A 47970-nucleotide genomic window follows, 5' to 3' on the forward strand; every position below is an offset into this window, starting at 1 on the left:
AGCCTCGATTCAAAAGTCCAAAAATATTAACCCCGCAATAAAAACCACCACAGCAACTAGGGAGATAGATGACTATATTAAAATATTAGGGGGCGGTTTATCATGACGGCAACCGTACATATTCTTCAGGAATATTTGCGACTACTTCGGATGACAGAAACGGCGAATGAACTACCGGTGTTACTTCGTAATGCGGAAAAGATGTCATGGACCTATCAAGAGTTCTTGCAGGAACTGCTCATGTATGAATTAAAACGACGAGACGAAAAAAATGTGGAGAAAAGACTGAAATGGGCCAAGTTTCCTTATCATAAAACGCTAGATGAATTTTATATTGAAGAACAGCGATCGCTTAGTACTCGACAGATAAATCAATTGAAAGAACTCAATTGGTTAGATCAACAATACAATCTCATATTATTAGGACCCCAAGGAGCAGGCAAAACTCATATTTCTATTGGTCTAGGAATAGAAGCTATTCATAAGGGTTATAAGGTGACTTTTTCAACGATGGGTGAACTTGTGCATCTTCTAAAGACAGAAGAGTATATAAGGAAATCTCAAATGCAGCTTAAGAGAATAAGAGACTCAGATTTAGTGATTATTGATGATTTAATGTACATGGCCATCGACCAACGTGAAGCCAATTTGTTCTTCCATCTAGTGAACCATTTATATGAGCGTAGTTCCATCATTTTGACCTCTAATAAGGGGCCAGAAGAATGGGGGGAATTGATGGGGGATCAAGGAATCACTATGGCCATACTGGACCGACTGCTTCACCGCGTGGAAGTGATTCAGCTAAACGACAATGACAGCTATAGACTGAAACATCGATCAACTATTTTTGAAAAGGAAAGTTCGCAAAATTAAAAGGTTAAAACGATTTCCCTTCTCTCATTTGACTAGGGTGGGGGAATTTTAATAACAAAAGTGTTCAAAATTAATTAGCAAAAAGTGTTCAAAACTACTTGACGGTTACAAATGAATGTAAATACAAAGTTTTTTGAATTTAGTGTTAATTTAAGAAGCAATAAGAAAAGATACAACTAGAATTCACCATGTACAGTTAATTAAAAGGGGAAGTGACGATTCGGTGTATTTGATACTGTATAAATGGAAATTTTCTTATCTTTTTTTAACCCCCTAAACTTCCTAAAAATTTTTGTTATGATAACATTGACATTTACGATTAATAATTGTAATATAATAAATGTCATTAAGGATATTTGATTCCGTAGCTCAGCTGGGAGAGCGCCACCTTGACAGGGTGGAGGTCGTTGGTTCGAGCCCAATCGGAATCATCACAATTAACGCTCATCCTATTAAGGGTTGAGCGTTTTTCTAATTTATATAGGAAAAGAAAAGGTTCTATACTAAATGTTGGGGTTTATAAAAATTCACAAAAATTAAAAATACACGTTTACATGCAAAAGTGTTATTAACACATCAATATAAAAACATTGACAATTTTATAGGATAAGAGTGGAGAATTGTGTCCCCACCCCAATATTTGACAAAGAGCCAAAGAAAAAAAATGGTTCCTTAAACTATTTTTTGAATAAATTTTTTACTATTTTAAAAATACAGAACACTTCCACTTCCCTCACAAGAAGTAAAATCCTGATTCCTCCATTTTAAGAATGAAGTCAGGTTTTCTAAAATGATTATGAAGAACTGATTTACTTTTAGGGCTAACCTTGTGCTATTTTTGTTTTATTTTTTTGATTGGATAGAAATTGAATGGTTAACAGGATAGCAAAAATAATAAATCCCATCACATCTGTCAAACCATCTGGATAGATGAGCATTAATCCTGTTGCAATGGCAATGATTCTTTCTAAGATACGAAGCTTTCGATACCAGAATCCAATCATACCCGCTCCGATCGCAACCATTCCTGCGAGAGCGGTCAATAAAACCCACCCTAATTTCCAAATAGTCGTGTCAATCATGAGTAATTCTGGTTGCAAAACAAACATATAAGGAATAATAAAAGCAGCAATAGCTAATCTGGCAGAATTTATACCTGTTCGGATCGGTTCACCTCCTGAAACACCCGCGGCCGCAAATGCTGTCAAAGCAACTGGAGGCGTGATGTCTGCAATAATGCCAAAATAGAACACAAATAGATGAGCCGCTAGTTCAGGAACACCTAATAGTATGATAGCAGGGGCTGCAATGGTGGACGTAATGACGTAATTGGCCGTAGTTGGGGATCCCATTCCAAGAACAAGGGCCGCTAACATCGTAAAGAACAAAGTAAGTAGTAACACTCCATCCGCTAAATCAACTAATCCATTGGCAAGCTTTAATCCCAATCCTGTTTTTGTTACAACCCCGACTATAATTCCAGCCGCAGCCGTAGCAGCCGCCACCGATAAAGCAGTCCTTGCCCCATCGACTAATGCATGGACCGCATCTTTCCAACCAATTCTCGTTTCCTTCTTTAATGCACTAACGACAACAGTAAAAACGATCGACCATAATGCCGCACGCATTACGCTCATCCCACTCATGAGTAAAACGATGACCATTAAAATGGGAATTAATAAATAAATTTTGGAAATAACCTCTTTTTTATTTGGCATTTCTTCATCTTTTAACCCTTTTAGTCCAATTCTTTTCGCCTCAAAATGAGTCATAATCCAAATGCCTGTAAAATAAAGTAAAGCGGGGATTGCCGCTGCTTTCGCAATATCCCAGTATGTGACTCCCCCAATAAATTCCACCATTAGAAAGGCGGCAGCCCCCATGATCGGCGGCATTAATTGTCCTCCAGTTGAAGCGGCAGCCTCTACAGCACCTGCAAATTCCTTTCGATATCCAAGCTTTTTCATCATAGGAATCGTAAATGAACCAGACGTCACAACATTCGCCACCGAACTGCCACTGATCGTACCTTGCAGAGCACTGGAGAATATGGCGACTTTCGCCGGTCCCCCAATCCGCTTCCCCGCAATGGAAACAGCTAAATCATTAAAATATTGACCTACCCCTGTTTTTACTAGAAAAGCACCAAATAGTAAAAACAAGAATATATAAGTAGCCGAAACATATAACGGAGTCCCCAAAATCCCCTCTGTCGTAAAGAACATCGTTTTTACTAATCCTTCTAAATGAACACCGCGATGAACTAAAAAACCTGGCATATAAGGTCCGAAATAGGCGTATAGCAAAAAAATAACAGAAATCATCGTAATTGGCAGGCCAACCGCTCTTCTTGTCGCTTCTAATACTAGTAAAGTAGCCATTAACCCGACATAAAAATCTAGCCCCGTCATCATTCCGGTCCTGCTTACAATATCATCCATCATCAACGGCCAATATGCCCCAACTCCAATGGATAATAAAGCTAACAATAAATCAAACCAAGTAATTTTTTGTTCTTTGAGTCTTTTTTTTCGAAATGGAAACAACAAAAAAATAAGAGAGAGTGCAAATCCTAAATGTATGGAGAGTAATATTTGCTTTGGAAACACTTGAAAAATCGCGGAATAAAGCTGGAATAGTGAAAAAAATAATAAACCAAAAAATACAACCCACCCCATGAAGCCTTTCAATTTCAATGTACTTGCTTCAAGATCATATTTTTCTAGTAGAAGCTTTTGTTCTTCTATCGATATCTGTTTAAATTTATTTTCCAATCATGTTCACTCCTTTGCATAATTGTAGAAGTGACAATCGTTTTACATGAATTTTGACAATCGTACCTGGTGGAATCACGTTCTCTAGTGGACAGATTTTCCCTTTAAAGATGAGTTCATGGCTAATGACAACACGACTTGTGCTCATCTGAATGTTTTGAAACACTTTTTTCATTCCTGTAATGTAATACTTTCCATCTTTCATGATAAATTTTTCATTCTTTTCTGCATGAGCGGGCATCCCAATCGACGTATCCTCGTACATAAGTTCTGTTTGTTGGAATTGATGATTTTTTATTATTTTATAAGTCTCACGTACTTCACTCAGATGGATCGAATGAATGTATCGAATTTGAAATGTTTCCCCTTCTTTTATTGGAAAAAACGATAGAATGTTCCCTTCTTTTTCAAAAACAACAGCTGTGTGGAAGGGGATACACAGTATAAAAATGAGAAAAAGTACTATAAAAAAGACAGTGAGTCGACGCTTTGAAATCACTTTTTGGATCATAATTGATTACTCATTTCCCATTGATTTTTGCATATTCCCCTGTATATTTGGTCTTTGGGACAAGTTCTTTTTCCTACTAAGAAGGGTCTAAAAACTAGAAGAACAGACCCTTCCATCCTCTTATTCTTTCGTGATACCTTTTTCATCGAAATATTTCTTCGCGCCTCGATGGAGCTCAATTCCTAATCCATCTAGTGCTGTTTCTGCTTTAATAAATTTCTTTTTGGCGTGTTGAATTTTATCTGTATTTTCATAAATCGCTTTTGTCATTTTGTAAACCAGATCCTCTGATAAATCGCCACGTACAACTAACATCGCTTGTACGGCAACCGTTGGAACTGATTTATCTAGTTTATATGTTCCTTTAGATACTTCATCCTGGGCATAATAAGGGTACTTTTCTGTTAATTCCTTTATTTTTCCCTCCTGAATTGGAACGATCACGACATCTTCTGTCGCTGCTAAACCTTCAACGGCTCCAGTTGGTGTTCCCGCAGTAATAAACGCTGCATCAATTGTTCTATCTTGAATTCCCGTTGTAGAATCATCAAATGATAAATTTCGTTCCTTAATATCTTTAAATGTCATTCCATGTATTTCAAAGATTTGCTCGGCATTTGCCCGTGTACCAGATCCTGCTTCCCCTACAGAAACAACCTTTCCCTTTAGATCTTCGATGGACTTAATACCCGATTTCTTTGTTGTAACAATTTGAATGGTTTCTGGGTACAATGTTCCGATTCCTTTAATGGTATCGATTTTTTCTTTAAACATATACTTTCCTTCCGTAGCGTATGTGGCAATATCTGTTTGTGTAAAAGCTACCTCTGCATCTTTGGCTTCTAAAATTGCCATGTTCTCTGCTGAAGCACCTGAAGTAATCGCATTCGCATCAATACCAGTTTCATCTTTAATAATTTTTGCAAAAGTTCCCCCCAGAGGGTAATACGTTCCACCAGTACCTCCTGTTGCGATGCTAACAAACTTAACATCCTCTTTTTGATCCCCATTTGTTGCTTTCTCCTTGTCATCATTCCCACACGCAGCTAATACGAGTGAAAAGGCAACAGCAGCCACCGTGCTAGCCATCCATTTTCTTTTTTTCATTGAAATCCCCCTTGTACACCATATTCACTACTACTCTATTACTAAAGTTTCAAAATCATTAATCTTTTTTGAAGCATATTGTGGAAAGAACAAAAGCGCAAGCGCTCAGGCCTGGCGTATGGATTTCGAAGTTTTCGACCGAGATAATGAAAACAAGAACGAGGTAGTCCACGAACTGATGTTGACTTATATTAGGAGTAGTCGGAGAAATTTGCTAGCTGATAGGTGCTGAAGGCTTGCTGTGGACAACATTCTTTAAAAGGTTTAACTACAGTTCTAAATTTTACAGTTTCTGAACAACAAAAAAGTTAGCTAGTAAACGGAAAATTTGCTCGTCACTAGCTAACTTTTTTTACTTAATCATCTTTTCATTTTCTTTAAAAAATGCGGTTGTTAGTTCATCTTCATAGTCCCTTATCCGATGGGCTAATCTTGAAGCTGCACTTGCTGCAATGGCACCTATTAGATCATCTAAAAAAGTATGAACTTTTTCTCCCATTTTTGTGTCTAAATTTTTAATGATTCCTATTTTTTCACTGTCTAGATGGCCGTAGTTTGTGACAGCGATGCTTCCGTAACCAAGTGAGGCACCAAGCGCGATCGTTTCATCAATTCCAAATAAGCTTTCATCTGTTTCTACAATGCTCTGTAACGGTTCAGATAGTTTCCCCTGCTCAGCCAGTGTATCCAATTCAACCCCAACGAGGATTGCGTGTTGGATTTCTCTTTTCAGTAAGACATTTTCAACACTATCGACGCATTCATCCAATGTTAAATTTTGACTATATGGTGATTGGAGTTCAAAGACAATTTCAGCAATGTCTAAAATGGTCACTCCTCTGTCTTTAAGTTTTTGGATCGCTGCTTTTGTAACCTCTTCGGAATGAACTCTTCTTTTCATATTTTACTTTTCCTCCCAATTGTTTACATTCACATTATATCACATAGACTTCAACTATGCTTCTTCATTCTTGTTGCCCTAGATTGGAAAGCCCACTTTCCTGAAAAAAGATCGTTCCCTATTAGTAGGTCTTGAATAAGACTCTTGAAGTTTTTTTATGGTAAAATAATTGAACTATGATTGATTTGGAGGAGAATACATTGGCAATACAGCATGGTACAATCACAGACTTCACAATTGAATCAAAAGAACTCAATGAAGAGATTTCTTTTCTCGTTTATTTACCGGAAAATTTCTCACCCCTTTACAAATATCATCTGCTTATTACACAAGATGGGAAAGATTATTTCCAACTCGGAAGAATTCCACGTTTGGCAGATGAATTCCTAGCAAAAGGGGAAATTGAAAATGTGATCATTGTTGGCATCCCTTATAAAAATGTGAAAGACCGTAGAAAAAAATATCACCCAGATGGGGAGGAAAACAAAGCATATATACGTTTTATTGCGCATGAACTCCTTCCTTTTCTTGAGGAAAAATACCCAACTTTTCAAATGGGGAAAGGTCGAGCATTGATGGGAGATTCTTTAGGGGCCACTGTATCCTTGATGACAGCCCTTCAGTATCCTCACACTTTTGGGAAGGTCGTTTTACAATCTCCCTATGTAGATAAATCTGTGCTACAAGCAGTGGAACAATGTACAGAACTGCATCAATTAGACATCTATCATATTATCGGGAAGGGCGAAACAGAAGTCAAAACGACAGATGGAAAAATAGCCGACTTCCTAACACCGAACCGCGAACTGCATCAATTGTTTCAAAAGATGGGGAAAGATACTTTTTACGAAGAATTTGAAGGGAATCATACATGGAAATTTTGGCAACCAGATTTGAAACGTGCTTTAAAGTTTTTAATTGGGGAAAAATAATCAACATCTGAATCATATAAATAAAAAGATGGAATCACATAGAAAAGTAAAATATTCCTATTCATTTATTGGAATTTATCCCATTTTTACTATACTATTAAATCATGTGATCCGTCATAAGTGAAACAACCATCAGTGGGATATGGCTTCCTTCCCCACTGATGGCTCATTAAACTTAGAACAGGACTTTCGGGCTTACCCAATTAGATTATGAATACTCCACTTCTTTTTGCTTGAGTACCTTGAGCCCGTGAAGCCACAAGAAAATTGATAAAAAATCAATATTTAGGAGGTAGATCTAAAATGAAGTATGGTATAGTTGCGTTCCCTTCAAAGAAATTACAAGATTTAGCGAACTCCTATCGGAAAAGATATGATCCCCATTACTCACTCATTCCTCCACATCTTACGCTTAAGGCACCTTTTGAGGCAGATGAGAATCAACTGAATGAAATCGTTATCAAACTACAGAAGATTTCCAAGAGTAATAAACCATTTCCATTACATGTTTACAAAGTGAGTTCATTTGAGCCTGTAAACAATGTGATCTATTTCAAAGCGGAAATAAACGAGGACCTACAAAAAATTTATCAGGACTTACATGAATTTGGGGATCAACCTCCTTATTCATTTGTTCCTCATATTACGATTGCTCAAAAATTATCCCATAGTGAGTATTCCGATGTATTTAATTCACTGAGAATGGTTGGGATCGAGCATCAAGAGGAAATTGATCGTTTTCACCTCTTATATCAATTAGATAATGAATCATGGACAGTATACGAAACATTTCGCCTCGGAAAGGAATAAGTAGATCGTGAATATCATCATCGCAAAGAAACAAGAAGAATTACAACAAGTATTTAATGTACGCAAAACCGTATTTGTTCAGGAACAAAATGTGTCTTTGGAAGAAGAGATCGACGAATTCGAGCATTCGGCCATTCATTTTCTTTTAAAAGAGGAAGAGCAAGCTTTAGGTGCAGGGCGCTTTCGCATTCTTAATGGAATTGGAAAAGTGGAAAGAATTTGCGTCCTCAAGGAATTACGTGGAAAAGGGGCAGGAAAGAAAATCATGCAGGCGATCGAACAATATGCCAAAAATCAATCCATCCCGCTTTTAAAATTAAATGCCCAAATGCATGCGATTCCATTCTATGAAAATCTCGGCTATCGAGTCGTCTCCGAAGAATTCTTAGATGCCGGCATCCCACATAAAACAATGATTAAAGAGATTGAATAGTCATTTACACCCCCGAAAAAACCGGGGGTATTTCTGTATAAAAATATTTTATTAGCCGATACTCTTGAGGTAAAACCATTGTTTACTAAAGGAGTGCAGTTCTTTGAATCTATGGAGTATTGCTGCTGATTTAGCTGTCGGATATGTTGCCCTCTTTGCATTGACGAAGTTTCTAGGAAAAACACAAATTGCCCAATTAAGCCCTTTTGACTTTGTTTCCGCTGTTACTCTTGGAGAACTTGTTGGAAATAGTATTTATGACAAAGAGATTAGCACGATTAAAATGCTATTTGCCGTTATCATTTGGGGAGCACTGATTTTTATTACTGAAATTGCCACACAGAAATCGAGAAAATTCCGCCATTTTTCCGAAGGCAAGCCGGCGATCATTATTAATAAAGGGAAAATTGACTATCAAGAACTAAAGAAAAATCGATTAGATATGAACCAAATGCAGCATTTACTTAGATCTAAAGATGTTTTTTCAGTTCGCGAGTGTGAATATGCCCTACTGGAAACAGATGGTACATTAAGTGTGTTAAAAAAGCCACTGTATGATGAAGTAACGAAGCAAGATTTAAACTTAATTCACACTCCAAATGAGGGGGTTCTCCCTTTGACGGTCATATTAGATAAAGAGATTATATACGATAATTTAAAAATCATCGATAAAGATGAAAGTTGGTTACGATCTGAGATGGAAAAAGCGGGAATTAAGCATTCCGAAGAGGTTCTTTACGCCGAATGGACAGAGGGACAAAACTTATTCATTCAAACCTTTGACAAAAGAATCTCCTCCTAAAAACCAAAATGCCCTTTGCATGATTCCCTAAACAATTTTATCAAATAATCTTCCGGTTACCTGTACTTGTTGTCGTTCTATAGATAGCGAGAAGATGGTTTGGGATTTCTGCTGTTTATCCTCCCCTTTCCCCATTCCCATCGTCTGTTTTCTCCCTTGCCACTCATTTTGACATTTTTGAATACGCTCTACGATTAAGGGGCTTTTTTTATATTTTTTACTTCGCTCATCATCATGAAAATATTGAAAGTTCAGAATTGGGGATAGAAATCCTATTAGATCACCTTCTTTTTCAACTTATTGATCTGGAGATGTCCATCCAAATCAAAATTCCTAATATTTAAAAAATAACTTGCGATTTCGCAAGTTATTTTTTATTAATCATATTCGAAATTGTATTAAAGTCAATCTTTTTTCCATCTTTTACAATCGATTCAACCAATTTATTTTCCATCTCTCTTGAAACAGGTTTGTTGGCTATTTGTGAAACTTTTCGAATGACATTTCTTACTGTTTTTTCATCTTTAAAATTTGCATTTTGTAATGAATTTGCTAATTCAAAAATATCATTCATATTAACTCCCGTTTTCTTTTCTATATTTTTAAAAAAACCGTTTTGCATCAAGTTCCCTCCTTTTTCAAGCTACTGTTAGCATATGAAAATTTAAGGGAATGGTGAAAAAAATGGGTATAGAGTGAAACTTCATTCAGTGGGGGTTTTCTTCATCCCCACTGAATGTTAGTTGACCTTATCGGACCTTTAGGGGCAGTGATCCTCCACTTATCTTCTTTATTTCCAAATCGTTTTGATGTGGAGGTTTTACTGCCTATTAAGGCGGGAGCAAAAGAAATCAAAAAGGGGCTGTCTCAAAAGTCCATTTTAATATGAATTTTGCCCAAATTAAAAACCCAAGAATGTTAATATGACAGCATTCTTGGGTTTTGCATTTTACCGATTTAGGCTTAGAAAACTACTTTTCGAACAGCCCTTTTTATTCAATTTAATTAGCAAAAGCTTGCGCCCACAATAATTAATAAAATGAATAGTACGACGATTAAAACGAATGTAGAACCACCGCCATAACCACCGCAATAGCCATAACCTGCAACTTGAGGACCACAACCGCAGCCTCCCCAACCGTATCCGGACATTTATTGTCACCTCTCTTTAATCTTAAGCTCACTTCTAACATATGTAAATCGACTAGATCTTGTATGGGCGAATAACTATTTCCCCAAAAATGATGTGAGCTATGGAGATAAGACAATGATTCAATTAAGCATTTCTGGACTCATACTTCATCCTTTTGGTTTAAACAATAATGCCCCAAGGAATCCGAACACAATGGCAGCAGATATTCCTGAACTTGTTACTTCAAACATACCTGTTAAAACCCCAACAATTCCGTGTTTATCCGCTTCTTGCATCGCCCCTTGCACAAGAGAATTTCCAAAACTTGTAATCGGGATTGTTGCACCTGCACCCGCAAAATCAATTAATGGCTCATATAATCCAAAGCCTGCAAGCACTGCACCGATGACGACGAGTAAGCTTAATGTATGGCCAGGTGTTAATTTAGCGACATCGAATAAAAGTTGACCGACAACACAAAATAAACCGCCAATCACAAAGGCCCAAAAAAACATGGCTAACATTTTTCTCTCTCCTTTCTAAATTCCATACTCAACAGCAACTGCATGGGAGAGGCAATGAATGGATTCTTTTTGATGAACAGCTAATGGAGATAAAGTGAATCATTTAGTGGGGGTTTTCTTCATCCCCCACTTAATGTTAGTTAATCTTATCAGACCTTTAGAGGCCGTGATCCTCCACCTATCTTCTTTGTTTCCAAATCATTTTGAGGTGGAGATTTTATTGCCCGTTAAGGCGAGATAAAAGGTTTTCGTAGTAAATTTATAAGTGTTGGTCAAAAAAGAAGATTGTAATCTTTTAATCACTACAACCCTCCCCACATGGTGAGAAGTGTTTTAATAAGTGCAATGATAAACGCTGAAAAAACCCCAAATAAAATGACCGATCCCGCAAGCTTAAACATATTTCCACCAACACCTAGCACAAAACCTTCCGTTCGATGTTCAATGGCTGCTGAAATCACCGCATTTCCAAATCCGGTAACAGGAACAGCACTCCCCGCCCCAGCATATTGACCAAGTCGATCATACACCCCGAACCCAGTTAATAACATTGCGAAGAAAACCATTGTGGCAACCGTAGGATTTCCCGCTGTTTGTTCAGTAAAATTGAAAAAATAAATATAGAAATACATGATAGCTTGCCCAATCGAACAAATGATGCCACCGATGAAAAAGGCACGAATACAATTTTTTAGAATGGGTCGTTTGATTTCATGCTTTTTTTCAATCTTTTCATACCTTTCCTGCTCCACTGTCTTATCCGTATTTGCCATTAGAAGATCCCCCTTTCTTAAGTTAATGCTGACTGTAATTTAAGGATTTCTTCTAATCTTTTCTTCGCTTCTTTTTCGGTCACTTTTCCTTTTGACATATCTTCTTTTAACCGGACGACCTCCAAAAAGATTTTATAATCGCTAGATACTGTAATTTTTTCATCTGGATATTTTTTCTTGAGCGTTTTTTTTAAGTCTTTTTCGATCTTTTTCATTTTAAATCGTTCAAAATGTCTGACCTTATAGGCAACTAAAATATCCTTTTTCCCCTCAATTACGGCTACATCATAAAGTTCATTGAAATTGAGCACATCTTTTTTCACTTGTTCCGCAACACTCTGATCCTTCTTATCTAAATCAACAGGTGGAGGATTGGTTGTTTTGATTAACGCTAACTGGCTATCATCCGTCCCTTTTTTATTATTTGCACCACAACCGACCAGAATGATCGTCATGACAATGATTAAACTTCTTAAAAGGTTCATTTTTCATCCCCCCTTACTGTATTCTAAGTATTATTTTTTTCTATTTTTCATTTTTTATGACTACGTTTTCATAATTGAAAATGTAAGGATTCGAAATTTGGCCAAAAAAAAGAAGAAGCCTCGAAAGACCTCTTCATTGAAAAATTTATCTTGCTAAAATATGATATCCTGAATCAACGTGAATATTTTCACCCGTTATTCCTCTAGACATATCACTAAATAAGAATACAGCTGTATCTCCCACTTCTTCCTGTGTAGTTGTACGACGAAGTGGAGCCTTCTCTTCAATTTCCTTTAAAATTGAGTTGAAATCATTAATCCCTTTTGCAGCAAGAGTACGAATTGGTCCTGCTGAAATGGAATTAATTCGAATTCCATGCTTACCTAAATCAGCGGCTAAATAACGAACACTTGCATCTAGGGAAGCCTTAGCTACACCCATGACATTATAGTTTGTCACAACTCTTTCCCCACCTAGATAAGTCATTGTGACTATACTTCCACCTTCAGTCATTAACTCTTTAGCTGCCTTTGCAACAGCTGTTAAAGAATAAGAACTAATATTATGAGCTAATAAAAATCCATCTCGTGAAGTATCAACAAACTCTCCTGCTAAATCTTCCTTATTGGCAAACGCAATACAATGTGCTAATCCGTGGATCGTTCCGACTTCTTCCTTAATTGTAGCAAAACACTTTTCGATTTCTTCATCTTTCGTAATATCACATGGTAAGATGAAAGCATCTTGGCCTTCTAATGTATCGGCAAGTTCACGGACATTTTTTTCTAAGCGCTCACCAGCATATGTAAAAATTAATCTTGCACCGGAATTGTGTAAAGAACGCGCAATCCCCCAAGCAATACTTCGTTTATTTGCAACTCCCATTACTACAAACGTTTTACCTGCTAAAGAAAGAGTCATTTTGTTTCCTCCTGTTATTACAAGTTATTAGTACCTAGTAATAATTTTAGCATGAATAATCAGTACCTGTAAACATATCTTTCAAAAAGAAGGAGAATTTAGCCCTTTATCGTTGTTTTTGCAAAAAACTCTCCCCCACTCGATAGGAACACGGGAACACCTCTCATTTTTCAAGATAAGAGAATCATTACTGGGAAGCTAACATTTCTTCGTAAAATTATTTCAACACCATTTATTGTATCAAAGCTTATTTAAACATAAGCATAAAACTCTAATTCCCGCTTAAGTTCATCCACATATTCCTTCGAACCTGTCACAATTAAACGGTCATTAAGATGCAATTCGGTATCCCCATGAGGGACGATGGATTCATTTCCACGGTAAATCCGGACAAAGATGACGTCTCCAGTAAACGGAAACGTTCTTAAAGGCATTTCTTCAAATTGTGGGTTATTCATCGTGATTTCATGTAATGATGTTTCCTTATCTGTTAAAATGTCCATGACACTCGGTGATTCAATGAGAGCTCTTAATAAAGCCTTTGATGATAAATAGACGGAGAATACTTCTAATCCATGTTCTAACAAAGGCTCTTCTAAATCTCCACTTTCCACACGAGCGATTACCCGTTCCACTCCTTTATCTTTTGTGGCAAACGCTAAAGTAGCATTTCTTTCTTCATCGCCTGTCATAAGGACCACAATATCAGCATCAAACACTCCATGCGCCTCTAGTGTCTCCACTTCATAATCATCCATTTCGATAATATTAAAAACCGAATTAGCAATTGGACGATCTGATTTATCTTGTTTCGTATGGTATAAAATTGGCGAATACAAGGATGATTTTAATTCTCTAGAAACAGGCATCGTTAGTTGATTAGCTCCTACAAAAGCCACTTGAATTTGGCGATCCTCCGCTGCTTCTTTTGGTAAGAGTTTTTTGAAAATGATCGGTGTAATCACACAAGTAATAACAGCTACTAATATTAACGTCCCACTCATTTGAGGAGTGATTACCTTCATTCTCTCCGCAATTTTCGCTGCAGCAATCACAAGCGAAAGTGTGGATGTCAGCAAGAAAGTCGAAGCCATAGTGGTTTTCATATCATACCACTTTCGTAAATACAACATTGGAATAACCTTGGAAATAAAGAATGCGATCATTAATAAAGGGATAAGCATTAACATTTTCTTATCGCTTAATAATGTCCATAAATCTAAATCGACTCCAACCATTACAAAGAAAATAGGAATCAGGAAACCATAACCGAAGGAATCTAACTGGCGCACTAATTCTTGATTAGGTGACAGAAGTGAGACTAATACCCCCGCTAAAAAGGCTCCTAAAATATTTTCAGCCCCAACGTATTCAGATAACGCAACTAACACCATAATTAAAGTAAAAATAGCCCTTGTTCCAATTTGAACTGTACCTGTAGACAAAGCTGAAAAAAATGATTTTTTCACAAATCGGTTGGCAACGAAATAAAGAATGACTCCTGCACCAAATAAGACGAGCAGTAACCACATGTTACCCCCATCTTCTCCAGAGACAGAGACAAATACGGCAAGTAAGATCATGGTAGCTAGATCGGCAATCACCGCCACTAATAAAATGATTTGGCCAATCCCTGACTTTGTAATATTAGCTTCTTTTAAAGTCGGAACAACTACTCCTAATGAGATCGTTGAAATAATTAACGTCATTAGGAAGGCATTTTCAATTAATCCAAAAAACACAAAGAGATATGATAAACCTAGTGAAACCATGAAAATTCCTGCAAAAATAACGGTTGAAACAAATAATCGATTTGGTTCTTCTTTCCCATTTGGTAACTTGGATTTCTTTTTACCATTTTTAAACGCATTAAAGTCTATTTCAACCCCACTCAAAAACATTAAAAAGATAAAACCTAATGTAGATAAGGTTTCTAACCACATATCCTGCTCAACTAAATTGAAACCACTTTTCCCAATAAATAATCCAATAATGATTTCAGCAACCACAACTGGCATAAAATTCAGTTTCAGCCGATGAAGGATCAGTGGAGTTATAAATGCGGCCACAATCACGATGACTAAAGATATAAGTGAAACATGCTGCTCCATAACTAGTCTCCATCTCCTTTCCCTAAAGACAAGATGCCAATTTATTTAAATATATAAAATGAAACTTCATTCAGTGGGGTTTTCTTCATCCTCCATTGAATGTTAGTTGACCTTATCGGATCTTTAGGGGCAGTGGTCCTCCACCTATTTTTTTGTTTCCAAATATTTTAGATGGAGGTGTTACTGCCCTTAAGGCGGGATAAATTGTAATTTTGTCCCTTATTCACAGATAATTTGAAAATCTAGTAATGTTCTACTTATACTAACAAAAACTATTTGAAATGTCTTTCATAAAAAAACGAATCTTTCGTAAAATTTTTTTGAATGATGTGACCCTTTCATTTTTGGAAAAACATATAATACTTTCTTTAATTTTTATTAAAAAATGATGACATAAAAGTTAACATATGGTTTTCTTTAAATAATTGAGTGTAAGTTGCAATACAAGTTTTTCAGCTCATGATTTCATGTAAAATGAAGAAAAGGAACTTGGGGAGAATAACGAAATAAAAAAGTTTGGAGGGTACGTTTAATGAAAATTGATATTATTGGGGATATTCATGGGTGTTTCGATGAGCTAGTCCATTTGACAGAAAAACTTGGGTATAAATGGGATAAGAATCTTCCCATTCATCCGGATGGCAGATTATTAGGATTTGTCGGGGATCTAACGGACCGGGGCCCAAAATCTCTTCAAGTCATCCATATTGTGTATCATTTATGGAAAGAAAATTTAGCGTACTATTCACCCGGAAATCATTGCAATAAACTTTATCGTTATTTTTTAGGAAATAAAGTTGTAATCACACATGGACTTGAAACAACCGTTGCCGAGCTTGAAGCGTTGCCACAAAATAAACGAGACCATTATCGACAAATGTTTATGGAGTTGTATGATTCTTCCCCTTTGTACCATATTTTAGACAATGGAAATTTAATTATTGCCCATGCCGGAATTCGTGAAAAAGATATCGGAAAATATACAGAGAAAGTAAAATCTTTTGTTTTATATGGTGACATAACTGGAGAAAAACATGCAAATGGAATGCCTGTTAGAAGAGATTGGGCAAAACATTATGAAGGGGAAAGTTGGATTGTCTATGGACATACCCCTGTCAAAGAGGTTCGAATCGTCCATCATACGGCAAATGTTGATACAGGGGCAGTTTTCGGTGGTCATTTATCTGCCTTCCGTTACCCAGAATTAACAGCAGTATCTGTCCCTTCGTCTATGCCTTTAGTTGAGGAGAAATTTAGAGAAACTTTTGATTAAAAAAAGAGCACCATTTGCTCTTTTTTTAAATCAATCTATTAGTTGTGTTATATCATCCGGTAACGGTGACTTCCATACTTTCTTTTCCCCTGAAATTGGATGAACAATTCTTAATTCACTGCAATGTAGCGCTTGACGGGACAGTAAGCGGGTACTACCACCGTATAAATCATCTCCAACAAGTGGGTGATGAATATAGGAAAGATGAACCCGGATTTGATGGGTTCTTCCTGTTTTTAAATGTAATTGAATGAGAGCAAAATCTTTGAATTGTTGTTTGACCCTATAATGAGTACAAGCATACTGCCCATCTTCCCTAACTTCCCGTTCGATAATACTTGTCGTTTTTCTTCCAATGGGTTGCTCGATCTTGCCCATTGTCTCCTTGAATACCCCTTCTGCTAATGCTTCATAGACCCTTTTTATTTCGTTCTTTTTTTGCATTTCACTTAATAAATGATGGACATGTCGATGTTTCGCAATTAAGACAAGACCTGAAGTATCACGATCTAATCTAGTCACAATATGTGGAGCTCTTTGGAGTTGTTGCTGATCATAATATCCAATTAAAGCATTGGCTAGACTTCCATGGGGATGTTCACGAGAAGGAATCGTATTCATTCCTGCTGGTTTATCAACCACGATCAGATCATCATCCTCATATAAGATGTTCAATTGAATTTCCTCTGACATCATTTGTTCACTTGGGATTTCCGGTGGAAAAATGACGTTTAAATGCTCCCCAGTAGAAAGAAGGTATCGAACATTTTCCTCCCTTCCATTTACTAGAATTGTCCCTCCGGAAAACTTGATATCCGTTAACGCCCGTTTGGATATTTTATGATTAGTTAAAAATTCCTTTATCGACATTCCATCATTGGAATCATCAATCAACCATTGGATTTGATATGAACAACTTTTCATACAATTCTCACACTCTTTCAACATGCTTCATTCAGGAAATGATTGGTTTTTAGTTTGAAATAAACGAATCATGCACCCTTTTCCAAAATGGAAATGGTCTAAAACGGGCAAATCGAATTTTTTCATCAGCCACTCGATACTGAATGGATTTTACATCCTTATGTAATAAGGTTAAATGGTCAATCGTAATAAGAAAATCGGGTTCATTTACCGGCTTTAGCATACAGGTATGATGGGCTGGTAAAATGAGTGGGGATCCGACTGTTCTAAAAACCCGATTATTAATTGAAGCCATTTCCGCCATTTGAATCGCGGCAATGGAAGGATGGATGATTGCACCACCTAACGCTTTATTATAAGCTGTGCTGCCAGATGGGGTTGAGACACAAAGCCCGTCCCCACGAAACCGTTCAAAATGCTGTCCACGAATATCAACATCCATTACAAGTGAACCTTCTACACTTTTTACTGTTGATTCGTTTAAAGCTAAATATCTCGTTTCTTTTCCACCGTGTTGATAACGAACAATGGCTTCAAGTAGTGGATACTCAATCACTTGATATGGAGTTTGAGCAATAGCGATGACTAGCTTCTCAATCTCCTCCGGTACCCAGTCAGCATAGAAGCCTAAATGTCCCGTATGTACCCCTACAAATGCAGTTTTATCTAGACGAGAAGTATAGCGATGAAAAGCGTATAATAAGGTTCCATCTCCACCAACAGAAATCACAATATCAGGTTCATTATCATCATACGTTAAATGAAAGTCTAATAAGTATGATTTAATTTTATGCATTAATGAGTTTGATTTCGCGTCTCCTTTGGACGTAACAGCAAATTTCATACACGACACCCTTTATTTATTTTTTTCGTGCTCCTTATTTTGTTCCTTTTTCTTCGTGAAAAAAGCTTGAGCCTCTTGAATTTCCTCACGAATTAAGGACATCTCTTCATCTAATTGAAAGGCCGCCTCAGCTGCTCTTTGTAGACGCAATTTGATTTCATCCGGAAATTGGCCTTTATACTTATAATTTAATGAATGTTCGATTGTTGCCCAGAAATTCATTGCTAGGGTGCGAATTTGAATTTCCGCCAGAATTTTCTTCTCCCCACTAATGGTTTGAACTGGGTATTCAATCACGACATGATAGGAGCGATATCCACTTGGTTTTTTATGAGAAATATAGTTCTTTTCTTCTACTATGGTAAAATCATTTCGCATTCTTAGTAATTCGACTACTTTTTTTATATCATCTACGAACTGACACATCATTCTTAATCCAGCAATATCTTGCATCTCTGTCTCTAACTTATCTAAAGGGATTCCATTTTGATTTGCTTTATCTAAAATACTTGCAATTGATTTCACACGCCCAGTAACAAACTCAATGGGAGAATGTTCATTTGATAATTCAAATTGAATACGCATTCCTTTTAATTTTATCTTGAGTTCGTTCACAGCCTGTTTGTATGGCGCTATAAATTGATCCCAATGATTCATATGCTTCACCCCACGAAAACGGTCCCAAATGTTGTCTTAAATATACCTATTATTCGTTGTGCTATTTTGTATGTAAAAAGATGTCCTCCACTTTCTTTACCATTTCTTCACCATAATTGCTATTTCCTTCGATATTCTCAATTAAATAGGAAAGTTCCTCTTGAATTCCTTCAAGAATAATTTCATCTTCCTTCCCTTTTACAATAATCGCCCCACCATTATTCATTGCCTGTTCTAGATCTTTCCAAGTATTTTCATGTATGTATAAATAAATAAATTCATTATCCTCTTCTAGTAAATAAACAAAAGCGAATTCATCTGAATCGACAATCATTCTTCCACAAGCTTCTATATTTTGGAAATGAACTTCCTCTGAAAGCAAGTAAAGGTTCCCCTTTTCGAAAAAGGATTGTTTAATATGTAACTTTTTTCTCATTGTCGTACCCCTTTCTGCACAGTCTCTTTTATTTTACCATAATCATTGCTTATTCCTCCAAAGTTTCCTGTAATTCATAAAGGAAACTTTGGATGTATAATTTTACTAAATGATACAGCTAGGATAAAATAAGGTAATAAAAATGATCATTACGTTGGAATGTATGGGATGGAGGAGTAGAATTGCCGAATGAAATAGAAATTGAATTCAAAAATTTATTAGAACAGGAAGAATTTGAAAATTTGCTCGCTTCCTTTCAAATCCAAGAGCAAAATTTTATTACTCAGGAGAATTATTATTTCGATACTCCTGATTTTCAATTAAAAGAAAAAAATTGTGCCTTAAGAATTCGCTGCAAACAAGGAAACTTTGAGCTCACATTAAAGCAGCCTCATACTGTAGGGCTACTGGAAACAAATCAACCCATTGATGCCGCTTGTGCGCATAAAATAATTGAAGATAGTCAGATTCCCCTGGGGGAAGTACGTGAACAATTAAATAAATTGCAAGTAAATATAAACAAAATTCAATGTTTTGGTTCATTACAAACAAAACGGGCAGAAATTCCATATCATGAGGGAATTCTTGTTTTCGACAGTAGTTATTATTTGCATCAACAAGACTTTGAGATAGAATATGAAGTGAATCAATATGATATAGGTCAAAAGTACTTTTTTCAACTATTGAAAGAATTCAATATTCCTAAAAGAACAACGGATAATAAAATTCAAAGATTTTATAAAGAAAAACTTCGTCAGAAAAAACACTAAAATAATTAAGAAGAGAAAAGTGGAAATAGGGAGAATACGAAATGGATCAAAATATGTTACAAATACTGTTTGAAGTAAATGCCCTAAGAAGCATATCTTTCAATCCATCTATTCAAAATCAGCCTGCTGGAATGCAAAATAATGAGTTATTTGGCGTGATGTTTCAACAATTATTACAAACAGAGAATAAAAGCCAAATATCAACACATCCATCCAAGACAACACTTATGGATCCCCCTCAGCTGAAACCAGGAGCCGATCTCATTTCATCAAATGGATCCACCAATATGAAAACAAATTACGATGACATCATTGCAAAAGCAGCTGAAAAATATCATGTTCCAATGAAGTTAATCCAGGCGGTAATTAAGCAAGAATCCAATTTCAATCCAAATATTATCAGTCATGCAGGTGCTGCAGGATTGATGCAGTTAATGCCAGCTACTGCGAAATCATTAGGTGTACGAAATATACTGGATCCTGAACAAAATATATTGGGCGGAACAAAATATTTAAGACACATGCTTGATCGTTTCAATGGGAATATTAAGCTTGCACTTGCTGCTTACAACGCTGGGCCAGGAAATGTGAAAAAATATGGAGGAATTCCTCCCTTTAAAGAAACGCAAAATTATGTAAGAAAAGTATCAAACTCATTCTATGCTTAGTCATGAACCTAAGTATGATCCCCTGCTTAAGCCTTCAAATTGTAAATTTTAAAGTCGAGGGAAATTCAGTCTTAAAGATTAAGATAACATTTTATATAAATATGTTATACTATAAGCTATTTGTTTGAGTTGTATTCCTTACATTGCTAAAATAGACGTACAATATAAGGAAGAGGGAGTCATGAATATGGTTGAGAAATCTATAGCTCCATACGATGTCATCGGGAAGCAGCATTTAGAAGAACTCGTGGATGCATTTTATGCTAGAGTTGCCAAACATCCAGACTTGATACCGATTTTCCCAGAAGATTTAACTGAAACTGCACGAAAACAGAAACAATTTTTAACTCAATACTTAGGTGGTCCCCCCCTTTATACTCAGGAACATGGACATCCAATGTTAAGAGCGCGACATTTACCTTTTGAAATTACACCAACTAGAGTGAATGCTTGGTTAAGTTGTATGCGGGCTGCGATGGATAAGGTTCAGTTAACTGGAAATATTCGAGAATTTTTTTATTCAAGGCTTGAATTAACAGCCCATCATATGATGAATACTCCTGGAGAACAAGGTGAAGATCATTGAAGCAACTTTTCTTTTACACTCATACATGTGGGGAAAATAAACCATTAGAAATTTATATGTTCATCGATCCTCTCTGTCCTGAATGTTGGGCGTTAGAACCCATCATCAAAAAGTTGCAAATTGAATATGGGCAATATTTTCGTCTGCGCCAAATATTAACCGGTAAATTGGCTTCCTTGAATATTTCAAAGAAGAAGCATGAAACATTGGCAAATTTTTGGGAACATACTGCGAGTAGAACGGGTATGTCCTGTGATGGAAGTTTATGGCTAGAAAGTCCAATTTCATCTCCATATATTGCATCCATTGCGATCAAAGCAGCTGAATTACAAGGACGTAGAGCAGGTCAACGTTTTTTAAGGAAACTACAGGAACTATTGTTTTTAAATAAGCAAAACATTTCTAACTTTGATGTATTGGAACAATGTGCAAACGAAGTGGAATTAGATCTTGAAGTATTTATTCAAGATATCAACTCTTCTAGCGCAGCGAAGGCCTTTCAATGTGATCTAAAGATATCCAATGAAATGGAAATCGATGAAGTTCCATCCCTTGTTTTTTTTAACGAGAATATTGAAGATGAGGGAATCAAAATTTCTGGAATTTATCCTTATGAAATCTATGTGAAAATTATTCAAGAAATGCTGAATGATATACCTGAGCCAACACCCCCTCCCCCTTTGGAACACTTTTTAAAATATTATAAGTTTGTAGCTACTAAGGAAGTTGCGGAAGTGTATGACTTACCTTGTAAGGAAGTCGAAAAGAAGTTGAAAAAACTATTATTACAACGTAAGGTGCAAATGATTCCTGCTAAGTATGGGACGTTCTGGAAATACATTGGTTAATTGAAAGTTGTTTTTCAAAAGCTTGTTCAGTGATAGTTGATATAAGGTGTTTAGAAGCAATCGGCGAGTTCACCGATTGCTTTCATGTGAAGGATTTCCTAAAGCTATGTGGATTGAATAAGAGTGCAATAATGAAAAGACCTTGTACAAAATTGTACAAGGTCTTTTCTTCGAACAAAGGGGATGGGAGAAATTTTCACGGTCAAACAAAGGGGTTTATGTTTGCTTGTGATTAACTTCACATCCATAATATATCATGATTTTATTCGCCTTTTCAAGTGTTTGTTATCCATTTCACAAATTTGTCAAAAACGTTGTATGACAAGCAACACTTGCACATATACTGATAGAAATTAATATATTTACAGTGTAACTTTTTTCTAAAAATGAAGGCAAAGGAGCTAATGTCTTGGGGAAACTGACGATGATTGTATTACTACTTTTATTTATCATTTCGTTTTTCCTGAACATCTTAGGGTTGATGAATTTAATTCCTATTTATCTTACATCTCCACTGTTATTTGTGACTATTTTTCTCTTGATCATCTTTTGGAATGATCGCAAAAAATTTAGAGGCTTTCGCTAACGATAGTAGGAGGAAGTGGAAAGGGGGAATTCCAACAAGTCTTCCCCCTTTCTTTTATTTAGATAACATTTTTTCCATTTCCGTTAATCTTTTCTCAAATACTTTACACGCTTCTTCAATCGGTGCAGCTGTCGTCATATCCACTCCCGCTTTTTTCAATACTTCAATTGGATAGTCAGAGCTTCCTGCTTTTAAGAAATGATTAATATAACGTTCAACAGCTGATGAGCCTTCTTCTAATATTTGTGAACTCAATGCTGTTGCTGCACTAAAGCCAGTAGCATATTGATAAACATAGTAATTGTAATAAAAATGAGGAATCCGTGCCCATTCTAAACCGATTTCTTCATCAATTACAATATCTTCACCAAAGTATTTCTTATTAAGTTCATAGTATTCTTTCGTCAATAATTCACTGGTCAACGCTTCTCCGTCTTGGGCTTTTTGATGAATGATATGCTCAAATTCAGCAAACATTGTTTGGCGGAAAACCGTTCCCCTAAATCCTTCTAAATAATGGTTTAATATATAGATTCGTTTTTTTTCATCTTGTAAATTTTTCAATAAATAATCATTGAGCAATGCTTCATTACATGTTGACGCTACTTCTGCCACGAAAATTGAATAATCACCATATACATATGGTTGACTTTTCCGTGTATAGTAACTATGAACACTATGACCGAATTCATGAGCCAACGTAAATAAATTATTGACATTATCATGCCAATTCATTAATATATATGGATTTGTCCCATAAGCTCCTGAGGAATAGGCCCCGCTTCGCTTTCCTTTATTCTCCACAACATCTACCCAGCGGTTTTCAAACCCTTCTTTTAATACATTAATATACTCTTCTCCAAGTGGAGCCAACCCTTTTAACACATATTCTTTCGCTTTTTCATATGGGATTTTCATGTCCACTTCTTTCACGAGTGGAGTATACAAATCATACATATGCAGTTCATCAATACCAAGGATTTTCTTTCTAAGTTTTACATATCGGTGTAATAAAGGTAAATATTTATGAACCGTTTCTACTAGCTGATCATAAACCTCTTCTGGAATATTGTTATTGGATAAGGCCAGTTGTCTTGCACTGTCATACTTTCTTACACGGGCATAGAAATTATCCTTTTTCACTTGTCCGCTTAATGTACTAGCAAATGTATTCTGAAATTTTCCATAAGTGTCATATACGGCTTTAAAAGCTTCCTCACGCACTCGACGATTAGCGGATTCCAATAATTGAATATAGCGGCCATGGGTAATTTCGACTCGATCACCGTTTTCATCTTCTATTGTCGGAAAGACTAAATCTGCATTATTTAACATTCCAAAAGTATTGCTTGAGGCACCTAATACTTCACCAGCTTGCGCTAACAATGCTTCCTCCTCTTTCGATAACACATGAGGTCGCTGTAAATTAATTTCCTCGATTGAATGCTTATAAATGGCTAATTCTTCTTTTTCATTTAAGAAACTTTGGATTTTTTGTTCATCCATAGATAGAATCTCAGGTACAACGAAAGACAGGGCACTCGCTATTTGCGTATAAAGATTTTTCGCGCGATCATCCATTCCTTGATAATGGGAATTCGTTGTATCTTGATCATATCTCATATGGGAATATGTAAACAATTTTCCCATTCGTTCTAATAATTCGTCTTGATAGACCAACAGTTCATAAAAGCGTTCCGCACTTTCCCCTAAAGTTCCTTGAAAAGTACTCGCTTCATGAACAAGTTCTTTGATAGATTGAAATTCTTTTTCCCATTCTTCATCATTCGGAAAAATATCTTCCAATCTCCAAGTGAGTTCTTCCGCAATATCACTACGGGCAGGCAATGCTTTTACTTCTGCTTCTTTTGTCATTAATACCCCTCCATTTTTTAAATCTCTTTTTAATTCCTTTCGATATTGTATGAAATATTCCGTGTAGATATTTCAATCAAATTCTTTTATTCCATACAAACCTTTCGTATTGCTGAATCATTTTCGTTTCTTTTTTTAAGGCCTCCATCATATTTTCCGCATCCTCTATATGCTGTCTAATGATATACTTCCCTTCTCTATTATAAAATAATACTTCCAATTCCTCTAATAATTTGAAGTATTCATGGACCAACTGCCTGATCGAAAGAGTTGGGGTAAGGGGAAATTCACTCCATCTAACACCATGGATCCGCATGACATTTCTTAAACATTCCACACATTTTTCTATACTTACCTCAGCTCCGATTGACAAATGATTGAAAATTTCGTTCCATAAATAAAATTGCCATTCAAGCGGGTGCAGATTGAGAAATATCATTCCTTTTACAGGTAGACCGATATAAGGATGCAGTAAAAAAGGATTTCGTTTGCTATTATAGACATCATTTAAAAACTTGTTCCGCTGTCTATGGCTATAATACATTCTTTTTTGAATCCAATCTTTTTTTAATTTCATCCAATCCTTTAAGGTGATAGAAACGGTTGATTTTAACTTTGGAATGGTTAATGGAAAAGAAAGTTTTTCAAGGGGAATAGTCAATTTTCGAGCGGAGAAGAGAGTCGTAGAGATCGGGATGATATGAAGAAGAAACGTAAATGCCCTTTGATCTGGACAATAAGTTGGTAGCCAGTAGTCAAAAACTGAAGAATGTTGCAAGAAAAGTTGTTGAAATTTTGAGAGCTTGAACAAACCATGTTGATTGTTTTGCACGTTCCCACCAAAAATCCAAAAAGGAAAAAGCTGATGTTGTTGGTAAACCGAAGTCCGTTTGCAAAACAAATTTTCCGGTATGGTCGAACATTGAAATTCAATGGCAATCGACTGATCGGGTAAAAAGAGATCGGGCCTTTGTTGTAAAGTTGGCAAATACGCCTCTAATTGAACAGCCATTTGTTGATTTTTAAGCCAATTAAAAAGATCGAGTTTTCCTTGAAGATGGCGTGGTGATTCATGTTCTGAAAAGGAATGACAGTCATTTGTATGACGATGAGAGAAATGGGGGATTCTTTTTTGACCAATTTTAAACAAGAGGGGTGATTGGCATTGCGGACAAAAAAAGTGATTCAACTTTCGTAATTCATAAAGTTCTTCCCGTGACTTATATAATGCCAAATTGATTTGCTTTCCTTGTTGATTTATTCCGACTAGAATAAAACTCCACCTCCTTCTTAAAAAGATTCGACGTCCTTTCATTTATTCCTTGTTTTTCGCGAAGCTTTTATAAGTAAATGGTTTCTTTTAAATGATCGATCTAGGTTTTAGTTTTCAAAAAACAAAGAGATCGCCTCATTGCTAGCAATCTCTTCACTATAACGTTTTAAAAAACGGATTATAACAATGGTGAAAGCAGACGGGAAGTCGATTCTAATAAACGATGTCCTAAATGTCTCTTTCGGAATTGTTCAAGAACAATTTCCTTTGAATATATTAAATCTCGCTCATATTCTTTTACTAATGATTTATTGCTTTCTGTATGATATAAAAACGCATTCACTTCAAAGTTTAGATGGAAACTTCTCATATCCATATTTGCGGTTCCTATTGACGCCAATTCACCATCGACAATGACAATTTTACTATGCATGAACCCTCGAGTATATTCAAAGATCTTTACACCCGCTTCTAACAATTCCGGGAAGTAAGAACGTGATGCGTGAAATACAATACGTTTATCAGGTTTTTCCGGCATTAATAATCGAACATCAATCCCACTAAGTGCAGCAATCTTCAATGCAGAGAAAATGTCTTCGTCAGGAATAAAATACGGCGATGCAATCCAGACCGATTTTTTTGCAGATGTAATCATGGAAAAAAATATATTTTTAATGACACTCCATTCATTATCCGGTCCTCCTGCAATAAGTTGAATTGCCCCTTTCATTCCATCTATTCGCTCTGGCGTTAAATATCCAGGAGTTAAAAAATGATCAGACGTCATATAATACCAATCTTGTAAAAAGATTAATTGAAGTGTCCGCACAGCTTCCCCTTTTAAAAACATATGAGTATCTCTCCAAAAGCCGAATTGCTCACTTTTACCTAAATATTCATCCCCAATATTTAATCCCCCGACAAAGCCGATATTGCCATCGATTACAATAATTTTTCGGTGATTGCGAAAATTAAATTTGCTATTTAAAAAGGGGAGTTTCACTGGCCCAAACGGAATAATCTCAACACCTGCAAGCCGTAAATCATTTATATATTTTTTTGATAATTTCCAGGACCCGACTGCATCAAATAAAAAGCGTATTTTGACACCTTCTTTTGCTTTTTGAATCAGAATGTCTTTCATTTCATTCCCTACTTGATCATCGCGAACAATATAGTATTCTAAATGGATGTGATGCCGTGCCTTAAGTAATTCGGTTTTGATGCTTGAGAAAGTTTCATCTCCATTTGTTAAAATTTTCGTCTCGGTATGCAGAGATATAGGACTATTCCCTAATTTTTCAGCGATCGTGAAGATTTTTTTATCCCCTCGATTATGAACAAATTCTGTAAATTCTTTTGGAGAAGGTTGCTCATTAAATTTCAAATAAGCCTCCTTATCTAATAAATACTTTTTTCGAAACATTCTCTCCTTCCGATAATTTCGTCCAAATAATAGATAGAAAAAAAATCCTAATAACGGGAAACTCCCTAGCACAACTAACCATGTTAATGTTTGGGTTGGGTGTCGGTTTTCTAAGAAGATAACAAATCCTATAATAATAACCATCGTCGTAAGTATTAAACTTACATAACGAATCAAAATAACCATATAATGTTCATACCAAAAAAGGAACATAAACAAAAATATGGTCAGGAAAATTAAAACTTTCACGGTATTTTTCAATATCAAACACCTACCTAAAAAAACATCATATGCCTCTTCATGAAAATGCGCAAGTGCCTTGCCCATCGGCGTACGGATTTCGCAAGTTTAGACTGAAATAAAGGAAACGAAAGCGAGGTCCTTCATCCAACTGATGTTGACTTATCGTAGGGGGAAGACGTAGAAATTGGCTAGCCGATAGGCGCTGAAGTTAGAGGGGATCCTCAGTTTTAAATATTATAGTTTCCTAAAAAAGTTAAAAATACCGATTTCTGTAGTGGAAATCGGTACAATCTTAATTGTGTTACTTAAAATAATGTCGTAAAGTATTAAAGACGTTTTCTTCAATTATGATCTTGCCGTATTCTTCAAGAATATGATAAGTTAAGGATGTTTCATACCCATATTCTAAAATTATACTTAACACATTATCAATACTTTCATCCGTGAAGAATGGTTCCGCCTCTTCCTGATCATCCAATATCTCATGGTCATCCTCAGATAATGCCACATCATTTTCTGGAAACATGACAAATAAATAATATCGATTTTTATAAGAATAAAGCTTCGTAATCAACTCATCTAGTCCAGGGCGAGAAGTAAGACTAAGTAAGTCTTCAAAATCATGAAAAACGAACATAAATTCTAGAGATTCTTCTTCATCTTGTTGTTTCATTTGGAAATGTTGATCCAGAAGTTCCTCCAATTGATCGTCTATTGGTAAACCTTTCAACTTTTCCTCTGAAATTGGTAGCTCGAATCGTTGTCCATCACGGGAAACTTGGGCTTTTGTCACAAGGATCTCCAATCCTTTATCTAATGCTTGAACTTGAATCCATAAAGGACCTTCAACGGAAAAGTCTTCTTCCTCATGAACCTCGTCCATCATTTCCCAAAATAACTCTTCACTGCGCTCACGATTGTACCAAATCTCTTCACGATCAAATCCCCGCTCCTCTATATCAATATAAGAAATGTAGAACTTAACTGTATTTTCATTAATACGTTCAATTTCCATTTAACACCTCTCCCTTCTATTAATAGTTGTTGAAGGGACAACACCCCCGAGCATCTGCCCTGTTCGTTGGTGAATATCGCACAATTTACATTTATTCTGCACTATTTACTTCTATTTTATGATAAAGAGTGCCAAAAGGGAAACAAAATCAATTCCCAAATAAAAAATCCTTAAACGCCTATATAAAAAAATAGCGGAGGCGACTGTTCAGCTGCGACAAGCAAGTGACAAGATCCGTAAGAGGGCGTTTTTTCCCTCTGAAGGAGATTGACACTTGACCTCGAGCAGCTAGGAGCCGGAGCTAGTCTATATAAAAAAGCGAAGGCGACTGCACAGGGGCGACAAGCAAAAGGGCAGCCTTGACGTGGCGCAGTTTGCCACAGCAAGGATGAACTTTTGACCTCGAGCCCCTAGGAGCCGCAGCTGGCCTATATAAAAAAGCGAAGGCGACTGCACAGCTGCGACAAGCAAGTGACAAGATCCGTAAGAGGGCGTTTTTTCCCTCTGAAGGAGATTGACACTTGACCTCGAGCAGCTAGGAGCCGGAGCTGGTCTATATAAAAAGCGGAGGCGACCAGCAACTGTTCTCATATTTTACCCATACAAGGCTACAACTCGACTCTTGAGTAGGTTCACAGCTAGGGCTTGTCTACTAATCCTTTATTCGCACATTTTATACGGAATTATCAGTAAATTCAAGCACCTTCATCTATTTTTAATTCACCTGTTTAAGAAGAAGGTCGAGTTCTTTAATAGTGGATGTGTTCGATAGAAGAATCAGAAATTATCGATTATTTCAAACCCCTCATCACACTTTCCACTTTAAGAATGCTACAAATTCCGTATCTAAGTAAAAAACCCCCACACATATGTATGAAGGTCTTACAAACATTGTTAATTTACCATTTTTTGAGCTTCTAATAGTTGGAATGTACGAACTTTTCGCGGTAAGAAACGACGTATTTCATCCTCATTATATCCAACTTGCAAACGTTTCTCATCCATGATGATAGGTCTGCGAAGTAAGCCTGGATTTTCTTGAATTAAATTGAATAAATCTTGAAGAGGAAGAGTATCTAAATCTACATTTAATTTTTGAAAGATTTTCGAGCGAGTTGAGATGATCTCATCTGTTCCGTCTTCCGTCATTCTAAGAATTTCTTTAATTTCTTCAATACTTAGTGGTTCAGAAAAAATATTTCGTTCCATAAAGGAAATGTCATTTTCCTCCAACCATGCTTTAGCTTTACGGCAAGATGTGCAACTTGGTGAAGTGTATAATGTAACCATTCCTCAATCACACTCCTTAATTATTAAAATAATGATACCTGTTAACTTGAGGAATACCTTCACTTCATTTCATTTTCAAACAAGTTTATTTGAAAACTACATGGTTAATTATATCAAATCCGAACATTTTTGAATATAGTTTTTCATAAATTGTCACTTTCTGAACATATTTTTCTGCTAGTTGATAGGAATCAATTACGGCTTATAAAGTGAAACTTCATTCACTGGTGGACCGCTTGTGTTAGTTGAACTTACGGACCTATAGGGGCCGTGATCCTCCACCTATCTTCTTTATTTTCAAAATCATTTTGAGATGGAGGTTTTACTGCCCATTAAGGTGGGATAAAAAGCTTCAGCAAGTATGATAGTTGAAGCTTCATGTTTGTATTTATTCAATATGTTCTAAAATATCCCGATTTTTTGACTCATCCATCGACAATACCTTATCTACAGTTTCATAAGAGGCTCCATAAATTTCTTTATCCTTATACTTATGGATCATCTTATACGTTTTTTTCATTGCTTCATATACTAACTCTTCCGGCTCATTATGAGGAGCCCAATATAATATCTCCATCGAATTCACTTCATCCGTTGCAAGGGATCGTCTTCTATATCCGATACTAGTGGCATGTTCAAACCCTTCTCGTTTATAAAAGCGCAACCGTTTTTCCGTATCACTATCCTCATAATTGACAGGTTCAACTTCTAAAAGAATCGGTTTTCCTTTTTTCTTCAATTTTTGAATGAGCTTATGACCTAAGCCTTGACCTCTTGCATGTTTTGACACAAACAAATAGTCAACAAAAACAAATTCATCAAACTCTACATAAAAAAGAACATGTAACGGCCCTTCGTCTTTATGGTAAATATCTCCTCGCTCTTTCAATAATAATTCCATATGCTCTTGCGACTTCATTTCTTCAATTGGGAAATATTGATTTAATTTTTCATACCAATGCATGCATCTATTCCTTTCTTATCGTTTTTTCTTTTGTTCTTGAAAATAATTATGTGAAATGAATTCATTATTCATAAACTACCAACATTATTTTGGGGGTATTCATAAGAAATTTTTCATTGTAATGGTTGGCAAATAAGAAAAACAGTAGATTTTTTGAGGTTCTTACTTTATGAAAAATACCCTTTCTCATTGGAAATAAACATATTTTTTAAAGAATTGAAATAGAAAAACGACCCCTTTTTTCGGGATCGCTCTTCTTCAATTGTGTTTGTATTTTGCTTTGTACTCCTCAAATTCTTTTTCTGAGCAGTATACGAAATGTCCTGGCGCTATTTCTCTCATTTCTACTTGATCCTGTTCGGTATATTGATGAACTTTCGGATTATATGCCATTCTTTTGCGGTTTCGTTCATAATCTGGATCTGGCAAAGGAATCGCCGAAAGAAGTGATTGAGTATAAGGGTGCATCGGGTGTTTGTATAACTCCTCACTTGGAGCTAACTCTACTAATTTGCCAAAATACATCACACCGATACGATCACTAATATATTTCACCATCGACAAATCGTGAGCAATAAACAAATATGTTAGCCCTTTTTTATTTTGTAACTCCTTTAATAAGTTCACAACTTGAGCCTGTATAGAAACATCTAGTGCGGAAATTGGTTCATCCGCAATAATGAACTCTGGCTCAACCGCTAAAGCACGAGCGATCCCAATCCGTTGTCTTTGTCCACCAGAAAATTCATGTGGATACCGATTTGCATGTTCTTTATTTAAACCAACCGTTTCAAGCAGCTCATACACCTTTCTCATTCGTTCTTCTTTTGATTTAGCCAATCCGTGGATATCGATTCCTTCTGCGATGATGTCTGCAACCTTCATCCTTGGATTTAATGAAGCATAAGGGTCTTGAAAAATCATTTGCATTTTTCGATTAAACTCTTTTAATTCTTTTTTCGACTTTTTCCCATGAACATCCTTTCCTTGAAAAAGAACTTGACCATCTGTTGCATCATATAATCGGATAATGGTTCTTCCTGTTGTTGATTTTCCACAACCAGATTCTCCCACAAGCCCTAGAGTTTCCCCTTTATATATATCAAAAGAAATATCATCAATTGCTTTTACCATATTTGGTTTACCAGGATTAAAATATTGTTTCAAATGTTTGATTTCTAGTAATTTTTCAGCCATATTAGTGAACCTCCTCTAATAATACTGGCTTTTGATAATTGTCAACCATTGGTCGAATGCGCTGTTTGACTGATAGCGGAGGCTCAACTTGTGGTGCATCTGGATGAAGTAACCAAGATTTCACCATATGTGTATCCGATACCTTATATACTGGGGGCTCGTATTCAAAATCAATCTTTAATGCATATTCACTTCTAAGCGCAAAAGCATCCCCCTTTGGCGGGTGTAATAGGTCTGGAGGTGTTCCAGGTATAGCTGTTAGTTCAACCTTTTCGTCTGTATCTAAACTTGGCATCGAAGCAAGTAGTCCCCATGTGTAAGGATGTCGTGGATCATAGAAAATTTCATCTACCGTTCCCATTTCTACAATTTGCCCACCATACATGACGGCAACCCGATCCGCTACATTCGCTACAACTCCAAGATCATGGGTGATAAAAATAATCGATGTATCAATTTTTTTCTGTAAATTCTTCATTAATTCTAATATTTGCGCTTGAATCGTCACATCCAAAGCCGTTGTCGGTTCATCTGCAATTAAAATTTTTGGATTACAAGCCAATGCAATTGCAATCACAATCCTTTGTCTTTGACCACCAGAGAATTGATGTGGGTACTGTTTGAATCTCTCTTGCGGATTAGGAAGTCCTACTAAATTTAATAGCTCGATGGCTCGTTTTTGTGCTTGCGACTTATTTAAATTTTGGTGTTTTTTTAACGGCTCCATAATTTGTTTGCCAATTGTCATCGTTGGGTTTAACGAAGTCATCGGATCTTGAAAAATCATAGAAATTTCTTTCCCACGAATTTTCTCCATTTCTTTTTCAGATAGTTTGACTAAGTTTTTTCCATTAAATATTATTTCACCTTGTTTAATTTTACCTGGAGGATTAGGAATTAACCGCATAATCGTTTTCGTTGTCACCGATTTACCTGATCCAGATTCGCCTACAATGGCCAAAGTTTCACCTTTCATCAAATTGAAATCTACACCACGTATGGCCTTTACCTCTCCTGCATGCGTATCGAAGGAGACGTGTAGATCCTTAACTTCAAGTAATTTATCCATTTTTCATTCTCTCCCCAATTTTATTTACGCATTTTTGGATCAAATGCATCACGTAATCCGTCTGCTACTAAGTTAAAGCTCAAAATTAATAAACTAATGATAATCGCTGGAACAATTAACATATGAGGATAGGTTTGTAATGATTTAAAACCGTCATTGACTAATGAACCTAGTGAAGCTTCTGGCGGACGAATCCCCAACCCAATAAAGCTTAAAAATGCTTCCGTGAAAATAGCACTAGGAATCGTGAACATCGTTGTAATAATAATCGGTCCCATCACATTAGGCATTAAATGTTTCCAGATTAATTTATTATTTGAAGCTCCTAAAGTTCTTGATGCTAAAACAAACTCTTGATGCTTTAATTTTAAAAATTGTCCTCGGACTATACGTGCCATATTAACCCAACCGGTTATAACCATCGCCATTGTAATCGAAAAGATCCCTGGTTCAAAAACAAGGATAAATAGAATCACAACAATCAGATGGGGAATCCCAATTAAAATTTCAATAATACGTTGCATCACATTATCTACACGGCCACCATAAAAGCCAGAAATGCCCCCGTATGCTACTCCTATTAAAAAATCAATAATAGCAGCCAACATTCCAATATAGATGGAAATTCGTGTACCATACCAAGTCCGTGTCCATAAATCCCGACCGAGGTCATCTGTTCCGAACCAATAATACTCCTTAACATCCTTTGCTTCATACATATCAAAGCCATCTTTATCTTTTCCGTCAAAAGGTAACCATTCAATATTTTCTAGTAGAGGAATTTTCGGCGGAAGTTTGGCGTGGGCAATATTTTGATCTTTATACGTATGTTTATTCATCGATGGACCAGCAATAGCCATAAATAAAATAAAGATGATTAAGATTAATCCGGCAATCGCCCCTTTATTTTCTTTTAAACGAATCCATGCATCTTGCCAAAAATTCAAACTCGGTCTTTCTATTATTTCCGCATCCTCTTCACGTAGCTTGACAGGTTGGAAGAGGTCTTTTGTTATTTCATTGAAGTTCTGTTGGTTATTTTGTTTCATTATTTCTTCCCTCCAGTCAAACGAATACGTGGATCAATAACCCCATATAGTATATCTACAATGAAAACGACAACAATAAATAAAACACTGTAGAATAACGTAATTCCCATAATGACAGTGAAATCATTTGTTAAAATGGAACGAACAAATTGTTCACCAAGACCTGGGATTCCAAAAATATTTTCAATAACTAATGACCCTGTCATGATATTAACAGCCAATGGTCCTAAAAGAGTAATGATAGGAATAAGCGCATTCCGAATCGCATGTTTGAACATAATTCCTCTTCCTGAAATCCCTTTTGCTTTTGCTAACATAATATAATCAGAACTTAATACTTCTAGAAGTTCTGATCTCATAAATCTCGCAACCGTTGCAATAACAAATACAGCTAAGGAGATGGTTGGTAGAATCGAGTATTCAAATCCTTCCCAAGCGGCAACTGGAAAAATTGGATATTGTACAGCTAAATAATATTGTAGAAATCCAGCAAAAACGAATGAAGGAATGGAGATTCCTAGAACTGCAATCGTTGTTGCTCCATAATCCCAGATCGTATTCCTTTTAAGTGCTGCAATCACTCCAAGCAATATTCCAATAATCGTTCCAAGTACAATGGCTTGAAACCCTAATGTTGCTGATGGTCCAATTCGTTCCAAAATCATTTTCGTTACTGGACGATTATCATATTGATAAGAAACTCCTAAATCACCTTTCAATAAATTGGTCATATAGTTGAAATACTGTACTGGAAGTGGATCATTTAGACCATACTGTTCAAGAATTAGTTTCTGGGTTTCAGGCGGTAATTTCTCTTGATTCGTCAGTGGTGATCCGGGAAGGAGCTTCATTAAGAAGAAGGTAATTGTTGCAATAATAAACAAAGTAATCATCATATATAAAATTCTTTTTAACGTGTACTTTACCACTATTAGCCCCCTTTTTAATATTATTCGACATTTATCTTTCAATTCTGATAATTTTCACCTATTCAGGGAAAAAGGAGAGTATATGCTTTGCATACACCCTCCTTGAGGTATTTAACAACTTATTTTACAGAAGCGTATTTGAAAGTATAGTCCGCCCCGAACTTATGGAAATAAATATCTTTTACATATGGTTGTTTTAAATACGCTCTTGATCTTTGATAAATTGGCGCAATTGCTGCATCTTCTTTAAGTAGAATTTCCTCAGCTTTCACCAATGCTTCCCAACGTTTTTCTGGTTCAAGTAAAAGCGTTGTTTTGGCATCATTGATTAATTTATCATATTCAGGGTTGGAATAGCCTTGTTGGTTATGGGCTCCATTTGTTAAGTACATATCCAAAAATGTCATTGGATCTAAATAATCAGGACCCCATCCTCCAAGTGAGAAGTCATAATTCATTTTCGTTTCAAGATCTAATTTTTGCTTAAACGGTTGTTGTTTAATATTAACAGTTAGACCATCTAAGTTTGATTCTAGTTGTTCCTTTAAGTATTCTCCCACTTTTTTTGCACTATCATCATCATAATTTAATAGCTCTAGCGTAAATTTATCTTTACCTAATGCCTTTTTCGCTTTTTCCCAATGATCTTTTGCTTTGTCAATATCTGTACTTAAATATTTACCCGCCGTATCACGGAAGTCTTTACCATCTGGGCCATGAACAAATTCTGCTGGAACGAAATAATCTGCAGGTGTAGACCCATTATTTAAAATACCATCTGTAATCCCTTTTTTATCGAAAGCCATTGAAATCGCCTTACGGGCATCCACATTTTTCAATAGCTCATTTGATGTCTGATTTAAACGTAGGAAGAATACCGACGCTTCTTTTTCAGTAAAGAATCCTTCATTCTTTTTATACTTATCTACGAATTCAGAAGAAAGTCTAATTAAATCTGCATCTTTACTTTCGAAAAGATTCACATCTGTTTGTGTATTTTTCACAATTTTCGTATGGATTTTATCAAGTTTTACAGCATCTGCATCCCAATAGTTAGGGTTTTTCTTCATGACAAATTTATCTTCATGCTTCCATTCATCAAGAACAAATGGACCATTATAAATGGCAGTGTCAGCTTCAAGTCCATATTTATCGCCTTGTTTAGTTACATATTTCTCATTTTGCGGTAAGAATGTTCCAAAAACTAAAAGTTCTTTGAAATACGGAACTGGGTTTTCAAGCTGCACTTCTAATGTTTTTTCATCAATCGCTTTAACACCAAGTTCTTCTGATTTCATTTCTCCAGTGTTAATTGCTTTTGCATTTTTAAGATCATACATGATGTAAGCATACTCAGCTTTTGTCTTAGGATCCAAAGCTTTTTTCCATGCAAATTCAAAGTCATTCGCTGTTACTGGATCACCATTAGACCATTTAGCATCCCGAATTTTAAATGTCCACGTTTTACCATCTTTACTAACTTCCGGTTCACCTTCAGCCATTCCTTCTACTGCTTTGTCATTTTCATCTAGACGGTATAAACCTTCCATTGTGTTGTTAAGTGTGTTGAAAGAAACAGCATCTGTTGCTAATGCTGAGTCCATTGAAGGGATATCTTGCGTTTCTGTTAGATTTAATACATTGTCTTTTTTTGTATTGTCTCCGCCGCTTTTACCGCTCTTTTCCTTATCTCCACCACAGGCAGCTAGAAAAGTGCTCATCGCAAGCAAAAGAACAAGGAAAAGTGATAGTCTTTTCTTCATACTGAACTTAACCCCCTTGCATTAATATAAATCTTCTATATTTTTCAGAAGATTTGTTATTATTATAAACTATTTTAACTTTTTTTCAATAATTACTTTACAGTTTGTTTATAATTTTGGGACAATTTTTTAATATATATTTAATATCCATTTCACCATTCCAATTTATTTACTTCCCTACCACTTCAATGTATTAAAGTAGAAATTTGAGAGAAAATTCCTTTAATATTTAATAAACAGAATATTATATCTTAATAAAACAAAATGTATTTTTATAAAAAAATGTTTTATCAGAATAATAAAAACCCATATATTCTCTCACAATGAATACATATTCATTCTATTAAAATAATTCAATGATTGAATATTTAATCCTATTTCGATATACTTGGAAATACATTACTAAAGATGGTGAAAAAACACATGAAAAAAGGAGTCCTATCTGTTAGTTTTATTGGTTTTATCATCATTATTTCATCTGCAAGTGCGTGGTTTAAAAAAGGGGATTTTTTCTTACAGTTCCTGAATACATCTTTTTCTATTAGTCTAATTTTATTCATCATTGGAGCGGGTTTATTCGTTTTCGAAAGAGGGTTTTTTAACGGTGTTATCTATGGAGTGAAAAGTTTGCGGAAAACTACTGAAAAAGGAAAATTCGTATCGAAATTTGATCAACTAGATGATACGAATGGGATTTCTAAAGATTTGCCAAAGAAGAGATCTTATATCATTACATTCCCACTCCTATTATCCGGTAGTCTTTTTATCATAATTGACACCGTTTTGGCTTATTCCCTCTTTTCTTGATTGTCACATTTTTTTTGTTTATAATCAAAGACATATAATAAAGCTGTGAGAAAGAGTAGTACGTACGGAATTGGTTTCTTAGAGAGTTTGTGGTGGGTGTAAACAAACAACCATCTGTTCGGAATGGACTTTTGAGCTCCGATTGTGAAATGATGAGTAACATTCGGCGTCTAATCGGGCGTTAACCGACCCCATGAATATTCATGGGAGAAAGTGGCTTAATGAATCAAGCACTTAGGGTGGCACCGCGGATAACCATTCGTCCCTAGTTTTTTTGGGGGATGGGTGGTTTTTTTATTTTGTCCTCTCTTCTCTTTCTCCCGCCTTAACGGGCAGTAAAACCTCCACCTTAAAAGGGTTTGGAAACAAATAAGATAGGTGGAGGATTATTGCACTGCCCCTAAAGGACTGATTAGTTCAACTCACATTCAGTGGGGATGAAGAAACCCCCTACTGAATGAAGTTTTAATTTATTCAAATACGAGGAGTGAAGGTAATGAAAACGATTTTTTCAGGAATTCAACCGAGTGGAATGATTACCCTCGGAAATTACATTGGGGCTTTGAAACAATTTGTAGAACTTCAGGATGAATTTAATTGTTTTTTCTGTATTGTGGACGAACATGCGATTACCGTTCCACAGGATCGTTTAGTATTACGTAATAATATACGTAACTTAGCGGCTTTATATATCGCTGTCGGTCTCGATCCTGAAAAAGCGACTTTGTTTATCCAATCAGAAGTACCAGCCCATGCACAAGCTGGATGGATGATGACATGTATTTCTTATATTGGCGAATTAGAAAGAATGACTCAGTTTAAAGATAAATCCTCAGGTAAAGATGTCGTTACGGCTGGATTGCTGACATATCCACCATTAATGGCTGCTGATATCCTTCTTTACAGTGCCGATTTGGTTCCTGTAGGAGAAGACCAAAAACAACACCTAGAATTAACACGAGATCTTGCCGAACGATTTAATAAAAAATATAATGATATTTTCACGATTCCTGATGTTCGTTTACCTAAAGTTGGTGCGCGCATCATGAGTTTACAAGATCCTTCAAAAAAAATGAGTAAATCTGATCCAAACTTGAAAGGTTTTATTTCGATCTTGGACGAGCCAAAACAAATCGAGAAAAAAATTAAAAGTGCTGTAACTGATTCAGAGGGTATTGTGAAATATGATAAAGAAAACAAACCAGGTGTCTCAAATTTACTATCCATCTATTCTATTCTTGGTAATATTTCCATTGAAGATCTGGAACAAAAATATGAAGGAAAAGGATACGGTGAATTTAAAAGTGATCTAGCTCAAGTTGTCATTGATCATTTAACACCGATTCAAAAGCGTTTTAAAGAATTAGTTGATTCTGAGGAACTTGATGAGATATTAGACCGTGGAGCAGAAAAAGCAAATCACGTGGCTTCTAAAATGGTCAAAAAAATGGAGAACGCAATGGGATTAGGAAGAAAAAGATAAAGATAAAAGCTTGGTTCAATGACCAAGCTTTTTCTAATTTACCTTTGAGCCATGTTCCATTTCCCAAAGTTTTTCAAAGAAAGGTTGTCCTTTTATTAGGTTTTCGCATAATTGACTGTGCTTACTTGTCCAGCCTTCTTTTATTTCTTCATATAAGGAATCCCAAACTTCCTCAAATGACATGATTTGAATTTGTTCATATCGTTCCGGACACCACTCCGTATACCAATAACGTACTTCAGGAGTGTTTTTTGAATTATATAATTGATCTAAAGCCATGAATAACAGTTGTTTCAATTGTCTTTCTTTTCTCGTTAACCCATTCATTAATTCTGGATTTGGAGACAAGATATGATATTCCTTGCTGCTCTCTTTCTCCTCCCACTCATAATGTGTAGGCTTATGGTTTTCAACCATCTCATAGACAAGTTGCTCTTGACGCGGAATTAATCTACTTTTCCGTATAGGAATTGAATATCCCATCGTATCCACTGCTAATATCCCTATACCGTCAGTTACTACGAAGCAATAATCTTGTTGAATTCTTTCATGATTTTTTCTTGAATAGGCCTTTTGATATACATCATTTAATAATTGTCTTGGTAATTCTGCAATATCATTTTCAATATAATGATAAAGTACTTTGTCTACTTTTATCACTGGAACCTGGTCAAGTAATTCGATCACATCTTCTTTACGCCATTCGTGAAAATGACACACATTATATCCATTTTCTTCCCCTTCAAACCAATTTACCCAAACATCATGAAGATACAACATTTTTGACCCCCTCACAAGTTTCCTATTTGTCTGTCATTATGGACAAAATAGATACAATTTATTCCTAAAACGGAATAGATTGAAAAAATGTGAGGTGTTTTTTTCGCTAATTTTTCTTATTTCTACTTGGAAAATAAATAGCAATCGCGATCAATAATAATCCAACAATAAATAAATAACATTCCATTCTAGTCATAAGAAATTGTGTATATTCCTTGTAACTATACCCAGTCGTTAATAAATTCAAATACATAATCATACTAACCCCACCTGAGATCGTAAACCCGAATCCAACTAGTAAGCAGAACATTCGATACATTTTCTTTTCCACCTTTAATGCAAATCGATTTGCCATATCACTTTCACCACCACACTTGTCCAGGGTTTTACTACATACTTATGTAAGCAGCTAATAGAAAAAGAACAAAGAAATCCACCATCTGCTAATGGCGGATTCATTCTACATTCTTAAAAGCATTGTTCAATTTCAAACTGTGAAGAAGGGGTTGATAATTTCTCAATCGTATGAAACTTTCTTTCTTCACTCATATGTTTTATCACATAATATCCAATCGCATACCCCATAAATTTAGGATAAAACTTGCGACCAAATAATAAATCATCATGTAATGGATCAGATTTTTTAACATGTAAATGGTTTTTCATATACTTTTCCCAAAAATAATGAATTTGGTCTTTCGAATATTTCATACTATAATCAGATACATATTGTTCTCCGCAATATTCACTTACTGCAAGTTCTGCTAAACCCTCCAAAATAAGGGAGTCTCTTAACACCCATTGATCCGTCGTGTCCTTTAACTTATTCAGTCTATTAATATGATGATATTCATGGACAAATAATGCTTCCCATTCTTTTTGATGATCCTCGATTGGACTTAAAAAAAAATACATTTCATCAGGAAACGTCACTCCAGATTTATCTTCTAACAAAAAAGATCTCCTGGACTGGAGAGGGAAAATATAAATATTCTTCTTACATCCATCCCATAACGACTGATACTTTTGCTCATATTCCTCAATTAATTCCCACGCATGTAATTCCTTTAATTTCATATAATCTGTCTCAGCCTTTTTCGATGGACGATACATGCCAAAAAATTGCAAATAACGATAAAAATGTTGTGCATCCTTTCTATTCAACAATTTTTCAAGTAATGTAATAGGTTGATCAAACCATTGATCTAAATACTTTTTTGTATCAATGACTGTCATTCATTTCCTAACCCCTTTCTGATTTAACATGATTCAATGATCAATATATTCGGATCAGTTGAAATATGATCACTTTTAAGAAGGGAAAGGACTACAAAAGAGTGAAGGGATTGTCCCTTCACTCTTTTTATTGATCATATTTACGAAAAACAACGGTAGCATTATGGCCGCCAAAACCAAGTGAGTTACTCATTGCAATTCGAACTTGTTGTTCTCTTGCTTTATTTGCTACATAGTCAAGATCACAATCTGGGTCTGGATTTTGGAGATTGATGGTTGGCGGGATGATATTATTTTGGATCGCTAAAACGGAAAAAATCGCTTCAAGCCCACCAGCAGCTCCTAATAAATGGCCAGTCATTGATTTTGTCGAACTAACAGCAAGCTTATAAGAATGTTCACCGAATACTTCTTTAATTGCCATCGTTTCGTATTTATCATTGTACTGTGTACTTGTTCCATGGGCATTGATATAATCCATCTCTTCTGGTTGGATATTCCCATCGTCAATCGCCATCTTCATCGCTCTTGCTCCACCTTCTCCGCCTGGTGCAGGTGCTGTGATATGATAAGCATCTCCTGTTGCGCCATATCCGACAATTTCTGCATAAATCTTTGCACCGCGTGAAATAGCATGATCTAATTCTTCAAGGACGATAATACCGGCACCTTCGCCCATAATAAATCCATCCCGGTCTTTATCAAACGGTCTACTTGCCGTAGCTGGGTCAGGATTCGTAGATAATGCTGTATTAGAGCAAAAGCCTGCCATTGACATTCTCGTAATCGGTGCTTCACTTCCACCTGTAATCATCGCATCGGCATCTCCACGTTGGATCACTTTAAAAGCATCTCCAATTGAATTCGTTCCAGTTGCACATGCTGTAACTGTACATGAATTAAATCCTTTTGCACCTAATGTAATCGACACCTGTCCTGTTGCCATATCAGGAATCATCATCGGTACAAAAAATGGACTCACTCTGCGGTATCCACGGTTTAAAAAGGTTTCAAATTGGTTTTCAAATGTTTCCATTCCACCAATTCCAGATCCAATCCAAACTCCGATGCGATGAGCATTACTCTCATCAATCGTTAATTTTGCATCTTCAACGGCCATTAAGGAAGCCGCTACAGCAAATTGTGTAAATCTGTCCATCTTTCTTGCGTCTTTTCTTTCAATATATTCTTCAGGGTCAAAATCCGTAATTTCCGCAGCAACTTTTGCTGGGTAATCATCTGGATTCACTCGAGTAAGTGGTTTAATCCCACATACTCCATTTAAAGCATTCTCCCATGTAGTAGTTACATTCTTTCCTAAAGGCGATACAGTACCTAATCCTGTTACTACAACTCTTCTTTTTTCCATTTTTTTGGCTCCTTTAAAATTTGTAAGAAGATTAGTTTCTTTTTAGCCGCTTTCGAGCGAATTTTAACGGCCCCACTTCATAATCACTGATCCCCAAGTGAGACCTCCACCAAATCCAACCATCACAACTACATCATCATCCTTCACTTTACCATTTTGGATCTCTTCTACCAAAGAAATCGGAATGGAAGCAGCGGATGTATTTCCAAAACGATTAACTGTTTTTGACATTTTTTCTTCCGGTAAATTTAATCGTTGACGAGATGATTCCATAATTCGAATATTGGCTTGATGAGGAATGAGAAAGTCTACATCATCTTTAGAAAGACCTGCTTTTTCAATGACGCGTACAGAAGCTTCTCCCATTTGACGTACGGCGAATTTAAATACTTCGCGACCATTCATTTGAATGAACTCATCAAAGTATAAATGTTTTCCGCCAGAACCATCTGCACCTAATTCAAATGCGAGAATTCCTCTTCCTTCTGAAACAGGTCCTACAATTGCAGCCCCTGCCCCGTCTCCAAACAATACAGCCGTATTTCGATCATTCCAATCAGTAATTTTTGATAGTTTCTCAACGCCTACCACTAAGACATATTTATAGGTTTCGGTCATAATGAATTGTTTTGCAGTTGCTAGACCGTACATAAAGCCAGAACATGCCGCACTAATATCCATGGCTGCCGCATTTTTCGCCCCTAATCGATCTTGAATCATACAAGACACGGAAGGAAATGATTGATCCGGGGTTACAGTAGCAACAAGGATTAAATCAATTTCTTCAGGTTTAATTCCTGAGTCCTCTATTGCCTTTTTTGCCGCTTCAAATGCCATGTCTGAAGTATCAATCTCATCTCCAGCAATACGACGTTCTTCAATCCCTGTTCTAGTGCGAATCCATTCATCTGTTGTGTCCATTCTTTTTTCTAAATCCGCATTTGTTACAACCGTTTCTGGGACAAAGCGACCCATTCCAATTATTCCTGCATTCATACAGGTATCCCTTCTTTCTTTTAATAATGGCGAACTTGCGCAAAAATCATGGAAAATCCAGAAGAAAGCCCGAACATTATTCAATTGCTTTCTTCTAAGGTCTTATAAAGAATTATAAATGAAATTTTCCCATATCTTAATTAAAATACTATTAGAAAGTAGTTATATCAATTATTATGACTTGGTACTAATTTTATCGAAGTTTTGATGATAATGCAATGAATTCTTTTCTATTTTCGTTCCATCCGTGAGATAAAAAAATTTTTTTCTATTTGGTTATTTATCAAAATAAAAATTTTTTTATATCAAATGAACCATTGTCGTTACACCCCCTCCGCAATAGCAGTATAACAAGTAAGGCCACCTATACGTATACAAAGATGCCCGCATATATTAACAAAAGGAAAGGAGGGTCCTAAAATATGAGTGATTTGTCAAATGAAGAACATGATTTTGAGTCGGGTAAGCAGGAACGTCTCCACCCTTTCGATCGCCTTATGTTTGGGCGACAAACCATTCCACCACAATCGAGAAATGGGCAGAACGAGACAAATAAAAAATACGAAGAGGGTGGCTCCATTAACTTTCAAGATATGATGATGAATATAGATAGTCTGATGACCTCATTCAACCAATTAAAACCAATGATTAAAAAAATCAGTCCACTTTTAGATAAATGGAAAAAAAGCGAATAGATTTATAGTTTCCTAAACAAAAATAAAGAAGAGTCGGAATATAATGTGATCCGCCCCTTCTTCTTTTTATCCCGCCTTAACGGGCAGTAAAACCTCCACCTCAAAATGGTGGAGGTTCACGGCCCCTAAAGGTCCGATAAGTTCAACGAACATTCAATGGGGATATAGAACCCCCCACTGAATGTTCGTTGAACTTTATTTTTCTTCATTCAACGCATCTTTTTTCCCAAGCTCATAGGCCTCATTCATTACATTTAGAAATAATCCCATAAAAGGTTCTATTAAATCCATAGAGAAGTCAATTCCTGCATCTTGTAATTTTCCTTGGGCCTCTGGTAAATACTTCATAGCGATTTGCATGAATTCCATATTTTTTTGGTCATTCATTTTTGTTCCCCCTTATTTGTCCCTGGTAATGTTTCATATTGGCGATACTCTTGAACTAAGTTTTTCACCTTGTTTTGAAATTTCTCATCCATATTTGGACTAAATTTTCCCATGCTAATGACTCCATCATGGAAATCAAAATATAGATTTCCAGACTCTAATGTTCCATCAACAAACCTTGAAGCTACCAGCTCATATAGTTTGTCCACATGTTGGACAGTACTAGTTAAAACAGTTGTTTCCCCAAGATCTGATTGATCCGATACATAGCCAACAGCATGGAGACCTCGTTCTTTTAAATATTCGATAACAGGAACATTATACCCATCTCCTGCTGGATAGACAACATCTACCCCATCTGCAATCATATCATCCAACATTTGCAGGGCAAGCTCACGGTCATCCCAATTTCCAACATAACGAAGATCAACTTCTACATCAGGATTCTCAAATTCAGCCCCCTGAACGAATCCCTTATTCTCGGGTTGCCAGCGATGAGTGGCCAATACCCCGATTTTATTTGTTTTGGTTTCATGTGCAGCTACCATTCCCCCGAAAAATCCCATCGCATGACTCTCAAATTTCAAACTCGTCGTGTTCTTCACTTCAGCATTGCCGTTGAAACTAACGAAGTGGATATCTGGATATTTGGAGGCGAGTCGATTAAAGTACATGGAATATTCACTACCATGTCCGAATATAAGATTGACCCCTTTATCCGCAAACTCTTGAACTGTCCTTTCGGCTAATACCTCCGAATCAACTCCTTCTTTATAGAAAAAATCAACATTATAACGAGATTGTATTTTAAGTAATCCCTTATAACCCTTTGTTCCCCAAACTTGGTCGTTGATCGTTTGTGGAACAAGTAAGCCCACTTTTTTTAAGTTTCCTTTTTTGGCATTGCTGGAGCAACCACTTATGAAAATAATTAAAAATAAGATCAATCCCATAAACATGCATTTTTTTATCATGATCAGCAACCCCTTCTAAGTACCCACTATACCATAATTTAAGAAAAAAACTTATGTATGATTTACTAAAATAAGCATCCATCTGTTTTTTCTTAAATACGATTAATATGCTTCCCTTTATCATAGCCTGTTCTTTTCAATAAAGTGAAACTTCATTCAGTAGGGGAGTTCTTCATCCCCCATTAAATGTTCGTTGAGCTTATCAGACCTTTAGGGGCCGCAATCCTCCACCTCTCTTCTCTGTTACCATACATATTGAAGTGGAGGTTTTACTGCCCATTTAGGCGGGATAAAAAGAGGACGATTCAAAAAAATCCTCCTCTATTTTTCAATTGATATTCTTTTTGTTGGCAAATGGCCTCCTGAACAGATAAACTGTTTTCAACATAAATGACTTCTAGTTTGCTCTTGTCTGTTTTTTGAGCAGACCGAATCCGGATTTTTTCATTTACCTCTAAATATTGAAAGATTTCCAGCCATATATCTTCTTTCTCGTTATGAAAAAGAAATGAACCTTCTTTGTCCTTCATACTTACGATCATCTTCACTGCATCTTGGATCAAAATAGCACTTTCCAAATCATCGATCAAATCAATACATGCACAACCTTCGCTATCGGTTTGATTCATGATTTTTTGAATGATAAAGCTTTCAGGTTGCCGTGGCCCATACAATGTCGGCAAATAAATAACCGTTAGTTTAAATCGTTCATCTTCAATTAATTCTTCCTTAAATTTTTCCATTTGAAATCTATTTTGGTTAGAATCGTTAGTTTTTAACCAGTTGGAAGAATATAAAAAAATGAAATGACTTCCCGGGATAAAGCCATCTTTATTCTTCATCATACTCTGCCATCTTTTGATATTGATTTCTTCATCATAAAGAACATCGTAGAATGGGAAAAAAACATAACCTGATTCTTTAGACCTATATGGAATTGGATAGGAAGAAGAAAAGTGAAAATTAGCATTTCTTCCTACTTCTAATTCGCGATCCTCGCTTAATCTTTTATCAGATACAGCATGAACGACTATTCCTTCATCCAAGAGTTGTTTACAAACCTCAAAGCCAAGGAAAGAATGACTAGAGAAAACCAATGCTTGGTTCACAGTGGATCCCCCTTAATTTGGAATACCTACATATCATCCTATGCCTTCATTATAAATACTTTTCATTTTTTTTAAAAAAGCTCTCCCATTTCTTCACAACATCCCACTTTTTATTATTGATAATAAATTCTAATTTAGATGGTAACCTATTGTCCATCCGTTCCTTATTAATTTTTTGAATCAATTCAAATTGCTCTTTATAGGCTTGAAGTTCAACACACTGAATAAAGTATAAAGAGATAGGGGTTTGATAAAATAATAGGAAATTCTCTTCTTGTATTAGTTCTTCGCAATCCTTCTCCTGTATTTTAAATGCCATCGCAAGCTCTTTGATAAATTTTTTATAAAAAAATTTTCGGGATTTTTCCTGTTCATTATGCAAAGCTAGAGAAAGACAAGGAGATATGAAAACAATAGAACGAATTTGATGCTGTATTTGATCGATCATTTCTTTCACTAAGAGTGCTCCGGTTCCTTCTGCGATAATATGAACCTGGCTATTGATAATTTCTGTCCGTTTTAAAAATTGAAATACATTAATCGCTAATTGACAAGCCTGGGTATTTCCCCAATGATTTCCATACAGATTAGAATAAAACACAAGATAACCTGCTTCATTTAACTGTTCAATCCAATATTTACGTCCCTCATTTTCCATCCAAAAGCTTCCACTTTCATTCACAAAATGATTACGATCACCGAGAATCATTACAGCAAATCCATTCGGCTTCGCGGGATAATGAACCATACACCACTCGTGATCATATTGAAATATCTTTTGCTGCATTTTAATTCTCCTTTTGCATAGTGAGTCATAATAGTGTATGTTTTATGATGAAAAACGAAAGGGGATTAGCCCATTTTCCTGTTTATCGTAACCTGTTTTGTAATTGGGCATGAATGAAGTAGGAAATTCTTTGAAACTTTATAGGTTGATGAAAGTTTTTTTCATCCCCTTTAGAGAAATGATTTATATTTATGTGTATGTATGATAAGATAATGGTGAAAAAATATGTCATAAATCTTTTACATATGAATTATGATTGCATGGAATAGAGGTGAATAGGTTTGCGTTATATCATGACTTTTTTCTGGACTTTTTTACTAATCGAAATGTTAACGTATGTTGTTAGTTCAATGAACGGTGCTGAGTTCAACTTCCAATTAGGAGCATTGTTAGCAGTGATCACAACTTTCCTTATTTTTGTTGTTTCTGCTATCATTCCTACTGAACCTATTGAAGAGCATTAATTCTCTTTTTTGTCAATCGAGTAGAGTGAACGAATCGGAATTTTGATTCGTTCGACCCTCTCACACCACCGTACGTACGGTTCCGTATACGGCGGTTCAATAATTTGA

50 protein-coding genes, 1 tRNA gene and 1 other annotated feature are annotated in these 47970 nt (G+C 35.9%); of the genes, 16 read left to right on the forward strand and 35 right to left on the reverse strand.

Going from position 1 to position 47970, the window contains the following annotated elements:
- Positions 1-102: 102 nt before the first annotated feature.
- On the forward strand, positions 103-873 hold the full coding sequence (gene istB, locus J2S13_RS10090; RefSeq protein ID WP_307257626.1) for an IS21-like element helper ATPase IstB: 771 nt from the start codon (positions 103-105) through the stop codon (positions 871-873).
- Between the two features lie 358 nt (positions 874-1231).
- Positions 1232-1304 (forward strand) — tRNA-Val (locus J2S13_RS10095).
- Positions 1305-1694: 390 nt separating this feature from the next.
- Here the strand turns inward: J2S13_RS10095 and J2S13_RS10100 are convergent.
- The 4 genes from J2S13_RS10100 to J2S13_RS10115 form a co-directional block, all read right to left on the reverse strand.
- Positions 1695-3647 (reverse strand): TRAP transporter permease, encoded by a 1953-nt coding sequence (locus J2S13_RS10100; protein ID WP_307257627.1) that lies wholly within the window; start codon positions 3645-3647, stop codon positions 1695-1697.
- Positions 3637-4158 (reverse strand): DUF1850 domain-containing protein, encoded by a 522-nt coding sequence (locus J2S13_RS10105; RefSeq protein ID WP_307257628.1) that lies wholly within the window; start codon positions 4156-4158, stop codon positions 3637-3639. Before J2S13_RS10105 ends, J2S13_RS10100 begins: the two co-directional genes overlap by 11 nt.
- Positions 4159-4278: 120 nt before the next feature.
- Positions 4279-5265 carry a TAXI family TRAP transporter solute-binding subunit gene (locus J2S13_RS10110; RefSeq protein ID WP_307257629.1) on the reverse strand — a complete coding sequence of 329 codons (987 nt, stop codon included), beginning with the start codon at positions 5263-5265 and terminating at the stop codon, positions 4279-4281.
- Between the two features lie 352 nt (positions 5266-5617).
- Positions 5618-6166, reverse strand: a complete 549-nt coding sequence (locus J2S13_RS10115; protein ID WP_307257630.1) for a phosphatidylglycerophosphatase A family protein — start codon at positions 6164-6166, stop codon at positions 5618-5620.
- Positions 6167-6366: 200 nt separating this feature from the next.
- Between J2S13_RS10115 and J2S13_RS10120 the strand changes: the two genes are divergently transcribed.
- The 4 genes from J2S13_RS10120 (at position 6367) to J2S13_RS10135 (ending at position 9143) form a co-directional block, all read left to right on the forward strand.
- Positions 6367-7098 (forward strand): alpha/beta hydrolase, encoded by a 732-nt coding sequence (locus J2S13_RS10120; protein ID WP_307257631.1) that lies wholly within the window; start codon positions 6367-6369, stop codon positions 7096-7098.
- A gap of 303 nt (positions 7099-7401) precedes the next feature.
- A complete protein-coding gene (locus J2S13_RS10125; RefSeq protein WP_307257632.1) occupies positions 7402-7908 on the forward strand; it encodes a YjcG family protein in 507 nt (168 codons plus the stop codon).
- Positions 7909-7915: 7 nt separating this feature from the next.
- The gene (locus J2S13_RS10130) at positions 7916-8341 is read left to right on the forward strand and encodes a GNAT family N-acetyltransferase (protein WP_307257634.1); all 426 of its coding nucleotides are present in this window, start codon (positions 7916-7918) and stop codon (positions 8339-8341) included.
- Positions 8342-8444: 103 nt separating this feature from the next.
- Positions 8445-9143, forward strand: coding sequence for a DUF421 domain-containing protein (locus J2S13_RS10135; RefSeq protein ID WP_307257635.1), 699 nt, complete (start codon positions 8445-8447; stop codon positions 9141-9143).
- 367 nt (positions 9144-9510) lie between these two features.
- Here J2S13_RS10135 and spoVIF read toward each other — a convergent pair whose 3' ends face one another.
- The 7 genes from spoVIF to J2S13_RS10170 all read right to left on the reverse strand — a co-directional run bounded on the left by spoVIF (position 9511) and on the right by J2S13_RS10170 (position 15090).
- A complete protein-coding gene (gene spoVIF / locus J2S13_RS10140) occupies positions 9511-9765 on the reverse strand; it encodes a sporulation-specific transcription regulator SpoVIF (protein ID WP_307257636.1) in 255 nt (84 codons plus the stop codon).
- 383 nt (positions 9766-10148) lie between these two features.
- Complete coding sequence (locus J2S13_RS10145; RefSeq protein WP_307257637.1) at positions 10149-10295, reverse strand: YjcZ family sporulation protein; 147 nt, start codon at positions 10293-10295, stop codon at positions 10149-10151.
- A 147-nt stretch (positions 10296-10442) separates the two neighbouring features.
- Complete coding sequence (gene spoVAE, locus J2S13_RS10150) at positions 10443-10799, reverse strand: stage V sporulation protein AE (protein WP_307257638.1); 357 nt, start codon at positions 10797-10799, stop codon at positions 10443-10445.
- A gap of 302 nt (positions 10800-11101) precedes the next feature.
- Complete coding sequence (gene spoVAC / locus J2S13_RS10155) at positions 11102-11572, reverse strand: stage V sporulation protein AC (RefSeq protein ID WP_307257639.1); 471 nt, start codon at positions 11570-11572, stop codon at positions 11102-11104.
- A gap of 17 nt (positions 11573-11589) precedes the next feature.
- A complete protein-coding gene (locus J2S13_RS10160; RefSeq protein WP_307257640.1) occupies positions 11590-12057 on the reverse strand; it encodes a YhcN/YlaJ family sporulation lipoprotein in 468 nt (155 codons plus the stop codon).
- A gap of 145 nt (positions 12058-12202) precedes the next feature.
- A complete protein-coding gene (gene fabI / locus J2S13_RS10165; protein WP_307257641.1) occupies positions 12203-12979 on the reverse strand; it encodes an enoyl-ACP reductase FabI in 777 nt (258 codons plus the stop codon).
- A 251-nt stretch (positions 12980-13230) separates the two neighbouring features.
- Entirely contained in the window at positions 13231-15090 is a 1860-nt protein-coding gene (locus J2S13_RS10170) for a monovalent cation:proton antiporter family protein (RefSeq protein WP_307257642.1), read from the reverse strand.
- Positions 15091-15622: 532 nt separating this feature from the next.
- Between J2S13_RS10170 and prpE the strand changes: the two genes are divergently transcribed.
- The gene (prpE, locus tag J2S13_RS10175; protein ID WP_307257643.1) at positions 15623-16363 is read left to right on the forward strand and encodes a bis(5'-nucleosyl)-tetraphosphatase PrpE; all 741 of its coding nucleotides are present in this window, start codon (positions 15623-15625) and stop codon (positions 16361-16363) included.
- A gap of 30 nt (positions 16364-16393) precedes the next feature.
- Here prpE and J2S13_RS10180 read toward each other — a convergent pair whose 3' ends face one another.
- The 4 genes from J2S13_RS10180 to J2S13_RS10195 all read right to left on the reverse strand — a co-directional run bounded on the left by J2S13_RS10180 (position 16394) and on the right by J2S13_RS10195 (position 19224).
- The gene (locus J2S13_RS10180; RefSeq protein WP_307257644.1) at positions 16394-17287 is read right to left on the reverse strand and encodes an RluA family pseudouridine synthase; all 894 of its coding nucleotides are present in this window, start codon (positions 17285-17287) and stop codon (positions 16394-16396) included.
- Positions 17288-17336: 49 nt separating this feature from the next.
- On the reverse strand, positions 17337-18131 hold the full coding sequence (locus tag J2S13_RS10185; RefSeq protein WP_307257645.1) for an NAD kinase: 795 nt from the start codon (positions 18129-18131) through the stop codon (positions 17337-17339).
- 12 nt (positions 18132-18143) lie between these two features.
- Entirely contained in the window at positions 18144-18788 is a 645-nt protein-coding gene (yjbM, locus tag J2S13_RS10190; RefSeq protein ID WP_307257646.1) for a GTP diphosphokinase, read from the reverse strand.
- 61 nt (positions 18789-18849) lie between these two features.
- Positions 18850-19224, reverse strand: coding sequence for a UPF0738 family protein (locus J2S13_RS10195; protein ID WP_307257647.1), 375 nt, complete (start codon positions 19222-19224; stop codon positions 18850-18852).
- A 182-nt stretch (positions 19225-19406) separates the two neighbouring features.
- On the opposite strand from J2S13_RS10195, the gene J2S13_RS10200 reads away from it, so the two are divergent.
- From J2S13_RS10200 to J2S13_RS17035, 5 genes are all read left to right on the forward strand, one after another.
- Positions 19407-19994: a CYTH domain-containing protein gene (locus J2S13_RS10200; protein ID WP_307257648.1), complete on the forward strand. Its 588-nt coding sequence runs from the start codon at positions 19407-19409 to the stop codon at positions 19992-19994.
- 41 nt (positions 19995-20035) lie between these two features.
- Positions 20036-20662: a lytic transglycosylase domain-containing protein gene (locus tag J2S13_RS10205; protein ID WP_307257649.1), complete on the forward strand. Its 627-nt coding sequence runs from the start codon at positions 20036-20038 to the stop codon at positions 20660-20662.
- Positions 20663-20849: 187 nt separating this feature from the next.
- Positions 20850-21248 (forward strand): globin domain-containing protein, encoded by a 399-nt coding sequence (locus J2S13_RS10210; protein ID WP_307257650.1) that lies wholly within the window; start codon positions 20850-20852, stop codon positions 21246-21248.
- Positions 21249-21304: 56 nt separating this feature from the next.
- Positions 21305-22096: a ClpXP adapter SpxH family protein gene (locus J2S13_RS10215; RefSeq protein WP_307257678.1), complete on the forward strand. Its 792-nt coding sequence runs from the start codon at positions 21305-21307 to the stop codon at positions 22094-22096.
- Positions 22097-22520: 424 nt separating this feature from the next.
- Positions 22521-22682: a hypothetical protein gene (locus J2S13_RS17035; protein WP_503128655.1), complete on the forward strand. Its 162-nt coding sequence runs from the start codon at positions 22521-22523 to the stop codon at positions 22680-22682.
- Positions 22683-22736: 54 nt separating this feature from the next.
- Here the strand turns inward: J2S13_RS17035 and pepF are convergent, their stop codons facing one another.
- The 11 genes from pepF to J2S13_RS10270 all read right to left on the reverse strand — a co-directional run bounded on the left by pepF (position 22737) and on the right by J2S13_RS10270 (position 36775).
- Complete coding sequence (gene pepF, locus J2S13_RS10220) at positions 22737-24557, reverse strand: oligoendopeptidase F (protein WP_307257651.1); 1821 nt, start codon at positions 24555-24557, stop codon at positions 22737-22739.
- 76 nt (positions 24558-24633) lie between these two features.
- Positions 24634-25791: a competence protein CoiA gene (locus J2S13_RS10225; protein WP_442417883.1), complete on the reverse strand. Its 1158-nt coding sequence runs from the start codon at positions 25789-25791 to the stop codon at positions 24634-24636.
- A gap of 217 nt (positions 25792-26008) precedes the next feature.
- Positions 26009-27442 (reverse strand): cardiolipin synthase, encoded by a 1434-nt coding sequence (cls, locus tag J2S13_RS10230; RefSeq protein ID WP_370874018.1) that lies wholly within the window; start codon positions 27440-27442, stop codon positions 26009-26011.
- Positions 27443-27800: 358 nt separating this feature from the next.
- Positions 27801-28514 (reverse strand): adaptor protein MecA, encoded by a 714-nt coding sequence (gene mecA, locus J2S13_RS10235; RefSeq protein WP_307257654.1) that lies wholly within the window; start codon positions 28512-28514, stop codon positions 27801-27803.
- Between the two features lie 894 nt (positions 28515-29408).
- Complete coding sequence (gene spxA / locus J2S13_RS10240) at positions 29409-29804, reverse strand: transcriptional regulator SpxA (protein WP_307257655.1); 396 nt, start codon at positions 29802-29804, stop codon at positions 29409-29411.
- Positions 29805-30192: 388 nt separating this feature from the next.
- On the reverse strand, positions 30193-30768 hold the full coding sequence (locus J2S13_RS10245; RefSeq protein WP_307257656.1) for a GNAT family N-acetyltransferase: 576 nt from the start codon (positions 30766-30768) through the stop codon (positions 30193-30195).
- 258 nt (positions 30769-31026) lie between these two features.
- Positions 31027-31965: an ABC transporter ATP-binding protein gene (locus tag J2S13_RS10250; RefSeq protein ID WP_307257657.1), complete on the reverse strand. Its 939-nt coding sequence runs from the start codon at positions 31963-31965 to the stop codon at positions 31027-31029.
- A gap of 1 nt (position 31966) precedes the next feature.
- Positions 31967-33034 carry an ABC transporter ATP-binding protein gene (locus tag J2S13_RS10255; protein WP_307257659.1) on the reverse strand — a complete coding sequence of 356 codons (1068 nt, stop codon included), beginning with the start codon at positions 33032-33034 and terminating at the stop codon, positions 31967-31969.
- A gap of 20 nt (positions 33035-33054) precedes the next feature.
- On the reverse strand, positions 33055-34083 hold the full coding sequence (gene opp3C / locus J2S13_RS10260) for an oligopeptide ABC transporter permease (protein ID WP_307257661.1): 1029 nt from the start codon (positions 34081-34083) through the stop codon (positions 33055-33057).
- Positions 34083-35012 carry an oligopeptide ABC transporter permease gene (opp3b, locus tag J2S13_RS10265; protein ID WP_307257662.1) on the reverse strand — a complete coding sequence of 310 codons (930 nt, stop codon included), beginning with the start codon at positions 35010-35012 and terminating at the stop codon, positions 34083-34085. Before opp3b ends, opp3C begins: the two co-directional genes overlap by 1 nt.
- 119 nt (positions 35013-35131) lie before the next feature.
- The gene (locus J2S13_RS10270; RefSeq protein WP_307257663.1) at positions 35132-36775 is read right to left on the reverse strand and encodes a peptide ABC transporter substrate-binding protein; all 1644 of its coding nucleotides are present in this window, start codon (positions 36773-36775) and stop codon (positions 35132-35134) included.
- A gap of 423 nt (positions 36776-37198) precedes the next feature.
- Between J2S13_RS10270 and J2S13_RS10275 the strand changes: the two genes are divergently transcribed.
- Both J2S13_RS10275 and trpS read left to right on the forward strand, forming a co-directional pair.
- A complete protein-coding gene (locus tag J2S13_RS10275) occupies positions 37199-37582 on the forward strand; it encodes a DUF3899 domain-containing protein (protein ID WP_307257664.1) in 384 nt (127 codons plus the stop codon).
- Positions 37583-37618: 36 nt separating this feature from the next.
- Positions 37619-37852 (forward strand) — a binding site (T-box leader).
- 226 nt (positions 37853-38078) lie between these two features.
- Complete coding sequence (gene trpS, locus J2S13_RS10280) at positions 38079-39065, forward strand: tryptophan--tRNA ligase (RefSeq protein WP_307257665.1); 987 nt, start codon at positions 38079-38081, stop codon at positions 39063-39065.
- Positions 39066-39098: 33 nt separating this feature from the next.
- Here the strand turns inward: trpS and J2S13_RS10285 are convergent, their stop codons facing one another.
- The 5 genes from J2S13_RS10285 to J2S13_RS10305 all read right to left on the reverse strand — a co-directional run bounded on the left by J2S13_RS10285 (position 39099) and on the right by J2S13_RS10305 (position 43446).
- Entirely contained in the window at positions 39099-39845 is a 747-nt protein-coding gene (locus J2S13_RS10285; RefSeq protein WP_307257666.1) for a YjbA family protein, read from the reverse strand.
- A gap of 106 nt (positions 39846-39951) precedes the next feature.
- Positions 39952-40200 carry a YuzI family membrane protein gene (locus tag J2S13_RS10290; RefSeq protein WP_307257667.1) on the reverse strand — a complete coding sequence of 83 codons (249 nt, stop codon included), beginning with the start codon at positions 40198-40200 and terminating at the stop codon, positions 39952-39954.
- A gap of 113 nt (positions 40201-40313) precedes the next feature.
- On the reverse strand, positions 40314-41081 hold the full coding sequence (locus J2S13_RS10295; RefSeq protein ID WP_307257669.1) for a DUF2268 domain-containing putative Zn-dependent protease: 768 nt from the start codon (positions 41079-41081) through the stop codon (positions 40314-40316).
- 127 nt (positions 41082-41208) lie between these two features.
- Positions 41209-42450 (reverse strand): beta-ketoacyl-ACP synthase II, encoded by a 1242-nt coding sequence (gene fabF / locus J2S13_RS10300; protein ID WP_307257670.1) that lies wholly within the window; start codon positions 42448-42450, stop codon positions 41209-41211.
- Between the two features lie 63 nt (positions 42451-42513).
- Positions 42514-43446 (reverse strand): beta-ketoacyl-ACP synthase III, encoded by a 933-nt coding sequence (locus tag J2S13_RS10305; RefSeq protein ID WP_307257671.1) that lies wholly within the window; start codon positions 43444-43446, stop codon positions 42514-42516.
- A 422-nt stretch (positions 43447-43868) separates the two neighbouring features.
- Between J2S13_RS10305 and J2S13_RS10310 the strand changes: the two genes are divergently transcribed.
- Positions 43869-44141 carry a hypothetical protein gene (locus tag J2S13_RS10310; RefSeq protein ID WP_307257672.1) on the forward strand — a complete coding sequence of 91 codons (273 nt, stop codon included), beginning with the start codon at positions 43869-43871 and terminating at the stop codon, positions 44139-44141.
- A gap of 195 nt (positions 44142-44336) precedes the next feature.
- Here J2S13_RS10310 and J2S13_RS10315 read toward each other — a convergent pair whose 3' ends face one another.
- From J2S13_RS10315 to J2S13_RS10330, 4 genes are all read right to left on the reverse strand, one after another.
- Positions 44337-44528 carry a ComZ family protein gene (locus tag J2S13_RS10315; RefSeq protein ID WP_307257673.1) on the reverse strand — a complete coding sequence of 64 codons (192 nt, stop codon included), beginning with the start codon at positions 44526-44528 and terminating at the stop codon, positions 44337-44339.
- A complete protein-coding gene (locus J2S13_RS10320) occupies positions 44525-45502 on the reverse strand; it encodes a BMP family ABC transporter substrate-binding protein (protein WP_307257674.1) in 978 nt (325 codons plus the stop codon). The genes J2S13_RS10315 and J2S13_RS10320 overlap by 4 nt, the downstream gene beginning before the upstream one ends.
- A gap of 305 nt (positions 45503-45807) precedes the next feature.
- Complete coding sequence (locus J2S13_RS10325) at positions 45808-46611, reverse strand: hypothetical protein (protein WP_307257675.1); 804 nt, start codon at positions 46609-46611, stop codon at positions 45808-45810.
- 49 nt (positions 46612-46660) lie between these two features.
- A complete protein-coding gene (locus tag J2S13_RS10330) occupies positions 46661-47398 on the reverse strand; it encodes a hydrolase (protein WP_307257676.1) in 738 nt (245 codons plus the stop codon).
- 281 nt (positions 47399-47679) lie between these two features.
- Here J2S13_RS10330 and J2S13_RS10335 point away from each other — a divergent pair, with 281 nt between their 5' ends.
- Positions 47680-47862, forward strand: a complete 183-nt coding sequence (locus J2S13_RS10335) for a YjzD family protein (RefSeq protein ID WP_307257677.1) — start codon at positions 47680-47682, stop codon at positions 47860-47862.
- Positions 47863-47970 lie beyond the last annotated feature (108 nt).

It is taken from the genome of Oikeobacillus pervagus (assembly GCF_030813365.1).
GTDB lineage: Bacteria > Bacillota > Bacilli > Bacillales > DSM-23947 > Oikeobacillus > Oikeobacillus pervagus.

Coding starts and splice junctions, on each gene's coding strand:
- J2S13_RS10250 (WP_307257657.1), bottom strand. CDS start 31,965: ATGGCTGAAAAATTACTAGAAATCAAACATTTGAAACAATATTTTAAT.
- J2S13_RS10295 (WP_307257669.1), bottom strand. CDS start 41,081: ATGACAGTCATTGATACAAAAAAGTATTTAGATCAATGGTTTGATCAA.
- J2S13_RS10115 (WP_307257630.1), bottom strand. CDS start 6,166: ATGAAAAGAAGAGTTCATTCCGAAGAGGTTACAAAAGCAGCGATCCAA.
- spoVAE (WP_307257638.1), bottom strand. CDS start 10,799: ATGTTAGCCATGTTTTTTTGGGCCTTTGTGATTGGCGGTTTATTTTGT.
- spoVIF (WP_307257636.1), bottom strand. CDS start 9,765: ATGCAAAACGGTTTTTTTAAAAATATAGAAAAGAAAACGGGAGTTAAT.
- mecA (WP_307257654.1), bottom strand. CDS start 28,514: ATGGAAATTGAACGTATTAATGAAAATACAGTTAAGTTCTACATTTCT.
- J2S13_RS10180 (WP_307257644.1), bottom strand. CDS start 17,287: ATGAAAAGTTGTTCATATCAAATCCAATGGTTGATTGATGATTCCAAT.
- prpE (WP_307257643.1), top strand. CDS start 15,623: ATGAAAATTGATATTATTGGGGATATTCATGGGTGTTTCGATGAGCTA.
- J2S13_RS10105 (WP_307257628.1), bottom strand. CDS start 4,158: ATGATCCAAAAAGTGATTTCAAAGCGTCGACTCACTGTCTTTTTTATA.
- J2S13_RS10290 (WP_307257667.1), bottom strand. CDS start 40,200: ATGGCAAATCGATTTGCATTAAAGGTGGAAAAGAAAATGTATCGAATG.
- J2S13_RS10320 (WP_307257674.1), bottom strand. CDS start 45,502: ATGATAAAAAAATGCATGTTTATGGGATTGATCTTATTTTTAATTATT.
- istB (WP_307257626.1), top strand. CDS start 103: ATGACGGCAACCGTACATATTCTTCAGGAATATTTGCGACTACTTCGG.
- J2S13_RS10205 (WP_307257649.1), top strand. CDS start 20,036: ATGGATCAAAATATGTTACAAATACTGTTTGAAGTAAATGCCCTAAGA.
- J2S13_RS10270 (WP_307257663.1), bottom strand. CDS start 36,775: ATGAAGAAAAGACTATCACTTTTCCTTGTTCTTTTGCTTGCGATGAGC.
- J2S13_RS10160 (WP_307257640.1), bottom strand. CDS start 12,057: ATGAACCTTTTAAGAAGTTTAATCATTGTCATGACGATCATTCTGGTC.
- J2S13_RS10170 (WP_307257642.1), bottom strand. CDS start 15,090: ATGGAGCAGCATGTTTCACTTATATCTTTAGTCATCGTGATTGTGGCC.
- J2S13_RS10315 (WP_307257673.1), bottom strand. CDS start 44,528: ATGAATGACCAAAAAAATATGGAATTCATGCAAATCGCTATGAAGTAT.
- J2S13_RS10195 (WP_307257647.1), bottom strand. CDS start 19,224: ATGAGAAAAAAGTTACATATTAAACAATCCTTTTTCGAAAAGGGGAAC.
- trpS (WP_307257665.1), top strand. CDS start 38,079: ATGAAAACGATTTTTTCAGGAATTCAACCGAGTGGAATGATTACCCTC.
- opp3C (WP_307257661.1), bottom strand. CDS start 34,083: ATGAAACAAAATAACCAACAGAACTTCAATGAAATAACAAAAGACCTC.
- J2S13_RS10255 (WP_307257659.1), bottom strand. CDS start 33,034: ATGGATAAATTACTTGAAGTTAAGGATCTACACGTCTCCTTCGATACG.
- J2S13_RS10310 (WP_307257672.1), top strand. CDS start 43,869: ATGAGTGATTTGTCAAATGAAGAACATGATTTTGAGTCGGGTAAGCAG.
- J2S13_RS10245 (WP_307257656.1), bottom strand. CDS start 30,768: ATGCATTGGTATGAAAAATTAAATCAATATTTCCCAATTGAAGAAATG.
- J2S13_RS17035 (WP_503128655.1), top strand. CDS start 22,521: ATGATTGTATTACTACTTTTATTTATCATTTCGTTTTTCCTGAACATC.
- J2S13_RS10210 (WP_307257650.1), top strand. CDS start 20,850: ATGGTTGAGAAATCTATAGCTCCATACGATGTCATCGGGAAGCAGCAT.
- yjbM (WP_307257646.1), bottom strand. CDS start 18,788: ATGAATCATTGGGATCAATTTATAGCGCCATACAAACAGGCTGTGAAC.
- fabI (WP_307257641.1), bottom strand. CDS start 12,979: ATGACTCTTTCTTTAGCAGGTAAAACGTTTGTAGTAATGGGAGTTGCA.
- J2S13_RS10125 (WP_307257632.1), top strand. CDS start 7,402: ATGAAGTATGGTATAGTTGCGTTCCCTTCAAAGAAATTACAAGATTTA.
- J2S13_RS10215 (WP_307257678.1), top strand. CDS start 21,305: ATGTTCATCGATCCTCTCTGTCCTGAATGTTGGGCGTTAGAACCCATC.
- J2S13_RS10185 (WP_307257645.1), bottom strand. CDS start 18,131: ATGAAATTTGCTGTTACGTCCAAAGGAGACGCGAAATCAAACTCATTA.
- spxA (WP_307257655.1), bottom strand. CDS start 29,804: ATGGTTACATTATACACTTCACCAAGTTGCACATCTTGCCGTAAAGCT.
- J2S13_RS10145 (WP_307257637.1), bottom strand. CDS start 10,295: ATGTCCGGATACGGTTGGGGAGGCTGCGGTTGTGGTCCTCAAGTTGCA.
- J2S13_RS10275 (WP_307257664.1), top strand. CDS start 37,199: ATGAAAAAAGGAGTCCTATCTGTTAGTTTTATTGGTTTTATCATCATT.
- fabF (WP_307257670.1), bottom strand. CDS start 42,450: ATGGAAAAAAGAAGAGTTGTAGTAACAGGATTAGGTACTGTATCGCCT.
- spoVAC (WP_307257639.1), bottom strand. CDS start 11,572: ATGGCAAATACGGATAAGACAGTGGAGCAGGAAAGGTATGAAAAGATT.
- J2S13_RS10305 (WP_307257671.1), bottom strand. CDS start 43,446: ATGAATGCAGGAATAATTGGAATGGGTCGCTTTGTCCCAGAAACGGTT.
- J2S13_RS10330 (WP_307257676.1), bottom strand. CDS start 47,398: ATGCAGCAAAAGATATTTCAATATGATCACGAGTGGTGTATGGTTCAT.
- pepF (WP_307257651.1), bottom strand. CDS start 24,557: ATGACAAAAGAAGCAGAAGTAAAAGCATTGCCTGCCCGTAGTGATATT.
- J2S13_RS10110 (WP_307257629.1), bottom strand. CDS start 5,265: ATGAAAAAAAGAAAATGGATGGCTAGCACGGTGGCTGCTGTTGCCTTT.
- J2S13_RS10285 (WP_307257666.1), bottom strand. CDS start 39,845: ATGTTGTATCTTCATGATGTTTGGGTAAATTGGTTTGAAGGGGAAGAA.
- cls (WP_370874018.1), bottom strand. CDS start 27,442: ATGGTTATTTTGATTCGTTATGTAAGTTTAATACTTACGACGATGGTT.